General features: G+C 73.7%; 48 protein-coding genes and 1 riboswitch. Of the genes, 26 read left to right on the top strand and 22 right to left on the bottom strand.

The features are described 5' to 3' along the window. Positions 1 to 196: 196 nt before the first annotated feature. The 5 genes from ACQRUO_RS14725 (at position 197) to ACQRUO_RS14705 (ending at position 2,871) form a co-directional block, all read left to right on the top strand. A complete protein-coding gene (locus ACQRUO_RS14725) occupies positions 197 to 604 on the top strand; it encodes a roadblock/LC7 domain-containing protein (RefSeq protein ID WP_428316335.1) in 408 nt (135 codons plus the stop codon). A gap of 50 nt (positions 605 to 654) precedes the next feature. Next, a complete protein-coding gene (locus ACQRUO_RS14720; RefSeq protein ID WP_428316334.1) occupies positions 655 to 1,182 on the top strand; it encodes a DUF742 domain-containing protein in 528 nt (175 codons plus the stop codon). Continuing rightward, positions 1,163 to 1,774 carry a GTP-binding protein gene (locus tag ACQRUO_RS14715; RefSeq protein WP_428316333.1) on the top strand — a complete coding sequence of 204 codons (612 nt, stop codon included), beginning with the start codon at positions 1,163 to 1,165 and terminating at the stop codon, positions 1,772 to 1,774. Before ACQRUO_RS14720 ends, ACQRUO_RS14715 begins: the two co-directional genes overlap by 20 nt. Positions 1,775 to 1,837: 63 nt before the next feature. Beyond that, positions 1,838 to 2,020: a hypothetical protein gene (locus ACQRUO_RS14710; protein ID WP_428316337.1), complete on the top strand. Its 183-nt coding sequence runs from the start codon at positions 1,838 to 1,840 to the stop codon at positions 2,018 to 2,020. 98 nt (positions 2,021 to 2,118) lie between these two features. Beyond that, a complete protein-coding gene (locus ACQRUO_RS14705) occupies positions 2,119 to 2,871 on the top strand; it encodes a winged helix-turn-helix domain-containing protein (protein WP_428316332.1) in 753 nt (250 codons plus the stop codon). A gap of 37 nt (positions 2,872 to 2,908) precedes the next feature. On the opposite strand, the gene ACQRUO_RS14700 is transcribed toward ACQRUO_RS14705, so the two are convergent. The 4 genes from ACQRUO_RS14700 to ACQRUO_RS14685 form a co-directional block, all read right to left on the bottom strand. Next, positions 2,909 to 3,340, bottom strand: coding sequence for a hypothetical protein (locus tag ACQRUO_RS14700; RefSeq protein ID WP_428316331.1), 432 nt, complete (start codon positions 3,338 to 3,340; stop codon positions 2,909 to 2,911). A 147-nt stretch (positions 3,341 to 3,487) separates the two neighbouring features. Further along, positions 3,488 to 4,477, bottom strand: a complete 990-nt coding sequence (locus ACQRUO_RS14695) for an aldo/keto reductase (protein ID WP_428316330.1) — start codon at positions 4,475 to 4,477, stop codon at positions 3,488 to 3,490. A gap of 72 nt (positions 4,478 to 4,549) precedes the next feature. Beyond that, complete coding sequence (locus ACQRUO_RS14690) at positions 4,550 to 5,143, bottom strand: Clp protease N-terminal domain-containing protein (protein ID WP_428316329.1); 594 nt, start codon at positions 5,141 to 5,143, stop codon at positions 4,550 to 4,552. 1 nt (position 5,144) lies between these two features. Then, positions 5,145 to 5,375, bottom strand: coding sequence for a helix-turn-helix domain-containing protein (locus tag ACQRUO_RS14685; RefSeq protein WP_428316328.1), 231 nt, complete (start codon positions 5,373 to 5,375; stop codon positions 5,145 to 5,147). A 90-nt stretch (positions 5,376 to 5,465) separates the two neighbouring features. Between ACQRUO_RS14685 and ACQRUO_RS14680 the strand changes: the two genes are divergently transcribed. Then, positions 5,466 to 5,930, top strand: a complete 465-nt coding sequence (locus ACQRUO_RS14680; protein WP_428316327.1) for a group III truncated hemoglobin — start codon at positions 5,466 to 5,468, stop codon at positions 5,928 to 5,930. Positions 5,931 to 5,964: 34 nt separating this feature from the next. Here ACQRUO_RS14680 and ACQRUO_RS14675 read toward each other — a convergent pair whose 3' ends face one another. From ACQRUO_RS14675 to ACQRUO_RS14660, 4 genes are all read right to left on the bottom strand, one after another. Continuing rightward, entirely contained in the window at positions 5,965 to 9,279 is a 3,315-nt protein-coding gene (locus ACQRUO_RS14675; RefSeq protein WP_428316326.1) for an error-prone DNA polymerase, read from the bottom strand. Positions 9,280 to 9,335: 56 nt separating this feature from the next. Further along, a complete protein-coding gene (locus ACQRUO_RS14670) occupies positions 9,336 to 11,117 on the bottom strand; it encodes a DNA polymerase Y family protein (RefSeq protein WP_428316325.1) in 1,782 nt (593 codons plus the stop codon). Between the two features lies 1 nt (position 11,118). Next, complete coding sequence (locus tag ACQRUO_RS14665) at positions 11,119 to 11,868, bottom strand: hypothetical protein (protein WP_428316324.1); 750 nt, start codon at positions 11,866 to 11,868, stop codon at positions 11,119 to 11,121. Between the two features lie 415 nt (positions 11,869 to 12,283). Continuing rightward, on the bottom strand, positions 12,284 to 13,348 hold the full coding sequence (locus ACQRUO_RS14660) for an aldo/keto reductase (RefSeq protein ID WP_428316323.1): 1,065 nt from the start codon (positions 13,346 to 13,348) through the stop codon (positions 12,284 to 12,286). A gap of 117 nt (positions 13,349 to 13,465) precedes the next feature. Here ACQRUO_RS14660 and ACQRUO_RS14655 point away from each other — a divergent pair, with 117 nt between their 5' ends. The 4 genes from ACQRUO_RS14655 to ACQRUO_RS14640 all read left to right on the top strand — a co-directional run bounded on the left by ACQRUO_RS14655 (position 13,466) and on the right by ACQRUO_RS14640 (position 17,541). Continuing rightward, positions 13,466 to 14,305 carry a helix-turn-helix domain-containing protein gene (locus ACQRUO_RS14655; RefSeq protein ID WP_428316322.1) on the top strand — a complete coding sequence of 280 codons (840 nt, stop codon included), beginning with the start codon at positions 13,466 to 13,468 and terminating at the stop codon, positions 14,303 to 14,305. Positions 14,306 to 14,607: 302 nt separating this feature from the next. Then, entirely contained in the window at positions 14,608 to 15,483 is an 876-nt protein-coding gene (locus ACQRUO_RS14650; protein ID WP_428316321.1) for an MBL fold metallo-hydrolase, read from the top strand. Between the two features lie 160 nt (positions 15,484 to 15,643). Continuing rightward, positions 15,644 to 16,681 carry an ABC transporter ATP-binding protein gene (locus ACQRUO_RS14645; protein WP_428316320.1) on the top strand — a complete coding sequence of 346 codons (1,038 nt, stop codon included), beginning with the start codon at positions 15,644 to 15,646 and terminating at the stop codon, positions 16,679 to 16,681. Beyond that, entirely contained in the window at positions 16,681 to 17,541 is an 861-nt protein-coding gene (locus tag ACQRUO_RS14640) for an ABC transporter permease (protein ID WP_428316319.1), read from the top strand. Before ACQRUO_RS14645 ends, ACQRUO_RS14640 begins: the two co-directional genes overlap by 1 nt. Before the next feature lie 25 nt (positions 17,542 to 17,566). Here the strand turns inward: ACQRUO_RS14640 and ACQRUO_RS14635 are convergent, their stop codons facing one another. After that, complete coding sequence (locus ACQRUO_RS14635) at positions 17,567 to 18,418, bottom strand: NAD-dependent epimerase/dehydratase family protein (protein ID WP_428316318.1); 852 nt, start codon at positions 18,416 to 18,418, stop codon at positions 17,567 to 17,569. Between the two features lie 471 nt (positions 18,419 to 18,889). Here ACQRUO_RS14635 and ACQRUO_RS14630 point away from each other — a divergent pair, with 471 nt between their 5' ends. After that, positions 18,890 to 19,489 carry a DUF4865 family protein gene (locus tag ACQRUO_RS14630; RefSeq protein ID WP_428316317.1) on the top strand — a complete coding sequence of 200 codons (600 nt, stop codon included), beginning with the start codon at positions 18,890 to 18,892 and terminating at the stop codon, positions 19,487 to 19,489. A 140-nt stretch (positions 19,490 to 19,629) separates the two neighbouring features. Further along, positions 19,630 to 20,607, top strand: a complete 978-nt coding sequence (locus ACQRUO_RS14625; protein WP_428316316.1) for a phosphotriesterase family protein — start codon at positions 19,630 to 19,632, stop codon at positions 20,605 to 20,607. A 107-nt stretch (positions 20,608 to 20,714) separates the two neighbouring features. On the opposite strand, the gene ACQRUO_RS14620 is transcribed toward ACQRUO_RS14625, so the two are convergent. Beyond that, a complete protein-coding gene (locus ACQRUO_RS14620; RefSeq protein WP_428316315.1) occupies positions 20,715 to 21,479 on the bottom strand; it encodes an SDR family NAD(P)-dependent oxidoreductase in 765 nt (254 codons plus the stop codon). 125 nt (positions 21,480 to 21,604) lie between these two features. On the opposite strand from ACQRUO_RS14620, the gene ACQRUO_RS14615 reads away from it, so the two are divergent. Continuing rightward, the gene (locus tag ACQRUO_RS14615) at positions 21,605 to 22,291 is read left to right on the top strand and encodes a TetR family transcriptional regulator (protein WP_428316314.1); all 687 of its coding nucleotides are present in this window, start codon (positions 21,605 to 21,607) and stop codon (positions 22,289 to 22,291) included. A 123-nt stretch (positions 22,292 to 22,414) separates the two neighbouring features. Here the strand turns inward: ACQRUO_RS14615 and ACQRUO_RS14610 are convergent, their stop codons facing one another. Continuing rightward, the gene (locus ACQRUO_RS14610) at positions 22,415 to 22,750 is read right to left on the bottom strand and encodes a MoaF-related domain-containing protein (RefSeq protein WP_428316313.1); all 336 of its coding nucleotides are present in this window, start codon (positions 22,748 to 22,750) and stop codon (positions 22,415 to 22,417) included. A gap of 236 nt (positions 22,751 to 22,986) precedes the next feature. Between ACQRUO_RS14610 and ACQRUO_RS14605 the strand changes: the two genes are divergently transcribed. The 3 genes from ACQRUO_RS14605 to ACQRUO_RS14595 all read left to right on the top strand — a co-directional run bounded on the left by ACQRUO_RS14605 (position 22,987) and on the right by ACQRUO_RS14595 (position 25,322). After that, positions 22,987 to 23,181, top strand: coding sequence for a DUF1059 domain-containing protein (locus ACQRUO_RS14605; protein WP_428316312.1), 195 nt, complete (start codon positions 22,987 to 22,989; stop codon positions 23,179 to 23,181). 161 nt (positions 23,182 to 23,342) lie between these two features. Next, positions 23,343 to 24,401, top strand: coding sequence for a class I SAM-dependent methyltransferase (locus tag ACQRUO_RS14600; RefSeq protein WP_428316311.1), 1,059 nt, complete (start codon positions 23,343 to 23,345; stop codon positions 24,399 to 24,401). Between the two features lie 177 nt (positions 24,402 to 24,578). Continuing rightward, positions 24,579 to 25,322 (top strand): response regulator transcription factor, encoded by a 744-nt coding sequence (locus ACQRUO_RS14595; protein WP_428316310.1) that lies wholly within the window; start codon positions 24,579 to 24,581, stop codon positions 25,320 to 25,322. 614 nt (positions 25,323 to 25,936) lie between these two features. Here ACQRUO_RS14595 and ACQRUO_RS14590 read toward each other — a convergent pair. Further along, positions 25,937 to 26,329, bottom strand: coding sequence for a ribonuclease domain-containing protein (locus tag ACQRUO_RS14590; RefSeq protein ID WP_428316309.1), 393 nt, complete (start codon positions 26,327 to 26,329; stop codon positions 25,937 to 25,939). A 259-nt stretch (positions 26,330 to 26,588) separates the two neighbouring features. Then, a riboswitch (cyclic di-AMP (ydaO/yuaA leader) is annotated at positions 26,589 to 26,790 on the top strand. Between the two features lie 2 nt (positions 26,791 to 26,792). Between ACQRUO_RS14590 and ACQRUO_RS14585 the strand changes: the two genes are divergently transcribed. Further along, on the top strand, positions 26,793 to 28,037 hold the full coding sequence (locus tag ACQRUO_RS14585; protein WP_428316308.1) for a glycoside hydrolase family 16 protein: 1,245 nt from the start codon (positions 26,793 to 26,795) through the stop codon (positions 28,035 to 28,037). Between the two features lie 65 nt (positions 28,038 to 28,102). Here the strand turns inward: ACQRUO_RS14585 and ACQRUO_RS14580 are convergent, their stop codons facing one another. Further along, the gene (locus tag ACQRUO_RS14580) at positions 28,103 to 28,906 is read right to left on the bottom strand and encodes an IclR family transcriptional regulator (protein ID WP_428316307.1); all 804 of its coding nucleotides are present in this window, start codon (positions 28,904 to 28,906) and stop codon (positions 28,103 to 28,105) included. A gap of 186 nt (positions 28,907 to 29,092) precedes the next feature. Between ACQRUO_RS14580 and aceB the strand changes: the two genes are divergently transcribed. Continuing rightward, the gene (gene aceB, locus ACQRUO_RS14575; protein WP_428316306.1) at positions 29,093 to 30,769 is read left to right on the top strand and encodes a malate synthase A; all 1,677 of its coding nucleotides are present in this window, start codon (positions 29,093 to 29,095) and stop codon (positions 30,767 to 30,769) included. Positions 30,770 to 30,915: 146 nt separating this feature from the next. Beyond that, positions 30,916 to 31,305, top strand: a complete 390-nt coding sequence (locus tag ACQRUO_RS14570) for an allophanate hydrolase-related protein (protein ID WP_428316305.1) — start codon at positions 30,916 to 30,918, stop codon at positions 31,303 to 31,305. Here ACQRUO_RS14570 and ACQRUO_RS14565 read toward each other — a convergent pair. Next, positions 31,275 to 32,756 (bottom strand): MFS transporter, encoded by a 1,482-nt coding sequence (locus ACQRUO_RS14565; RefSeq protein WP_428316304.1) that lies wholly within the window; start codon positions 32,754 to 32,756, stop codon positions 31,275 to 31,277. The two genes, ACQRUO_RS14570 and ACQRUO_RS14565, sit on opposite strands and share 31 nt — an antisense overlap. Before the next feature lie 91 nt (positions 32,757 to 32,847). Between ACQRUO_RS14565 and ACQRUO_RS14560 the strand changes: the two genes are divergently transcribed. Then, positions 32,848 to 33,423 carry a TetR/AcrR family transcriptional regulator gene (locus ACQRUO_RS14560; protein WP_428316303.1) on the top strand — a complete coding sequence of 192 codons (576 nt, stop codon included), beginning with the start codon at positions 32,848 to 32,850 and terminating at the stop codon, positions 33,421 to 33,423. 340 nt (positions 33,424 to 33,763) lie between these two features. Further along, positions 33,764 to 35,551, top strand: coding sequence for a glyoxylate carboligase (gcl, locus tag ACQRUO_RS14555; RefSeq protein ID WP_428316302.1), 1,788 nt, complete (start codon positions 33,764 to 33,766; stop codon positions 35,549 to 35,551). Positions 35,552 to 35,674: 123 nt separating this feature from the next. On the opposite strand, the gene ACQRUO_RS14550 is transcribed toward gcl, so the two are convergent. The 8 genes from ACQRUO_RS14550 to ACQRUO_RS14515 form a co-directional block, all read right to left on the bottom strand. Next, a complete protein-coding gene (locus tag ACQRUO_RS14550; RefSeq protein WP_428316301.1) occupies positions 35,675 to 37,315 on the bottom strand; it encodes an MFS transporter in 1,641 nt (546 codons plus the stop codon). A gap of 234 nt (positions 37,316 to 37,549) precedes the next feature. Continuing rightward, a complete protein-coding gene (locus ACQRUO_RS14545) occupies positions 37,550 to 38,932 on the bottom strand; it encodes an 8-oxoguanine deaminase (protein WP_428316300.1) in 1,383 nt (460 codons plus the stop codon). Positions 38,933 to 38,940: 8 nt separating this feature from the next. After that, on the bottom strand, positions 38,941 to 40,380 hold the full coding sequence (locus ACQRUO_RS14540; protein ID WP_428316299.1) for a nucleobase:cation symporter-2 family protein: 1,440 nt from the start codon (positions 40,378 to 40,380) through the stop codon (positions 38,941 to 38,943). 247 nt (positions 40,381 to 40,627) lie between these two features. Beyond that, the gene (gene pucL / locus ACQRUO_RS14535) at positions 40,628 to 41,554 is read right to left on the bottom strand and encodes a factor-independent urate hydroxylase (protein WP_428316298.1); all 927 of its coding nucleotides are present in this window, start codon (positions 41,552 to 41,554) and stop codon (positions 40,628 to 40,630) included. A gap of 17 nt (positions 41,555 to 41,571) precedes the next feature. Next, positions 41,572 to 41,907 carry a hydroxyisourate hydrolase gene (gene uraH / locus ACQRUO_RS14530; protein WP_428316297.1) on the bottom strand — a complete coding sequence of 112 codons (336 nt, stop codon included), beginning with the start codon at positions 41,905 to 41,907 and terminating at the stop codon, positions 41,572 to 41,574. A gap of 55 nt (positions 41,908 to 41,962) precedes the next feature. Continuing rightward, positions 41,963 to 42,493, bottom strand: coding sequence for a 2-oxo-4-hydroxy-4-carboxy-5-ureidoimidazoline decarboxylase (gene uraD, locus ACQRUO_RS14525; RefSeq protein ID WP_428316296.1), 531 nt, complete (start codon positions 42,491 to 42,493; stop codon positions 41,963 to 41,965). 227 nt (positions 42,494 to 42,720) lie between these two features. Next, positions 42,721 to 43,104, bottom strand: a complete 384-nt coding sequence (locus tag ACQRUO_RS14520) for a helix-turn-helix domain-containing protein (protein WP_428316295.1) — start codon at positions 43,102 to 43,104, stop codon at positions 42,721 to 42,723. Continuing rightward, on the bottom strand, positions 43,101 to 43,397 hold the full coding sequence (locus tag ACQRUO_RS14515; protein ID WP_428316336.1) for a thiamine-binding protein: 297 nt from the start codon (positions 43,395 to 43,397) through the stop codon (positions 43,101 to 43,103). The genes ACQRUO_RS14520 and ACQRUO_RS14515 overlap by 4 nt, the downstream gene beginning before the upstream one ends. A 219-nt stretch (positions 43,398 to 43,616) precedes the next feature. Here ACQRUO_RS14515 and ACQRUO_RS14510 point away from each other — a divergent pair, with 219 nt between their 5' ends. The 5 genes from ACQRUO_RS14510 to alc all read left to right on the top strand — a co-directional run bounded on the left by ACQRUO_RS14510 (position 43,617) and on the right by alc (position 49,708). Then, positions 43,617 to 44,459, top strand: coding sequence for a hydroxypyruvate isomerase family protein (locus ACQRUO_RS14510; protein ID WP_428316294.1), 843 nt, complete (start codon positions 43,617 to 43,619; stop codon positions 44,457 to 44,459). 52 nt (positions 44,460 to 44,511) lie between these two features. Further along, a complete protein-coding gene (locus tag ACQRUO_RS14505; RefSeq protein WP_428316293.1) occupies positions 44,512 to 45,405 on the top strand; it encodes a 2-hydroxy-3-oxopropionate reductase in 894 nt (297 codons plus the stop codon). A 354-nt stretch (positions 45,406 to 45,759) separates the two neighbouring features. Continuing rightward, positions 45,760 to 46,905, top strand: coding sequence for a glycerate kinase (locus ACQRUO_RS14500; protein ID WP_428316292.1), 1,146 nt, complete (start codon positions 45,760 to 45,762; stop codon positions 46,903 to 46,905). A gap of 158 nt (positions 46,906 to 47,063) precedes the next feature. Then, complete coding sequence (gene allB, locus ACQRUO_RS14495) at positions 47,064 to 48,425, top strand: allantoinase AllB (RefSeq protein WP_428316291.1); 1,362 nt, start codon at positions 47,064 to 47,066, stop codon at positions 48,423 to 48,425. 14 nt (positions 48,426 to 48,439) lie between these two features. Then, the gene (gene alc, locus ACQRUO_RS14490; RefSeq protein WP_428316290.1) at positions 48,440 to 49,708 is read left to right on the top strand and encodes an allantoicase; all 1,269 of its coding nucleotides are present in this window, start codon (positions 48,440 to 48,442) and stop codon (positions 49,706 to 49,708) included. Positions 49,709 to 49,810 lie beyond the last annotated feature (102 nt).

The following is a 49,810-nucleotide window of genomic DNA, read 5'->3' as shown; positions in this document are numbered from 1 at the left end:
CCGGCCCGCCCGGCGCCCGGGCGGCGGAGTCCGGCTCGGCGGCCCCCGCCGGGCCCCCGGCAGCCGACCGGCCGGCGACCGAACGCCGATCGCCCCACCCCGACGCGCGCCGTGCGCTGGCCGCGTCCCCGATACCGCCGGCCCTGCCGGCTGCTCCACGCCCAGCACCACCTGCAACAGCGGAAGGACCTGATCGATGACCGCAATGAACCAGACGTCCGGCGACCTCAACTGGCTTCTGGACGACCTGGTGGGACGGGTGGCGTCGCTTCGGCACGCGGTCATCCTCTCCGGCGACGGCCTGCCCACCGCCGCCTCACAGGGTCTGCTCCGGGAGGACGCCGAGCACCTGGCCGCCGTCGCCGCCGGGCTGCACAGCCTGGCCAAGGGGGCCGGCCGGTACTTCGAGGTGGGCGGCGTGCGGCAGACCATGGTCGAGCTGGACGAGGCCTTCCTCTTCATCACCGCGGCCGGCGACGGCAGTTGCCTCGCCGTGCTGAGCGATGCGGAGTCCGACATCGGCCAGATCGCCTACGAGATGGCGCTGCTGGTCAAGCGGGTCGGGGAGCACCTGGGCGCCGAGTCGCGGCACCCGGCCGGATGACCGGGCCGACAGTGGATCGGGAGCCGGCGAGTCCGGCTCCCGATCGGGGGGTGCTCGACCTGGTGGCCGAGGAGGAGCCGGCGGAGGCCGCCGAGGCCGCCGAACCGGCGGAGCCCGCGGAGTCAGCCGCGCCGGCGGAGGTCGCGGAGGACTCCGGGGGCGCCGAGGAGGCCGGGGGCGGCGACGAACCCACCGACGAGGAGTGCTGGTTCGACGACGAGGCCGGCCCGATGGTGCGCCTCTTCTCGCTCACCCGGGGGCGCACCAGACCCGCCGGCGACGAGTTCTTCGACCTGATCTCGATGATCACGCTGGCCGACCCGGCCGAGCGCGACCCGTTCCAACCCGAGCCGGTGCTGGACCCCGAGCACCACGTCCTGCTCGAACTCTGCGCCACCGGTCCGCTGTCGGTGGCCGAGCTCGGCTCCTTCACCGACCTGCCGGTGAGCGTCGTGCGGGTGCTGCTCGGCGACCTGCACGACGCCGGGCTGATCTGCGTCACCCGGCCCGTTCCGCTCGCCGAACTGCCGGACGAGCGCCTGCTCCGAGAGGTGATCAATGGCCTCCGAGCACTCTAGGGTCTCCGACGGTCCGCCGAGGTCGGCCGGCTGGACGGTGGCCGGCGGTCCGCCGGTGTCGGCGTTGAAGATCCTGGTGGCCGGCGGCCTCGGGGTCGGCAAGACCACGCTGGTCGGCGCGGTGAGCGAGATCCGGCCGCTGCGCACCGAGGAGCGGCTGAGCGAGCTGGGCCGGCCGGTGGACGACACCAGCGCGGTCGAGGCCAAGCGGACCACCACGGTGGCGATGGACTTCGGCCGGATCGACCTGCGCCCCGGCCTCGCGCTCTACCTCTTCGGGACGCCCGGGCAGGACCGGTTCTGGTTCGTCTGGGACGAGCTGTCGCGGGGCGCGCTGGGTGCCGTGGTGCTGGCCGACACCCGCCGGCTGGCCGACTGCTTCCCCTCGGTGGACTTCTTCGAACAGCGCGGCATCCCCTTCGTGATCGCGGTGAACTGCTTCGAGGGCACCGAGGTCTTCGCCGTCGAGGACGTCCGGGCCGCGCTCGACCTCGATGCCCGGGTGCCGGTGCTGCTCTGCGACGCCCGGCGGCGCGAGGACGGCAAGGAGCTGCTGATCCGGTTGGTCCGGCACGCCGCCGAACTGCGGTGATGCCCCGACCGTCTCACGGTTGGTCCGGATATCGGACCGACGCTTGCCCCGGAGGCGGTCGGCATGGAACGCTCTGGTTCGAACCAGGGCCGCGCCGCGTTCGGGCGGGCGGCCGGATCACCGGGGGAGGGCAGCAGCATGGGCGGAGGTCGTCAGGACCTGGAGCCGTTCTGGCCGTCCCGGCAGCCGCACCACTTCGACCAGACCTGTCCGGGCTCGCCTCGCGCGTCCCGGCTCGCCCACTGACCCACGGTCATCCGACCACGGGTCGGTGGCGGACAGCAGAGTCCGGTCCGACGCGCAGACGACGTCCATCCATCGTCCTGTGCGAAAGAAGCTGCCCGATGTCCTCCTCTTCCTCCTCGGCCGTCCTGACCCCGCCCACCGCCACCCCGCACCTGCGGGCGGTCCGCTCGGTCGCCGCGCCGGCCGGCACCGCTCGGCACGCCGCCGGGGCCCCGGTCCAGTTGCCGACCGTGCTGCCGTCGACCGTCCCGGCGCCGGTCCCCGCCCAGTTCGCCGACCAGTGGCCGGTGGCGCCGGAGCTGTTCGGCACGCTGCCCGAAGGTGCCGTGGTCGCCGCCACGCTGCCGCAGTCCGCCCTGCCGGCGGGTCTGCTCGCGCAGTACCGCGCGCAGCTGGGGGCGGCCGGGGCCGCCGCCCGTCCGATGGTCGGCTACCTGGTGCTGGCGCCGGCCCCCGAGCCGGTCCCGGCCCAGTTCGTGCCGGCACCCGTCGTCCCAGCCGCTGTCCCGCCCGCCGTCCCGGCAGCCGAGCCGCAGCGCGGGCCGCGGGCCGCCGCCCAGCGCGGGATCGGCGTCGACCTCGAGCGCCGCAACGCCTTCGTGGACGGCGTCCTGCTCGACCTCACCTACCTGGAGTTCGAGTTGCTCGCCCACCTGACCCAGTACCCGCAACGGGTGCACACCCGCGACCACCTGGTCTCGGCCGTCTGGGGCTACGGCCACGTCGGCGACGGCCGGACCGTGGACGTCCACGTGGCCCGGCTGCGCCGCAAGTTGGGCCCGGGCCACCGGGACAGCATCGTCACGGTGCGCCGGGTCGGCTACAAGTACGCGCCGATCGGCCGTCCCTGACGGAGGCTCACTCCGAGAGCGCCGCCGGTCGGCCGGCTCAGCGGTGCAGGCCGGTGCTGACGGCGGCCAGCCCCCAGGCCGAGCCGCCGATCAGGACCGCGAGGCCACCGGCCGTCAGGCCCGCCCGCCACCCCCGGGAGAGCCCCGGGGTTCGGGCGGCGTGCACGGCCAGCAGCACGGCCTGCACCGGCCAGAGCGTCGCCAGCAGCACCGCCGGGCCGCCGCGGGCCAGCACCCGCACCGCGTCGCGCAGTTCCGCCAGGTCGGCCCGGCGCAGGCTGACCACGCCGGCCCCCACCGCCCAGAGCAGCGACACCAGCACGTAGCCGATCGGCCCGCCGCCGTCCAGGTGGTGGTAGGAGGTCAGCCGCCCGACCAGGTAGAAGACCACGGCGCCGACCAGCCAGAGCAGCACCTCCCCGATGACCACGGCGTACAACACCCCCAGCAGCAGCCTGCTGCGTGCCATGCGCGCTCGCCCCCTCCCCGTCCCACCTGGTCGACGCCCGGTCGGCCCCCGGCGGTTGCCGGCCTCGCACCGGCTGCCGGAGTCTAACTCCGGCTCGGGGGACGGGAATGGGCTGCGGGTCGAGCCGTGCTGGGGTGCCGGTGGGGCTCAGCGGCTCAGCCGGTCGACCTCCGCCAGCTCCTCGGGGCTCAGTGGCCCGGCCGCCAGCGCGTCCAGGTTCTGGTCGAGCTGGGCCACGCTGCTGGCGCCGATGATCACCGACACCACCCGGGGGTCCCGCAGCACCCAGGCCAGCGCCAGCTGGGCCAGGGTCTGGCCGCGCCGGTGGGCGAGCCGGTCCAGCGCCCGCAGCTGCTCCAGCTTGGCCTCGGTCAGCGCCTCCTCCTTGAGGAAGTGGCCGATCGACATCCGGGAGCCGGCCGGCACCCGGCCGCCGAGGTAACGGTCGGTCAGCAGGCCCTGGGCGAGCGGCGAGTAGGCGATCAGCCCGGTCTGGGTGTCGCCCACCGCCTCCAGTACGCCGTCCTCCACCCCGCGGTCCAGGATCGAGTAGCGGCTCTGGTTGAGCAGCACCGGCGTGCCGAGCTCGCGCAGGATCGCCACCGCCTCCCGGTGCTGCTCGGCCGGGTAGTTGGAGACCGCCGCGTAGAGCGCCTTGCCCTGCCGGACCGCGCTGGCCAGCGCGCCCATGGTCTCCTCCAGGGGCGTGTCCGGGTCGTGGCGGTGCGAGTAGAAGACGTCCACGTAGTCCAGGCCGGTGCGGGCCAGCGACTGGTCCAGGCTGGCCAGCAGGTACTTGCGGCTGCCGCCGTCGCCGTAGGGGCCGGGCCACATGTCGTAGCCCGCCTTGGTCGCGATGAACAGCTCGTCGCGGTACGGGCGGAAGTCCTGGGCGAAGAGCGTGCCGAAGTTCCGCTCCGCCGAGCCGTACGGCGGGCCGTAGTTGTTCGCCAGGTCGACGTGGGTGACGCCGCGGTCGAAGGCCCGGCGCAGGACCGCGCGCTGCACCTCCAGCGGCTGGGCGTCGCCGAAGTTGTGCCAGAGCCCCAGCGAGACGGCGGGCAACTGCACGCCGCTGCGCCCGGCGCGGCGGTAGGTCATCGAGGTGTAGCGGAGCTCGGCCGCGAGGTAGGTCATGAGCGGCATCCTGCCAGCTCGGAGCGGGTGCCGACAGGCGCGGCACGAGCACCCGCGGTCGGCCGGCCCGGCTCAGCCGTCCAGTGCGGTGAGCACCTCGGCGTAGACGGTGGCGGGCACCAGGCCGTGGTCGGTCAGCAGCCGGACGAGCAGGCTCTGGCGCTGCTCGCGGCGGGAGGGCTGCTGCGCCTCCTGGAACAGCGCGACCAGCAGGTGGCCCGACGTGATGACCTTCGACCTGCGGGCCAGGGCGGCGCGCACGCTCAGTTCCAGCGCCTTCCGCGCCCGGTCGCTGAACCGGGTGCGGCGCCCGGTGCGCAGGCCGCCGGTGCGCCGGTCGCGGGCGCCCGGCGGGCCGTCCAGCGCACCCGGGCCGAAGCCGGCCTCCACCGCCTCGCGGACCGCGGTCAGGTCGATGCCGATGTGCCCCAGCGCCTCGGCGTCCACCTCGCCGGTGCCGCCGCCGAGCAGCCGGACCACGGCGGCCCGGGCGGTCGGCAGGTCCAGGCCGTGGCGGGTCAGCACCGCCACGCACGGGTCCTCGGTGTCGTGCAGCAGGCCGAGCAGCAGGTGCTCGGTGCCGACCTCCGCGTGCTGGAGCCGGTCGCCCTCGCGGTGGGCGTCGCTCACCGCTCGCCGGGCGGCCGGGGTGAAGTGCTCGAACATGTCACTCTCCGGTGGGGAAGAGGGGGCGGCGGGCGTGCTTCTTGTGGACGGCCTGGCGGCTGACGCCGAGGCAGGCGGCGATGTCCTGCCAGGACCACCCCTGCGCGCGGGCGTTGCCGACCTGGAGGTCCTCCAGCCGGTCGGCGAGGTCGCGCAGGGCGCGGACGGCGCGCAGGCCGATCGCGGGATCGCGGCTGCTCGCCGCGGCGGCGAGCTGGTTGGTTTCGCTCATGCTGTCAATGTAGGTTGACAGTGCGGAGGTGTCAACCTTGGTTGACGGTTACCGTGGGGGAGACGGAACGGAGCACGAGGTGGGTGCGGGATGAGCGGGACGGCGGGGCCCTCGGCGCCGCGCGGCGACATCGCCGGGCGGGCCGACCTGGAGCTGGTGCTGCGCCGCTTCTACCTGGCCGCCTTCGCCGATCCGCTGATCGGGCCGTTCTTCACCGAGGTCGCCGGGACGGACCTGGAGGCCCACCTCCCGCACATCACCGACTTCTGGGAGCGCGCCCTCTTCCGCACGGCCGAGTACCGCCGCGACGCCTTCGCCCCGCACGCCGCGCTGCACCTGGCGGCGCCGCTGACCGCCGAGCACTTCGGCCGCTGGGTCCAGCTGTGGCGCGCCGCCGTGGACGGCGCCCACCGCGGGCCGGTGGCGGAGCGCGCCAAGGCGCAGGGGGAGCGGATCGCGCTGGCCCTGCTGCGCCGCATCTCCGGCGAGGACCCCGGCGTCGGCGGCGAGGGCGGCTTCGTCCCGCTCTCGGCGGTCCTGCTGCGCGGGGCGTGAGACCCAGCTGCTCGCGGCGTTCCCGCCGGTCGGCTCAGACGGCCACCCGCAGCGGGGTGATCCGGGTGGCGACCACGTTGGTGGCGCCCTGGTTGCGTTCCAGGCGGCCGTGGATGAGCAAGCCGGCCCGGTCCAGGGCGGTGCGCCGCTGGGACTCCCAGACCGGGCGGCTGCAGACCACGTTGATCAGGCCGGTCTCGTCCTCCAGGCTGAGGAAGAGCACGCCGCCCGCCGTGGGCGGTCGCTGACGGTGCGTCACCAGCCCGCCGACCAGGACCGGGCTGCCGTGGGCCAGACCGGGCAGGTCGACGGCGGGGGTGGCGCCGATGTGAGTCAGGCTCGGCCGGACGTGCTCGACCGGGTGGCTGGTGGCGGAGGAGCCGGTGGCCCACAGGTCGGCGATGGTCTCCTCGACGGGGGTCATCGCGGGCAGCTCGGGCGGGGCCGCCCCCGGGGTGGTGCCCGGCAGCAGCCCCGGGCCGCCGCCCAGCGCCAGGGCGCCGGCGGACCACAGCGCCTGACGCCGGGTCAGGCCGAAGCAGCGGAAGGCCCCCGCGGTGGCGAGCGCCTCCAGTACCGGCGCCGGCAGGCCGGTGCGGTGGGCGAAGTCCTCCAGGTCCTGGTAGGGCCGGCCGGCGGCCACCGCCGCCGCCGGCTCGTCGCCGAGCCCGCGCACGGTGGACAGGCCGAGCCGGATCGCCGGCCGGTCCCGCGGCCCCTCCAGGGTCGGCCCGGCCGCACTGAGGTTGGCGTCCACCGGGTGCACCGTGACGCCGTGCCGGCGGGCGTCGGAGATCAGGCTGAGCGGCGAGTAGAAGCCCATCGGCTGGTTGGCCAGCAGCGCGCAGGTGAAGGCCGCCGGGTAGTGGTGCTTGAGCCAGGCGCTGGCGTACACCAGGTAGGCGAAGCTGATCGAATGCGACTCCGGGAAGCCGTAGTTGGAGAAGGCCTCGATCTTGGTGAAGACGTCCTCGGCCACCTCGGGCGGGATGCCGCGGGCGGCCATCCCGTCCAGCAGCCGCTGCCGCAGCTCGGCCACCCGCTGGTGCGAGCGCTTGGCCCCCATCGCCTGGCGCAGCCGGTCGGCCTCGGCCCCGGTGAACCCCGCGCAGTCGATGGCGAGTTGCATCATCTGCTCCTGGAACAGCGGCACGCCCAGCGTCTTGTCCAGGGCCCGCCGCATCAGCGGGTGCGGGCAGTCGGCCGGCTCCAGTCCGGCCCGGCGGCGCAGGTAGGGGTGGACCGAACCGCCCTGGATCGGGCCGGGCCGGATCAGCGCCACCTCCACCACCAGGTCGTAGAACGCGCGCGGCTTCAGCCGGGGCAGGGTGGACATCTGGGCCCGCGACTCCACCTGGAACACCCCGACCGTGTCGGCCCGGCAGAGCATCTCGTAGACCGCGGCGTCCTCCTTGGGGATGCTGTCGAGGTCCAGCCGGCGCCCGTGGTGCTCGGCGACCAGGGTGCAGGTGTCATGCAGCGCGGAGAGCATGCCGAGGCCGAGCAGGTCGATCTTGACCAGGCCGGCGCCGGCCGTCGACTCCTTGTCCCACTGCAGCACCGAGCGCCCCGGCATCCGGGCCCACTCGGTCGGGCAGATCTGTCCGATCGGCTCCCCGGTCAGCACCATGCCGCCCGAGTGGATGCCCAGGTGGCGCGGCAGCCCGTGGAGCTGCCGGCCGAGGTCGAGCACGTCGGCGGGGATCACGGCATCCGCGGCGGGGGCGGAGCGGAAGTCGACCTGACGGGAGAAGGCGTTCACCTGCTCCATCGGGTAGCCGAGCACCCGGGCGGCGTCGCGCAGTGCCAGCCGGGGCCGGTAGGTGATCACGTTGGCCACCTGGGCGGCGTGCCGGCGGCCGTAGCGCCGGTAGACGTACTGGATCACCTCCTCGCGGCGGCGGTGCTCGATGTCCAGGTCGATGTCCGGCGGCCCGTCCCGCTCCATGCTGAGGAAGCGCTCGAAGAGCAGCCCGTAGCGGATCGGGTCGACGGCGGTGATGCCCAGGGCGTAGCAGACCGCCGAGTTGGCGGCCGAACCGCGCCCCTGGCACCAGATGTCCTGCTCCCGGCAGAACTCCACCAGGTCGTGGACGATCAGGAAGTACCCGGCCAGCTGCCGCTGCCCGATCACGTCCAGCTCCTTGGCCAGCTGCGCCTGCGCCGCGGCATCGTCCGGGCCGAACCGCCGCCCGGCGCCGCGCTCGGTCAGCTCGCACAGCCAGCTGAAGTCGGTGTACCCGTCCGGCACCGGGAAGAGCGGCAACTCCGGCTTCAGAGTGGTGAATTCGAAGGAGCAGGCACGGCCCAGCTCGACCGTGGCCGCCCGCACCCCGGGGAACCGGGTCAGCCGGGCGGCCATCTCCGCCCCCGAGCGCAGGTGCGCGGTGCCGGCCGCCCTGGTCCAGCCGGCCGCCTGGGCGAGGGTGGCCCGGCCGCGCAGCGCGGCCAGCCCCTGGGCCAGCCGGCCCTGCGCGGGGGCGGCGTGGTGCACGTTGTTGGAGGCGACCACCGCCACCCCGGCCCGGGCGGCCAGCTCGGCCAGCGCGTCGTTGCGCGGGTCGTCCCCGGGGAGGCGGTGGTCGATCAGCTCGACGAAGACGTTCTCCCGGCCGAACGCCTCGGTGAGCGAGGCGAGTTCGCGCTGCGCCGCGTCCGCGCCGCGCTCCGCCAGGGCCCGCGGCACCCGCCCGTTGCGGCAGCCGGTGAGCACCGCCCACTGCCCGCCGTGCGCCTCGGCGAGCTCCTCGAAGGCGTACGCCGGCCGCCCCTTGCCCGGCCCGGCCAGCTGCGCGGCGGCGATCGCCGCGGAGAGCCGCCGGTAGCCGTCGGGGGAGCGGGCCAGCACCAGCAGGTGTTCGTCGCGCAGGCCGGGCGAGCCGGCCAGGTCGAGCTCGGCCCCGAAGACGGTGCGCAGCCCGGTGCCCCGCGCGGCCAGGTGCAGCCGGACCGCGCCGTACAGGCCGTCGTGGTCGGTGATCGCCAGGGTCTCCACGCCCAGCCGCAGCGCCTCGGCGACCAGGTCCTCGGGCTCGCTGGCGCCGTCCAGGAAGCTGAACGCGGAGTGCACGTGCAGCTCGGCCCAGGCGGTGCGCCGGCGGGGCGCGGCGGGGGCGATCGGCAGCTGTCGGACCTCGGCGGTGGAGTCGGCGGTGGATTCGGGGGTGGAATCGGGGGTGGCTCGCGCACCGGGTGGTCCGCCGTGGGGTCGGTCGGGAGTCCGGCTGTGGTCGGGAGCCCGGCCGGCGTCGGGAGTCCGGCCGGGGTCGGGGGCACGGCTGTGGTCGCGGCCGTGCATGCGGTCGCGGAGCTCGTTCCAGGGGAGCTCGGACTGGCTGTCGAAACCCATGGTGGTGGGGTGTTTCCGTTCGGTGTCGTGCGCTGTTCGGTAGGTCTGACACTGCGTCAATAGGCGGCCTCCAGGGCCCAGTCGCCGTCCTCCAGGACCAGCAGCAGGGCCCGTCCGTCGGCGAGGGTGACCTGGAGCCGGGCCCGCCGCCGGCCCCGCTCCGGGTCCCACCACCACTCCACGGCCGGCCAGGGCCCGGCCCAGGCGGTGACCACCGTCACCCGTCCGGCCAGCACCAGCTGCACCGGTGCCGCCGAGAGCTCGGCCCGTCCGGTCACGGCGACCGGCAGCCCGGCCGCGTCCAGCAGCCGGACCGGCACCGGGGTCCGCGGCACCACCCCGGGGGCCGGATGGCCGAGCCGACCGGGCCAGGGCGCGTCCTGGTCGGCGGCCGGCGGTGGCCGCTCGCCCCAGGGCACCCGGACCAGCACCTCGTCCGGGCCGCGCCCGCCGACCCGTTCGACCCGGCTCAGCCCGCCGTACCCCAGCAGCGCCTGCACCCGGGCGGCCGCCCGCTCCACCCGGTCCTCCACCACGGCCTGGCCCCAGAGCGCCAGCTGCCGCCCGTGGTCGGGCGCCAGCTCGTCCGGCACCAGCCGCAGCGCGGTGAACCCGCCCGCCGTCGGGGCGAAGAACCCGGCGCCCTGCCAGGCCTGCAACTGCCAGCGCACCCGCTCGGCCAGGGCCGGCGCGGACAGCCGACCCTCGTGCTGCCAGAGCCGGGCGGCCGTGCTGCCGTCCGCACAGGTCACCTCGACGGCGACCCGGTGACAGGCCAGCCCCGCTCCGGCCAGCGCCTCGTGCAGCCGCTCGGCGAGCGCGCGGCCGACGAAGACCAGCGGCTCGACCAGCAGCTCGGGCGGGTCGAACCGCTCCTCGACCGCCAGGTCGGGCCCCGGCAGCCGGCCGGCCGCCGGTCGTGCGGCCAGCCCGCGGGCCAGTCGGTGCGCACCGCGGCCGGTGGGCCCGAACCGGTCGGCCACGGTGGCGGCCGGCAGCCGGGCGAAGGCGCCCAAGGTGGGCACGCCGAGCCGGACCAGCAGCTCGGCGAGCGGCTCGTCCTCCAGCACGGCGACCGGGTAGGGCGCCAGGAACTCGGGGGTCCGCCCGGCGGGCACCAGCACCCCGGCGCGGGCGGCGAGCACGGCGGCGAAGACGCCGTCGGCGATGCCGATCCGCGGGGCGGGGGGCTCGTGGGGGGTCGCCTCCGCGGTGGCTGCTGCCCCCGTGCCTGCTGCCCCCGTGGCTGCTGCCCCGGCGGCCGCTTCCGCCGAGGCCGCTTCCACTGGGGCCGCTCCCACCGGGGCCGCTTCCGCGACCGGTCCGCCCCAGTCCGTGCCCCGGTCGCCGGTCCCGTCCCCGACCCGCAGCCCGGCCAGCGCCCGCGCCACCGCCGCGGCCAGCGCCCGCTCCCCGCCGAAGTACCGGGCCGGACCCTTCACCGGGATCGCGCAGAGCCCGGGCCGCAGCACCTCCACCCGAGGGGTGAACGCCTCGACGGCCAGCAGCACCGGCTCGAAGCAGCGGGTCTCGGCCACCGGGTCGCGCTCGCGCAGCCGCAGCTCGGGGCAGAGCCGGTGCGCCAGCCGCAGCCGCTGCCCGCGCCGCACCCCGGCCAGCCGGGCCGCCGCCGACCCGGCCAGCACCCGGCCGCCCTCCACCACGGCCACGGCCTGCTCGGGCCCGGTCACCCCGCCGGTGGCCACGATCGGCCAGTCCGGGTACCAGACCACCAGCACCCGCAGCTCCTCGGCGGTGCCGGCGGTGCCGTCCGTGCCACCCGTACCGTTCGTGCCACCCGTGCCGCGCGCCGCGCCCGTGTCCTCGACAGCAGTCATCTCACACCGCCGCCAGCCGCCCCCGTCCCGCCGCGTCGCCCGACTCCTCGTCGAGCCCCACCCCGACCGCGGCGGGCCCGAGGGCACCGTCCCGCGCCTGCGCCACGGCCGGGACGGTGCCCTCGGCTCCGCCGACCGCCGGCTCCTCCACCGCCCGGACCACCCCGTGCTCGTCCGGCAGCCACACCTGCACGCTCCGCCCGCGGGCAGCCGCGCCCCGGCCCTCGGCCAGGACCACCGCCTGCCGCCCGGCCAGCAGCCCGTACCCGGGACCCAGGCCGACCCAGCGACTCTCCCGCACGCTCAGCCGCAGCTCCGCCCCCGGCCACTCCCCGGCCACCAGCAGCACGCAGCCGCTGCGCCGCAGCACCGCCCCGAGCCGGGCCGCCAGCTGCGGCGCCACCGGCCCGGACGGGCGCAGCAGGATCACCTCCACCGCCCCGGCCAGCGCCGCCACCACCTCGGGCCACTGCTGCCCGGGCGCGTCCACCAGCAGCAGCCGGCCGGGGTCGATCCCGTACCCGCTGGCCGCCAGCAGCCCCAGCTCGGGCAGCCCCACCACCGCGTACCACCCGTCCCGGCTGCCCGCGCCGAGCGCCAGCAGCAGCCCGGCATCGTCCTGCACCGACACGGCCGTCCCCCGCCGCAGCCCACCCCCGGGCAGCACCCCCGCCAGCGCAGCCGGTACCGGCACCGGTCCGCCGTCCGACGGCACCGGCGCCGCCTGCTGGAGGAGAACGGGTGTGGCCACAGGTCCAGGATCGAACATCCGTTCGTAAAGATTCAAGTCGAAATCGAACGAGCGAGCGAATTTTTCGATTGCGCCGAAGTGCGACAGGTGTGGAAGCCTCGTTCGGGGGTTCCGCTTCTGCGCGGCCTCCCCGGCACTGCGGGGGAGGCGCCGAAGGCGGAGTCGGCGGTCACCGGGAGCCGCCGGGCCGGGCCGGGTCGGGTCGGTGTCGGCGGGCAGCGGATGGACCGGCCGGAGGGCGACGCCCTTGTGGCGCACCCAGCCCTGCTCGCCCGGGCCGGGCTGGAGGCGGGCCGCCCAGCGCCCTTCTCCAGGCGACGCGACCCGGCCGGCGCCGTGGGCTGGTCCTGATGGCCGGTCCTGACCCCCACGGCGACCAGGTCCGGCAGCACCGGCCCGCGCCCGCCGGCTCCCGTCAGCGGCGGGTCTCGATCCGCAGGCCGCCCGTGGTCACCTGGCGGATGGGCTCGCTCGCCAGCAGGTCGTGCGGCTGGCCGAGGGCGATCGCGCCCGCCGCGTCGAGCCGGGCCAGGTGGGCATCCGTCAGCTCGACCGCCAGGGCGCCCAGGTTGTCCTCCAACTGGGCGGGGGTGCGGGCGCCGAGCAGCGTGCTCGTCACGCCCGGCTTGCGCAGCGTCCAGGCCAGCGCCACCTGGGCCGGGGTGTGCCCCAGCTCGCCGGCCAACTCCCGGACCACCCCGGCCACGCCGAGGCTTCGTTCGGTGAGGGTGCCCAGGGCGAGGTTGTGGCTGCGACGGGTACTCCCGTCGGGGCCGGCGCCCGTCGCACCCACGTCCTGCCGGCCGTACTTGCCGCTGAGCACCCCGCCGCCGAGCGGCGAGTACGGGACCACGCCCAGGCCCAGCTCCCGGGCCATCGGGATCAGGTCGCGCTCCGCGGTGCGTTCGATCAGGCTGTACTCGACCTGCAGCGCGACCAGCGGCGACCAGCCGCGCAGGTCGGCGATCGCCTGCATCCGGGACACCTGCCAGGCCGGGGTGTTGGAGATCGCCACGTACAGCACCTTGCCCTGCCGGACCAGGTCGTCCAGGCCGCGCAGCACCTCCTCCACCGGCGTCCGGAAGTCCCAGACGTGCAGGTACAGCAGGTCGAGGTAGTCGGTGCCCAACCGCCGCAGGCTGCCCTCCACCGAGCCGAACAGCGCCTTGCGGTGCCCGCCCCCGGAGTTCGGGTCGCCGGGGCGGCGCAGGGTCGAGTACTTGGTCGCCAGCACCAGGCGTTCGCGCTCCTCGTGGGCGAACTCGCCGAGCAGGCGCTCGGAGCTGCCCTCGGTGTAGGTGTCGGCGGTGTCGAGGAGGTTGCCGCCGAGTCCGACGTAGCGGTCGAACAGCTTGCGGGCCTCGGCCCGTTCGGCGCCCCACCCCCATTCGGTGCCGAAGGTCGCGGTGCCCAGGGCCAGCGGTGAAACCCGCAGTCCCGAGCGGCCCAGCAGCCGGTAGTCGTCCAAGGCCAGTGCCATCAGGTCCTCCTGTGCTCGCGTTCCGTTGCCGGGACCGAGTCTGCGGCGGCGGCCGGCCCCGGATAAGGGAGGGAACTTCCTGGGAAGGCCGGTCCCACCCTGGCGGTTGCACCGGTCATGACGACACGAACCGTGGACACCACCGAGGAACTGGCCGCCTTCCTGCGCAGCAGGCGCGAACGCCTCGACCCGGACCGGCTGGGCCTGCCCGCGCACCGGCGGGCCCGGCGCACGCCCGGACTGCGCCGCGAGGAGGTCGCCGAGCTGGCCGGGGTCAGCACCGACTACGTGGTCCGGCTGGAGCAGGGCCGGGGGCTGCGGCCCTCCGCGGAGGTGCTGGCGGCGCTGGCCCGGGCCCTGCGGCTGGCGCCCGGCGAACGCGACTACCTCTTCGACCTGGCCGGACGCCGCCGCCCCGGCAGCACCGGCGGCGGGGCAGCCGCCGGCTCGGCGCCGTCGCTGGCCCGCCTGGTCGACGACCTCTCCCCGCTACCGGCCATGCTGATGGACCACCGCTACGACCTGCTGGCCTGGAACCCCGAAATGGCCCGGCTGCTACCGGACTTCGCCGCCGTGCCGCCGGGCCGGCGCAACGCCATGTGGCTCTGCCTGCTGCACCCGCCGATGCGCGGCTTCTACGCCGACCGCGAGTCCGTGCTGCGGGACGGTGTCGCCCACCTGCGCGCGGCCTGGGCCGCCCACCCGCAGGACCGGGCACTGGCCGGCCTGATCGCCGAATTCACCGCACAGGACGAGGACTTCGCCCGGCTCTGGGCCGAGCGCGAGGTCCGCGTGAACGGCCGCGGCCGCAAACTGCTGCGGCACCCGACCGTCGGGGCGATCACCGTCGACTTCGAGATCCTGCTCCCGCTGGAGAACCCGGAGCTGCGGCTGCTGGTCTACCGCGCCGCGGACCAGGAGAGCCGCGCGCTCCTGGACCGGCTGTGCGCGCGATGACTGGGCCCCGGCTCACGGTTGGTGACAGGCAGTGACCGAACACCACGGCCGGTTCACCGGCGACTTCACCGGCGTGCCGACCCGGGCAAGACCGAGGCCGTGCGCGCCGCCGTGGGCGGCCGACCCGTCGACTGGAACAACTCACTCGCCCGGGGCGGCAGTGCGTCGGCGCAGAGCAGCACCCCTGCCGAACCACAAGATCCGGACCCCCTTCCGCTTTTCCCCCGGCCCGGGCTACTCCTTGAGGGCGGGGCCCGTCGGGCCCGCCGCCCACTCACTCACCCAGGATCCGGGGGACACCCATGCTCGACGACGACTGGTACGTGGACGACCGCTGCACCAACTGCGACTCGGCGCGGCAGCTGGCACCCGGGCTGATCGAGGAGGTCGGCGGGCGTTCCGCGGTGGTGCGCCGACCGCGCGACGCCGCCGACCTCGCCCGGCTGAACGCCGCCGCGTTCGCCTGCCCCACCCGCTCGATCCGCCGCCGCTCCGGCCCGCCGGACGGCGCGGCGGACCCGTTCCCGCTGGCGCTCGACGCGAACGTGCTGCTCTGCGGCCACAACTCCCGGCACACCGCCGCCGCCAACTCCTACCTCCTGCGGCGGCCGGCCGGCACCCTGATGATGGTCGACACCCCGCGCTGGTCCGACCGACTCGCCGACCGCTACGAGGCGTTGGGACGGGTGACCGACGTCCTGCTGACCCACCGGGACCACGCCGCGCACGGGTGCCGGTACGCGGACCGGTTCGGCGCCCGCCTCTGGATCCACCAGGGCGACCTGGCCGCCGCCCCCGACGCCGACCGCGTGCTGCGCGGCACCGGACCCACCGAGATCGCCGACGGCGTGTTCGCCCACCCCCTCCCGGGCCACACCGAGGGCAGCGTCCTCTACCTGGCCGACCGGCGCTACTGCTTCAGCGGTGACAGCATCTACTGGTCCCGCACCGAGGGTGCGCTGGCCGTCGCGGAGCACGTCACCTGGTACTCCATCGAGGAGTTGGCCGCCTCGCTGGCCCGCACCGCCCCCGCGCTGCACTTCGAGTGGGTGCTGCCGGGCCACGGCGACCGCAGGCGGCTGCCGGCCGCGGAGATGGCCGAGCAGTTGCGCACGTTGACCGCCCGGGTGGGCCGACTCCGGCCGCAGCCGGTCGACTTCACGGCGCACCGCTGGTGAGCGGTACCGGAAGGCGCCGGAGCGGACTGGACCGGACTGGAGCGGAGCGGTGCGGCCGGTGGTGGGCCGGTGCGCCCGGTGGTAGACCGGAACAGGGGCCGCAGGACGGTGGCGGCAGGGCACCGGTGGGTGCCGACGTCGCCGGAGCAGTGAGGTCCGAATGCCGGTGCCGACCGGGAACGACGGTGCACCCGTCATCGAGGTGCAGGGGCTGCGGATGGCCTACGGCCCGTTCGAGGCGGTCCGCGGCATCGACCTGTCCGTGGACCGCGGTGAGGTGTTCGCCTTCCTCGGGCCGAACGGCGCCGGCAAGACGACCACCGTGGAGATCCTGGAGGGCTACCGGCACCGCAGCGGTGGCCGGGCCACCGTGCTCGGCCGCGACCCGCAGCACGCGGGGCCGGCCTGGCGGGCCCGGATCGGGGTGGTGCTGCAGGAGTCCGAGCCGGAGCGGAACCTGACGGTGACCGAGTGCCTCGCGCTCTACGCCGGCTACTACCCGGCCCCGCGCCCGATCGGCGAGGTGCTGGAGCTGGTCGGGCTGGCCGACCGGGCGGACGCGGTGGCGACCCGGCTCTCCGGAGGGCAGCGCCGGCGGCTGGACGTCGCGCTGGCCCTGGTCGGCGACCCCGAGCTGCTCTTCCTCGACGAGCCGACCACCGGGTTCGACCCCTCGGCGCGGCGGGCGGCCTGGGACATGGTGTCGGGGCTGCGGGCGCTGGGCGTCACGGTCTTCCTGACCACCCACTACATGGACGAGGCCGAGCAGCTCGCCGACCGGGTCGCGGTGATCGCCGAGGGTCGGATCGTGGCCGAGGGCACCCCGGGCACCCTGGCGGGGCGGGAGCACGCGGCCGCCGAGATCCGGTTCAGCCTGCCGGCCGGCTGCAGCACGGCGGAGCTGCCCGCCGAGGTGCGGGCGGCCCTGCCGGCGGCGGCGTCGCCGGGACCCGCACAGTCGGCGGGACCTGCGCACCCGGCGGGACCTGCGCACCCGGCAGGACCCCCGCACCCCGCCCACGCCGGGCCGGGCGAGCGGCGGATCGAGCTCACCGCGGCGGCGCCGCTGGCCGTGCTGGGTCCGCTGATCCGCTGGGCCGAGCAGCGCGGCGTCGACCTGCCTGACCTGGAGGTGCGCCGGCCCAGCCTCGAAGACGTCTACCTGGCGCTCACCGCGCCGGATTCGGCAGGTCGCTGATGTCCCGCTCCGTTCCCGCGGACCCTGCTGCGCGGTGGCGCTCCGGCGCCCCCGCCGTCGGCGACGACCGGTACCTGCCGGGCGTCGCGGCCCGGTTGGCCGTGCACCAGTTCCGCTTCGACCTGCTGGCCTTCCTGCGCAACCGGCAGTCGCGGTTCTTCACCCTGGTGCTGCCGGTCCTGTTCCTGGTGATCTTCTCCTCGGTCTTCGGGAACGGCAACACCGTGCAGGTACAGGGTGGCCGGATCAACACCTCGGTCTACTACGTGCCCGGCATCATCACGCTGGCCATCATCGCGGCCTCCTTCGTCAACCTGGTGATCTCGGTGACCGCGCAGCGCGAGAGCGGGACGCTGAAGCGCCGCCGGGCCACCCCGGTGCCGGCCAGCGCGCTGATCGCGGGCCGGGCGCTCACCTCGGTGGTGGTGGCGCTCGGGACCACGGCGGTGCTGCTGGTGATCGGCTGGGCGGCGTACCACGCGCACGTGCCGGGGCGGACGGCACCCGCGCTGGTGGTCGCGGTGATCCTCGGGGCGCTCAGCTTCTGCTGCCTGGGCTTCGCGCTCGCCTCGCTGATCCGCAACGAGGACGCCGCCCAGCCGATCACGCAGGCGATCGTGCTGCCGCTGTACTTCATCTCCGGCGTCTTCGTGCCGGTCTCGACGCTGCCGCACTGGCTGGTGGACGTGGCGAACATCTTCCCGGTCCGGCACCTGGCGGCGGCGCTGCTGGCCGCCTACAACCCGCACACCCGCGGTGCCGGCTTCGCGGGCGGTGACCTGCTGGTGGTCGCGCTCTGGGGGATCGGCGGGCTGGCGGTCGCGCTTCGGCGGTTCCGCTGGGTCCCGCTGGGGCGCTGAGGCCCGGTCTTGCCCACCCCCCGCCTCACCCCAGTTCCGCGAACCCCGTGCGCCAGGAGGGTCGGGTCGGGCGCCAGCCGCGGGCGGTGCGCGCCAGGGTGTTGTCGGCGCCGCGCTCCCAGGCGGCCCGGCCGGTGCTCCGGGCGGGGGCCGGGGCGCCGAGGGCGGCGGCCAGGGCGGGGAGCCACTCGTGCGCCGGCGCCGGCTCGTCGTCCACCACGTTGACCGCGCCGCTGGGCCAGGCCAGCGCGGCCAGGGCGGCCCGCGCCGCGTCCTCGACGTGCAGGAACGAGGTGACCGCAGCGCCCGCGGACAGCTCGCCGCGGTGCAGCCGGTCGGCCATCAGGCCGCCCTTGGCGTACCAGGTGCCCGGGCCGTAGAGCATGCCGTAGCGCAGCAGCACGTGTTCCGGGAGCTCGGCGGCGGCCTCCTCCAGGGCGAGCAGCGCGCCGACCGTGGTGGCCCGCGGTTCCTCGGTGGTGTCGTCCAGCGGGACGGTCTCGTCCGCGGGGGCGTCGCCGCCCCGGTAGGCCCAGGCGATGGACTGGGCGACGATCCGGGGCACCCCGGCGCCGTGGGCGGCGTCCACCAGGTTGCGGGTGCCCTCGCGGCGGATCCGGGCGTTGGCCGCCAGGTCGTACTCGGCGAGCGCGGTCAGCTGGTGCACGACCGCGTCGGGCGCGGCCGCGGCGACGGCCCGCTCGACGGCCGCCCGGTCGAGGACGTCCAGTCGGACCGCCCCCGCGCCCTGGGCGCGCAGCGTGGCGGCGCCCGCGGCGGTGCGGGTGACGGCCGTGACCTGGTGGCCGGCGGCCAGCAGCAGCGGCAGCAGCTGTCGGCCGACCGCGCCGGTGGCGCCGGCAAGGAGGACGTGCATGGGGGTGCGCTCGCTTTCGTCGGATCCGTTCGCCGTCCGTCGTTCGTCGGCTCGTGCTGACGATAGGTCAGTCGCCCGCTCGGCCGACCGTCCGTTCACCGACCGGACCGACCGGACCAGCCGGACCGGCCCGGCATCGCACCGGCGCGACCGGCTCGATAACTGACTGAACGTCAATTAACTTACTGACACCGAGTGTTGGCGTTCATCGAGCAGAGCCGCCCGCCCGCGTGGGGGTGCGGGCGGGCGGCGGTCCTCAGGGGTGGGGGAAGCGGGTGGTGGCGGGGGCGTCGGCCGGCACCGCGGAGATGCGCGGGCATGGCAAACAACGCGTGAAGATTCAACTATTCAAGCACCACTATTCCGTGTCCGCATGTCCCTGTCCAGTACTTGGCAGATTAATCACTGGCGGCTGTACCTACTGGTATGTACAGTTGCTGTCGACGACATCGGAGAGCGGGGGAACAGCTGATGCAGGCGATGCAGTACGAGATCACGTTGCCGGCCGACTACGACATGGGCATCATCCGCCACCGGGTCGAGACCAGGGGTCACCTGCTCGACGACTTCCCCGCCCTGGGGTTGAAGGCCTACCTGATCCGCGAGCGCGGGGTGGCCGGCTCGCCGGTCAACCAGTATGCGCCGTTCTACCTCTGGCGGACTGCCGAAGGTGCGAACCGTTTCCTCTGGGGGCCGGGATTCCGCGGCCTCGCCGCGGACTTCGGGCGGCCCCGGGTGCGCTCCTGGCTGGGGCTCGCGGTGCAGGACGGGCCGGCCGCGGCGGTGACGGGAGGGCCGGCGCCGAGCTGGGCGACCCGGGTGCTGACCCCCGTCGGCCCCGACGGTGACACCGCCGAGGCGATCGAGCGGGCGGTGGCCGAGCTGACCGCGTCGGCCGAGGCCCGCCCTGAGCTGCACACCACCGCCCTGGCCGTCGACACGGCCCGCTGGGAGCTGGTCACCTTCACCCTCTGGACCGCCGATCCGGGGCCGGACCACGGCGACCGCTACCGGGTGCTCCACCTCAGCCGCCCCGAACTGGCCGAGCTACCGCGCGGTCGGCACTGGTGACATCCCGTCAGCAAGCCTGTCAGTAAGCCTGTCAGTAAGCCTGTCAGCAGGCCCGCCAGTAAGCCCGTCAGCAGTCTGCCGGCAAGCCCGCCGGCACGCGTCACCCGGTACCGCTCGCCACCCCTGACCACGGAGCCCCCATGCCCAGCACCCCCGTCACCCTCCCCGCCCACACCCCGGCGGTCCGCACCGTGCTCGGCGACCTCGCCCCGGCCGAGCTGGGGGTCACCGACGCGCACGACCACCTCTTCCTCCGCAGCGCCAAGCTCCCCGGCCAGGAACTGGACGACCCGGCCGCCGCCGCAGCCGAACTCGCCGCCTTCCGGGCGGCGGGCGGGCAGGCGGTGGTCCAGTGGACCCCGTACGGCATGGGCCGCCGGGCCGCCGACCTGGTCGAGCTCGCCAGGGCCGGCGGCGTGCACCTGGTGAGCGCCACCGGGCTGCACCAGGCCGGCCACTACGCCCGGCTCCCCGACCTCGACCCGGACGCGCTCGCCGCGCTCTTCATCCGCGAGCTGACCGAGGGCATCACCGCTGCGCCGGGCGGGGAGACCGCCGACGGCAGCGCCGCCGCACCCCGGGCCGGCCTGGTCAAGGTGGCCGGCGGCTACCACGGCCTGGACGAGCACGCCCGTCGCACCATGACGGCCGCCGCCGCGGCGCACCACGCCACCGGCGCGCCGATCGCCGTGCACCACGAGCACGGCACCGCGGCGCCCGAGGTGGTCGAGTTGCTCTGCGGGCGGCTGGCGGTGCCGCCGAGCAGTCTGATCCTCGGTCACCTCAACCGCTTCCCCGATCCGCTGGTGCACCGGGACCTCGCCGCCACCGGCGCCTACCTGGCCTTCGACGGGCCCTCCCGCGCCCACCACGCGACCGACTGGCGGCTGCTGGACGGCCTGGCGGACCTGGTCGAGGCCGGCGCCGGCGAACGGCTGCTGCTCGGCGGGGACACCGTGGTCAGGTCGGCCCGGGCGGCGGACGGCGAGGGGCCGGGCATGCCGTTCCTGCTCACCGGGCTGCGACCGCGGCTGCGCCGGGCGCTGGGGGAGGAGCAGACCGACCTGATCTTCCGGCAGAACCCGGCCCGCGCCTTCGCCGCCGCCTGGCGCGGCTAGCCGGGGGAGCGAGGGGAAGCGGAGGTCGGCAGGTCCGCCCGGGCAGGTTGCCTGATGCGAACTCGGCATCAGGCAACCAGATCTGACGATCTGTCATCGATGGCGCATCACATGTGCGTGCCGCCGTCGATCCGGATCTCGGTGCCGGTGATGAACGCGCCGTCCTGGCTGGCCAGCATCGCGATCACACCGGCCACCGTCTCCGGGCCGGCGAAGCCGGCGCCCAGGGCGGGGGAGAGCTTGGCCAGCAGGCTGAAGTCGGTGTCGGCCGGCAGGCCCGGGTTGTTGGTCATGCCGCTGTCGATGCTGCCCGGCGCCACGCAGACCGCGCGCAGGCCCTGCTTGCTGTACTCCTGGGCGATCGCGTGGGTGAAGGACTGGATGCCGCCCTTGGTCGCGGCGTAGGCGGCCATGTAGGGGTGGGCGAAACTCGCCGAGGTGGAGCTGAAGTTGACCACCACGCCGGAGCCTGCGGCGAGCAGCGCGGGCAGCGACTCGCGGGTCATCAGGAAGGTGCCGGTCAGGTTCACCTTCAGCAGGGTGTTCCAGAACTCCAGGCTGGTCTCGTGGGTGTGCGAGGAGCGCAGGATGCCGGCGGCGTTGACCAGCACGTCCAGCCCGCCCAGGGTCTCGACCGCGGCGGCCACCCCGGCGCGGACCGACTGCTCGTCGGAGATGTCCAGCACCGCGGTGGTCAGGCGGTCCGCGGTGCCCTCGGCGGCGGCCTGCTCGGCGGTGCCGCGCAGCCCGGCCTCGTTCACGTCCACGGCGACGACCAGCCCGCCCTCGGCGAGCAGGCGGTGCACGGTGGCGCGGCCGATGCCGGAGCCGGCGCCGGTGATCAGGACTCGACGGCCGGAAAAGCGCTGCATGGTGGTGCTCCGTTCTGAGGGTGCGGCCGCCGTTGCGGGCGCGCCATCCACCGTACGCCCAGATGGCACGTTGTGCCACTATGGCGTGATGTGCCAGATAGGCAGCAGCGGCGTAGGTTGGGGGCATGACCGATCGCGCCGCTCCGCTCGCCGACCGCTCCGCCGGGGCCGCCCGCCCGGCCGCCGCCCGGGCCGCCCGCCCCTCGCTCACCGACCGGCGGCGGGCCGAGACCCAGCTGGAGATCGCCATCACGGCCGCCGCCCTCTTCGCCGAGCGCGGCGCGGAGGCGACCAGCGCGGACGAGATCGCCCGCGCCGCCGGCGTCGCGCTGCGCACCTTCTACCGCTACTTCCGCACCAAGGAGGAGGCGGTCACCCCGTTGCTGGCGGCCGGTGGCCGGCGCTGGCTGGAGCTGATCGCCGCGGGCCCGGCCGGGCTGCCGGTGCCCGAGGTGCTGGAGCGGGCGGCGCTGGAGGCGCTCACGCCCGTGGACGAGCGGGGGGCGGCGGCGCTGGGCTGGACCCGGGCGCTGCTCACCGACCCGGGGCTGCGCCGGGTCTGGCAGGGGGTGCACCAGGACTCGGAGGAGGCGCTGGTGCCGATCCTGGCCGAGCGCTGCGGGGCCGGGGCCGACCCGCTGGAGGTGCGGCTCGCGGCGGCGGCCGCCACGGCGGCGATCCGGGTCGCCCTGGAGCGCTGGGCGGCGGCCGAGCCGGCGCCGACCTCGGGTCCGGACGCCCCGGGGCCGCTGGCCGCCCGCTGCCTGCGCGAACTCACCGCGGGGCTCCGCCTGTGGCCCGAGCAGGAGTGAACTGCCAGGCGGCAGAGACGAACTGACGGTCCGTCGGAGGAGTCTCCGACGGGCCGTCCAGGGGTTTCGGCTCAGCTCACCGGCTCAGCTCACCAGCGCAGACCAGCGACTCGGACCAGCGACTCAGACCACCGGCTCCAGCGTCCCGGTGTGCAGCTCGCCGACCCGGCCGCCCTCGCCCTCGTAGGTCCAGAAGACCCGCACGGTCAGCGTGCCCAGGTCCATCACGTGACTGACCGTGAGCCCGCTGCGCTCGGTCCAGCTGACGAAGTACACCTGCGGAGCGACCTCGACGACGTGCAGCGCCACGTCGTCCCACTGGCCCGCCGACTCGCCGAGGCCCTCCCAGCGCAGCCGCTTGCCGTCGGCCGAGTAGGCGTTGCGGAAGGCGGCGCCGTTGTCGACCTGGAAGAGGTACGTCCGGCCGGCGAAGCCGGGCAGGGCTGCGGTCTCGGTCATGCTGGCGGACGTCCTCGTCTCTCGGGGTCACTCGGTGGGTGGTGCCGCGGCTCCGGCAGGTGCGGCGCCGGAGGTGGTGCGCCCCCAAAACTATCGGACCGGTCCCTGGTTATCGGAACGGCGGGGCGGAGGGAGAATGGTTCCGCGACACGCTCCTGCCGCCACCCGCCGGTCCTCCGGGTCGGTCGGCGGCCCCGCCGACGGGCGCGGCAGCGCGGCGGGTCGGGAGGTCGACCATGCGCAAGGTCATCGACTGCCGGGACTTCCCGAGCGAGACCGACTGCACGCTGGCCATCACCGGCCAGGAGGACGAGGTCGTCAAGGCCGCCGCCGAACACGCGGTGTCGGTCCACGGGCACACCGACTCCAAGGAACTGCGCGACCAGATCCGGGCCTCGCTCAAGGACGAGCTGGTGCTCCAGCACACCTGAACACCCGGTTCGCCCGCCCGCACCGCGGGCCGCCGCCCCGGACCGTACGGAGAATCCCGTATGGCCCGGGGCGGCGCGGGTCTGCTGGAGTGGTGCTGCCGAGTGGTGGTGGGGGCGCCGGGCGGCGCCACGCACCACGGGCACCCGAGGAGGTGGACCCGATGGCCGTCGACGAGGACCGGATGATGGAGTTCCTGGGCCGGGTGGTGACCGACGCCGGAGCCGCCATGGCCGGGCTGAGCACCTCGCTCGGCGACCGCCTGGGCCTGTACACCGCGATGGCGGGCGCCGGCCCGCTGACCAGCACCCAGCTCGCCGAGCGCACCGGCCTGCACGAGCGCTACCTGCGCGAGTGGCTGGCCGCCCAGGTCGCCGGCGAGTACGTGCAGTACGACGCGGACACCGAGACCTACCTGCTGCCCGACGAGCACGCCGCGGTGCTGGCCGACCCGACCGCGCCCACCTACCTGGCCGGCTTCTTCACCCTGATGCAGGCCGCCTACGGCACCGAGGACCTGCTGATGGAGGCGTTCCGCACCGGCCGGGGGGTCGGCTGGGAGGAGCACAGCGACGCGTTGTTCGCCGGCACCGCCAAGTTCTTCCGGCCCGGCTACGCGGGCGCCCTGGTCCCGCAGTGGATCCCGGCGATGAACGGCACCGAGCGCAAGCTGCAGAGCGGCGCCGAGGTCGCCGACGTGGGCTGCGGCTACGGCTGGTCGACCATGCTGATGGCCAAGGCCTACCCGAACTCCCGGTTCCACGGCTTCGACTTCCACCGGCCCTCGATCGAGCGGGCCCGGGAGCTGGCCGCCGAGCAGGGCCTGGCCGACCGGGTCGACTTCGACGTCGCCACCGCCCAGGACTTCCCGGGCGGCGGCTACGACCTGATCACCTTCTTCGACTGCCTGCACGACATGGGCGACCCCGGCACCGCGCTGCACCACGCGGAGGAGGCGCTGGCCCAGGACGGCACCTGCATGATCGTCGAGCCGAACGCCTCCGGCGAGCTGCTGGAGAACGTCAACCCGATCGGTCGGGCGTTGGTGTCCACCTCCGTCGCGGTCTGCCTGCCCTCCGCGCTGGCCCAGCACGGACCGGAGGCGCTGGGCAACCACGCGGGTGAGGCGGCCATGCGCTCGCTGGCCGACAAGGCCGGGCTGCACCACTGGAAGCTGGCGGCCGAGAGTCCGATCAACCGGGTCTACGCCGCCTCCCGCTGAGACCCCGGCTCCCGCTGAGACCCCGGCTCCCGCTGAGACCGCTGCCGCCCCGCGGCCTCCCCTCCCACCTCCTGCTACCTCCCTCCTCGACCGCCTCTGGGCCCGGCGGTCGCCGCCCGGCCGGGTTTGTCGGGGCCCGGCTTGACCCGGCCTCCCCGACGGGAGCACGCTCGTTGCGTGACTCCGTCCGGGGAGGCCGGGCTGCGGCGGATCTGCGCCGTGATCGACCTGCTGCTCGACGCCGTCGACGAGGAGACCCTCCTGCCGGCGCTCTTCCCGTTGCTGCTCCGCGCGGTGCCCGGCGACAGCCTCACCTGGTCCATCCGCACCCCCGGCGGCCGCCACCCGCTGACCCTGCCCGCCGCTCTCTTCACCCCCGGGGCGCTGGCCGACTTCTTCCGCGAGGCCCCGGCCGACCCGCTCTTCGCGCACACCAACGGCGGCAGCGGCGTCCCGGTGCGCCGCAGCGACCTGCAGTCCCGCACCGAGTACCACCGGCTGGGCACCTATGGTGAGGTGCTCGGCCCGACCGGCATCGAGTACCAGCTGGCGATGGCCTTCCCGGCCGGCTGGACCACGGGCGGGCGGCGCACCGTGGCGATGATCGTCAACCGGACCGGCAGCGACTTCCCCGACCGGGACCTGGACTCCGCCACCCTGCTGCGCACCCGGCTGGGCCACGCCTTCGGCCGGCTCGCCCCACCGCTGCCACCGCCCGCCACCGACCTCGCCCCGCTCACCGCGCGCGAGTCCGCCGTGCTCGACCTGCTCGCCCGCGGCCTGACGGACCGGCAGATCGGCCACCGCCTCGCGGTCTCCGCCCGGACCGTGGACAAGCACCTGGAACACGCCTACGCCAAGCTCCGGGTCCACAGCCGGGTCGCCGCCGCCGCTGCCTGGCGCGACGCGGGCGGCCGGTGACCGGCACCGCCCGACCGGTGGCGCCTTGACCTCGGTGAGACGATGGAGGTGAGGGAGGGGGAGCTGGAGGAGACGAACCCCAGCGACGGCGGCCGCTCGACCCACCCGGAGGAGACGAACCCCGGGGCCCGCAGGCGGTCCGCGTCAGATCCGGCAGCCGGGCACCGGCGCCGCGGAGCCCAGGGGGTACCGGCGATCAGGCGGCTCCACGGTGAACCAGGGATCGCGTCCACCGGTTTTGCACACCGTGGACGGCACGCCCCCCGGGGCGGGACGTGTCCAACCGACAGCGGGCACCGCCCGGCACAGCGGACCCCGCGCGGCCGCCCCGCGAACGGCGCCGATCAGCTGCCGACCGTGCCACCCGACGTTCCGGCCCACTGATCCCCGACCTCGCGGAGGACGGCCCACCAACCCCGAATCTGCCCTAGGCACCCACTGGCCCACGGTTCCGGAACCGCGGGCCAGTGCGCTGCCCGAAACAGTCCCGAAACAGCTGTCCCCGACAGCTGCCCGGAGGGCTGCCCCGGCGGCCGGCCGGTACCCAGGGCCCGGACGCGGCACTGCCCGGCAGCCGTCTTCGCGGGCGCCGGGCAGCGGTGTGGGGGCCGGACTCAGCAGGTGGTGTCGATCAGGTAGAACGACGCGTAGTGGTCCGAGGTGTAGTAGTCCGAGCCGTCCTGGCCGGTGATGATCCGGCGGGTGCCGCGGGTCGGGGCGCCCGGGGTGACGACCGTGTACTCCTGGTAGTAGCCGTACGGCTCGCTGGGGAGCACGCCCTCGCGGTTCTGGAAGGTCTCGCCGTCCTCGGAGTACGGGAACGGGCCGCCCTGGGCGATCAGGTTGAGGGTGTCGTCCGCCTGGCTGGGGAGGGCGGACTGGCAGATGTTGCCGCTGACGTCCGCGTGGGCGGAGCCGGCGAATACGGCGGTGGGGGCCAGGGTGAGCAGGCCGACGGTGACAACGGAGGCGGTACGCGACTTCAACGCGCGTAGAAACGTCTGCATGAGCAGCAGTGTGGGGGACCTGACAGATGGCTGGGAAGGCGCTGGGAGCAGGTCAGGGAGAGTCTTCATGTCCACGTAACTGGGGCGGGGTTCAGGAGATGGACGTGCGTTGCTTCCCTTCCGTTTCGGGGCGGATGTGAAGAGATGTGACTGGAGCGACATTGATGATGATCACACCATCTGCCTAACCTTCAGGCTGCTCGCCTCCCCAGCGGCGGGCCCAGCCGTCGGGGCGCCGAGTCCTGCCTGCCCGGGGGCCGGACACAGAGCACCGCACCAGGCAGGAGCGGGGGACCCAGGCAGTACTGCCGAGCTCCCGCTCGCCCGTGCCCGTTGACGGTCACGGTGGGTGGGGGTGCGGCTCGGGGTGAAGTCGGGAACGCGCCGTCGGCGCCGTCCGACCGGGCCACCTTGCGGTCCGAACCCGACAGCTCACCTCGCAGGCGTCGCAAGAGGAACCTCCGTGATCCCTTCCGCCACCCCTGCCCGCCTCGGCGTCCTCGCCGGCGCCCTCGGCCTGCTCGCCGTTCCGATGGTCGGCCAGGCCCAGGCCTGGAGCTGGCCCTTCGGCACGCCCACCGTGACCCAGGACCGGCTCACCCCGACCACCGCCACCGCCGGTGCCTCCACCACCGCCTCGCTGGCGCTGCACGCCAGTTCCTGCTTCACCGTGAAGACGGTGGGCGTGGGCGTGCGCGACGCCGCCGGGAACAACCTGGACTTCCCCGGCAACCTCAGCAACCCCCAGCTCTGCCCGGGCGGCGTGACCCTGAACACCGGGGCGCGCAGCTTCGCGAGCGGCACGTACACCGTGTTCGGCTTCTACCAGGACCAGGCGGGCGCCTGGCACGACCTGCCGAGCCAGACCCTCACCGTCGGCAACGCCCCGGCGCCCGCTCCCGCCCCCGCGCCGACCCCTGCCCCCGCACCGGCGCCCACCCCCACCCCCACTCCGGCGCCGACCCCCACCCCCACGCCGGCCCCCGCCCCGGCCCCCGCGGGCTCCCCCGTCCCCGGCCAGTCGCTCATCTGGTCCGACGAGTTCAACGGCCCGCTGGACAGCGGCAAGTGGAACGACACCTCCAGCAGCTCGTACCAGTACGGCACCCACAACCCGAACGACAACAAGCTCGACTGGATCGACCCCGCCGACGTCTCGGTGGCGAACGGCGTGGCCACCTTCACCGCCCAGCCGTCCTCGAACACCCTGGAGAACGGCAAGCAGGCCTGGACCACCGGGCTGCTCACCACCGAGGGCAGCGGCCAGGGCTTCCAGGTGAAGACCGGCGACTACGCCGAGGCCCGGGTGCAGCTGCCGTCCGCGCCCGGCGCCTGGCCGGCGCTGTGGACCTGGCAGAGCAACGGTTCGCCGGCCGGCAACAACGAGATCGACTCCTTCGAGTACCACCCGGACAACCCGAACCTGCTGGAGCTGACCAACCACGTCAACTTCGCGCAGAAGTACTGGACCGACGCGGGCAACGTCCAGGCGGGCCAGTGGGTGACCATCGGCACCTACTACGGCGCCAACTCCGTCGACTACTACGTCAACGGCGTGAAGGTGTTCTCCGACAACACCGGCGTGGGCGCGAACTTCTCCGCCTACCTGATCCTCAACCTGTCGATCAGCGCCGGCCAGTACCACCCGGCGCCGAGCGGCTCGGCCCCGATCAGCTTCGCCGCGGACTACGTGCGCGTCTACCACTGACGCCGCGGAAGCACAGTGGCCCGGATCCACCAGGATCCGGGCCACTGCCGTCTTCTGACGGCTGCTCAGGGAGCCAGAACCGCACCCAGCCGCTCCGCGATCTGGCGCATCACCAGCACCAGGCCCGAGGCGCCGCTGCGCTCCTCCAGGGCCCGGATCCGCGCCTCGGGGCCGGAGACCGAGAGCGCGGTGGGCGTCGGTGCGCCCGGCACCGCGACCGCGATGCAGCGCACCCCGATCTCCTGCTCCTGGTCGTCCACCACGTACCCGTTCTCCCGGGCCACGGCCAGCTGGGCGAACAGCTCGTCGACGTCGGTGACGGTGAACTCGGTGTGCGCGGGCAGCGGTTGGGTGCCCAGCACGGCGCGGGCCTCGTCGCTCGGCAGCTGGGCGAGCAGCGCCTTGCCGACCCCGGTGCAGTGCGGCTGGACCCGGCGGCCGACCTCGGTGAACATCCGCATCGAGCGGCGCGACTGCACCTGGCCGACGTAGACCACCTCGCCGCCCTCCAGCACCGCGAGGTTGGCGGTCTCGCCGGTGGCCTCCATCAGCTCCGCCAGGTAGGGCCGGGCCCAGCTGCCCAGCAGGCGCCCGGCGGTCTCACCGAGCCGGATCAGCCGCGGGCCCAGGGTGTAGCGGCGCGCGGTGTCCTGGCGGACATACCCCTGCTGTGCGAGGGTACGAACCAGTCGGTGGATGGTCGGCATCGGCAGGCCGGAGGTGGTGGACAGCTCACTGAGGGTGGCCACGCCGCCCGCGTCGGCGAGTGCTTCGAGGAGTTGGAAGGCGCGCTCGACCGACTGCACGCTGCCTGCGGAGGCTCGCTCGGTTCCGGTCGAAGCTGCGGCGGGGGTGCTGGCCACCGGCATTCCCTTTGCTGTCGGGGGAGGAGTAGAGTCCCAGCGATCTACCTCAACAAACCGTTGAAATTCTGTATCGCGGAAACTAGGGTCCACCTTACAGAATCGAACTCGCCAGTAGGTGGGTCAGATCAACCGAGGGAAGCCTCCACCGGGGCTCCCTACACCAGCGCTACGCCAAGGAGTGTCCTGCCCATGGCTACCGACCAGGGACCGTCCGCCAGCCTTCCGTCGGGGGATGCCCCGGCCACCGCTCCCGCTCCGGTCGTCACTGTCGCCGGCCCGCGTGTCCCCCGGGCGGAGGAGGTGCTCACGCCCGAGGCGGTCGCCTTCGTGGTCGGCCTCCACCGGGCCTTCGAAGGCCGGCGCCAGGAACTCCTCGCCCGCCGTCACAGCCGCCGGACCGAGATCGCCCAGGCCGGCACCCTCGACTTCCTCCCCGAGACCGCCGCCATCCGGGCCGGCGACTGGACGGTGGCCCCGGCGCCGCGGGCCCTGCAGGACCGCCGCGTCGAGATCACCGGGCCGACCGACCGCAAGATGGTGATCAACGCCCTCAACTCCGGTGCCAAGATCTGGCTGGCCGACTTCGAGGACGCCACCTCGCCGACCTGGCACGCGGTGGTCTCCGGCCAGGTCAACCTGATCGACGCCTACGAGGGCCGGATCGACTTCACCACCCCCGAGGGCAAGGAGTACAAGCTCAAGCCCGCCGCGGAGCTCGCCACCGTGGTGGTGCGCCCGCGTGGCTGGCACCTGGACGAGAACCACCTGATGGTGGACGGCGTACCGGTGGCCGGCGCATTCTTCGACTTCGGCCTGTACTTCTTCCACAACGCCGCGCGGCTGCTGGCCAAGGGCGAGGCGGACCCGAACTCCGGACCCTACTTCTACCTGCCGAAGACCGAGAGCCACCTGGAGGCGCGGCTCTGGAACGACGTCTTCACGCACGCCCAGCGCACGCTCGGCATCGAGCACGGCACCATCCGGGCCACCGTGCTGATCGAGACCGTCATGGCCGCCTTCGAGATGGACGAGATCCTCTACGAGCTGCGCGACCACGCGGCCGGCCTGAACGCGGGGCGATGGGACTACCTGTTCTCGATCGTCAAGAACTTCCGTGACGCCGGCGAGAAGTACATCCTGCCGGACCGCAACAGCGTGGGCATGACCTCGCCGTTCATGGCCGCGTACGCCCGCCTGCTGGTGCAGACCTGCCACAAGCGCGGCGCCCACGCGATCGGCGGCATGGCCGCCTTCATCCCCAGCCGCAAGGACGCCGAGGTCAACGCCGCCGCGCTGGCCAAGGTCAAGGCGGACAAGGAGCGCGAGGCCGGCCTGGGCTTCGACGGCTCCTGGGTCGCCCACCCCGACCTGGTCCCGGTCGCCCGCGCCTGCTTCGACGCGGTGCTCGGCGAGGCGCCCAACCAGAAGGACAACCCGGGCCCGGCCGAGCCGGTCGCCGCCGCCGAGCTGCTGGACATCGCCGGGGCCGGCGGTTCCTGCACCGAGGCGGGCCTGCAGAACGCGGTCGCCGTCGGCCTGCGCTACTGCGAGGCCTGGCTGCGCGGGCTGGGCGCGGTCGGCATCTTCAACATGATGGAGGACGCCGCCACCGCCGAGATCTCCCGCTCGCAGATCTGGCAGTGGATCCACAACGGCGTGGTGCTCGCCGACACCGGTGAGAAGGCCACCGCCGAGCTGACCCGCAAGCTGATCGCCGAGGAGATGGTGGCGATCGAGGCCGAGGTCGGTGACGCGGCGTTCGCGGCCGGCCGGTGGGCCGAGGCACGCGACCTCTTCGAGCAGGTCGCGCTCGCCGAGGACTTCGTCGACTTCCTGACGCTGCCAGGCTACGCGCGGCTCGGCTGAGCGCTTACTGCCGTTTCGTACGGTCCGCCGGGACGAACACTCCCTGGTGGACCGTGCGCTGTCCGCCCGGGCGGCCCCATGCTGCCCGGGCGTTCCTCCGCCCGGGCCGCTCCCGGCTGCCCGGGCCGCTCTGAAAGGTGCCACCCATGGTCCGGATGTTCCTCAACGGTCAGGCGATGCGGGGCGGCGAGTTCCACCCGCTGCTCGGTGACTCGCCCTTCCTCGGTGAGGTGTCCACCGCACCCGGCCACCGCTTCTTCTCGATCCGCGACGTCTGCCCCGGCCTGCTGCCCGACCCGTCGGTCGACACCGCGATAGCCGGCGAACTCTACGAGGTGAGCCTGGAGCTGCTGCGCGACGTGGTGCTGCCGGGCGAGCCGCCGGAGCTGGAGTTCGGCGTGATCAAGCTGGCCGACGGCAGCCCGGCGTTCTCGATGGTGCTGCGCCAGGGCGAGTTGGCGCGCGACGTGCACAAGGAGATCACCGAGCTCGGCGGTTGGCGCGCCTACCTGGCCACGCTGGGCCGCACCTTCTGATCGGCCGGGCGCGCCGCCGCCTGGTCGGTGGGTGCGGCCGCGCCCCGCTCCCGGATCAGCAGCACCGCGACCAGCAGCCCGAGCCCGGTGATCGCCGCGCCGCCGCTGAAGGCCAGGTCCAGCCCGTGCACCTGACGGTGGGTCGGGCTGCCGCCGCCGTGCCGCAGCCCGGAGCCGTAGAGCGCGACCAGGACCGCGTTGCCCACCGTGCCGCCGGTCCACTGCAGGGTCTGCAGCAGCCCGGCCGCCGCACCCGAGCGGGCCGGGCTGACCCCGCTGAGCACCTGCACGCTCAGCGGCAGGAAGGAGAGCCCGGCGCCGAACCCGAGCAGCAGCAGCGGTCCGAGCAGCGTGCCGAGGTAGCCGCCGTGCTCCGGCAGCACGCCCAGCCACACCCCGCCGAGCAGCAGGAGCAGGGCGCCGGCGATCAGCGGCGGCCGGGTCCCGGTGCGGCCCAGCCGGCCGGGCAGCAGCCGGACGGTGGCGAACATCGCCAGCGTCATCGGCAGGAAGGCCACCCCGGTGCGCAGCGCGCTGTAGTGCAGCACCTGCTGGAAGACCAGGGTGAGGAAGAAGAAGGCCGGGAACATGCCGGCCGGCATGAGCAGCAGGTTGAGGTAGGCGCCGACCCGGCCGCGGTCGCGCAGCAGCTCGATCGGCAGCAGCGGGTCGGCGGCCCGCAGTTCGACCAGGACGAAGGCGGCCAGCAGCGCCGCCGCGGCCGCGAAGGCGGCCAGCGCCCAGCGGTCGCCGAAGCCCTGCTGGGCGGCCTGCACGAAGCCGTAGACCAGCGCGGTGCTGCCCAGCGTCCCGGTGACCGCGCCCGGGACGTCGAACGAGCCCTGGTGGCGCGGCGGTTCGGTGAGCAGCCGGGGTGCGGCGGCGGCCACCGCGAAGCCGATCGGCACGTTGATCAGCAGGGACCAGCGCCAGGAGAGCCAGCTGGTCAGCAGCCCGCCGAGAACCAGCCCGATCGAGGCGCCGGCGCTGGCGGCGGCGGAGTAGAGGCCGATCGCCCGGTTGCGGGCCCGGCCTTCGGGGAAGTTGGTGGCGATCAGCGCCAGCACGTTCGGGGTGCTCAGGGCGGCGCCCACGCCCTGCAGGGCCCGGGCGGCCAGCAGGCAGCCGCTGGTCGGGGCCAGGCCGCCGAGCAGCGAGGCCAGGGTGAAGAGCAGCACGCCGGTGCCGAAGGTGCGCCGGCGCCCGAGCCGGTCGCCGATCCGGCTGCCGAGCAGGAGTAAGCCGCCGAACGCCAGTGAGTAGGCGTTCGGGACCCAGGAGAGCCCGGTGGGCGAGAGGTGCAACCGGCGTTGCAGGCTGGGCAGCGCGACGTTCACCACGGTGGCGTCCACGGCCACCATCAGGTAGGCGCCGACCAGGACGGCCAGCAGCGGCCCTGAGCCGCGCTCGGTGCCGGGTGGGGTGTTGGATGCCGTTGACAGGACTGTCATCTGGGGCTCCCTGGCGAGATAATCGGAGAGTTCCTCCGCCTGACTGTCCATAAGATACGGAGAGCCTCTCCGCTTTACAAGAGGAGTTCCCATGCCCGCAGGTCGTCCGATGCGCGCCGACGCCCGCCGGAACTACGAGCGGCTGCTGGAGGCGGCCGCGGCGGCCTTCGCCGAGCGCGGCGCCAGCGCCTCGATGGACGAGATCGCCAAGCGGGCCGGGGTCGGCGCGGGCACCCTCTACCGGCACTTCCCGGTCCGCGAGGAGCTGGTGGCCGCGGTCTACCGGGCCGGGCTGGAGGAGGCCTGCGCGCAGGCGGAGCAGCTGCTCGCGGAGCGCGCCCCCGGCACGGCGCTCTACGCCTGGCTGCCGCTGCTGGCCGAGCACTGGGGGGCCTGCACCGAGCTCAAGACGCTGCTCTCGGCCGCCTACGCGCGCGACGGGGAGCTGATGTCGGAGCTGCGCGAGCGGATCGTCGGCACGGCCGGCGCGGTGCTGGCTGACGCCAAGGCGGCCGGCACCGCGCGGGCCGACCTGGAGACCATCGAGGTGCTCCGGCTGGTGCACGCGGCGGTGCTGGCCTCGGGGGACTGGGGTGGCGAGAGCGTCCTGGTGCCGCTGGCCCGGATGGTCGAGCTGGTCGCCGACGGGCTGCGCCCGCGGGGCTGAGCCGGCGGGGCTGAGCCGGCGGGGTTGACGCAGACCCCCGGGGGTGCGGCCGGCGGCCGGCTCGCGGCCTCGGGCAGCGGTGGAGGCGCCGGGTGGGCAGGTCCCGCCCGGCGCCCTTTCGCACCTATGGGTGCGTATACGAATGGTGGGTTCGCTCCGAAGAGTCGGCAGGTCGCGGGCCCACTCCTGGTGGGATCGCCAATGGCCGGACCTTCAACGAGTTGTTGAAGATGGGCGGGCGAAACCCTTGACGCTCTGTCGGGCTGCGCCCTACCTTTATTTCGCATCCTAAAAGCAATATTCCGTATCGTGGAATACGAGCCGACGCAGGAGTAACCCGATGCCTCGAATGACAGCCGCCCACGCGGCAGTTGAGATCCTCAAGCGCGAAGGCGTCGAGGTCGCGTTCGGCGTGCCGGGCGCCGCGATCAACCCCTTCTACAAGGCGCTCAAGGAGGGCGGCGGCATCCGGCACACGCTGGCCCGCCACGTCGAGGGCGCCTCGCACATGGCCGAGGGCTACACCCGCACCAAGGCCGGCAACATCGGTGTCTGCATCGGCACCTCGGGTCCGGCCGGCACCGACATGATCACCGGCCTCTACTCGGCGATCGCCGACTCGATCCCGATCCTGTGCATCACCGGCCAGGCCCCGGTCGCCAAGCTGCACACCGAGGACTTCCAGGCCGTCGACATCGCCTCGATCGCCAAGCCCGTCACCAAGGCCGCCACCACCGTGCTGGAGGCCGCCCAGGTCCCCGGCGTCTTCCAGCAGGCCTTCCACCTGATGCGCTCCGGCCGTCCCGGCCCGGTCCTGATCGACCTGCCGATCGACGTCCAGCTGACCGAGATCGAGTTCGACCCGGAGACCTACGAGCCGCTGCCGGTCTACAAGCCGGCCGCCACCCGGGCCCAGGCCGAGAAGGCGATCAACTTCCTGCTGGAGGCGGAGCGCCCGCTGATCGTCGCCGGTGGCGGCATCATCAACGCCGACGCCGCCGAGCTGCTGGTCGAGTTCGCCGAGCTGACCGGCACCCCGGTCATCCCGACCCTGATGGGCTGGGGCGTGCTGCCGGACGACCACGAGCTGAACGCCGGCATGGTCGGCGTCCAGACCTCGCACCGCTACGGCAACGAGAACCTCCTGGCCTCGGACACCGTCATCGGGATCGGCAACCGCTGGGCCAACCGCCACACCGGCTACAAGCTGGACGTCTACCGCGGCGACCGCAAGTTCGTCCACGTGGACATCGAGCCCACCCAGATCGGCAAGATCTTCGCCCCGGACTACGGCATCGCCTCGGACGCCAAGGCCGCGCTGCAGCTCTTCGTCGAGATCGCCAAGGAGCTCAAGGCCGCCGGCAAGCTGCCCGACCGCAGCGCCTGGATCGCCGAGACCCAGGAGCGCAAGGCCACCCTGCAGCGCCGCACCCACTTCGACAACATCCCGATGAAGCCGCAGCGGGTCTACGAGGAGATGAACAAGGCGTTCGGGCCGGAGACCCGCTACGTCACCACCATCGGCCTCTCGCAGATCGCCGGCGCGCAGATGCTGCACGTCTACAAGCCGCGGCACTGGATCAACTGCGGCCAGGCCGGCCCGCTGGGCTGGACCATCCCGGCCGCCATCGGCGTCGCGACCGCCGACCGCGAGACCCCGGTCGTCGCGCTCTCCGGCGACTACGACTTCCAGTTCATGCTGGAGGAGCTGGCCGTCGGCGCCCAGCACAAGGTGCCCTACGTCCACGTCCTGGTGAACAACGCCTACCTGGGCCTGATCCGCCAGGCGCAGGTCGGCCTGGACATCAACTTCCAGGTCAACCTGGAGTTCGAGAACATCAACTCCCCGGAGCTGGGCGTCTACGGCGTGGACCACGTCAAGGTCGTCGAGGGCCTGGGTTGCAAGGCGATCCGGGTCACCGACCCGAACGAGCTGGGCGCCGCCTTCGAGCAGGCCAAGAAGCTCGCCGCCGAGTTCCAGGTGCCGGTCGTGGTCGAGGCGATCCTGGAGCGGGTCACCAACATCTCGATGAGCCCGACCCAGGACATCAGCGCGGTCAAGGAGTGGGAGGAGCTGGCCACCGAGCCCGGCCACGCCCCGACCGCCATCAAGACCCTCAAGGTCTGACGGTTCGCGGAGTCACTCCGCTGACGGCGAAGGGCCCGTCGACTCCGCGCGGAGTCGACGGGCCCTTCCGTTCGCCCGGCCGGGCCGCTCCGCCCGCCGGGCCCCAGCACTTCCCCGGGCCCGTCACTTCCCCTTGGCGATCCCGGCCTTGCAGGGCGCGCCGCGGGACAGCGAGTAGGTGCCGGTGATCCGGTAGGTGCCCGGCTCGGCGGCGTACAGCGTGGTCCAGTCGCCGGCCTGGGCCAGGCAGCCGTCGTCGCCGTCGTGGTCGCCGGCGATGCCCAGCCAGGGCGACCACGGCAGCAGCAGGTGCACCGGCCCGGCGGCGGGCACCTGCACGGTCAGCGCGGCCGGACCGGCCTGCTGCACCACGGCCGGCGGCGCGGCCAGCGGGGTGGCGTCGGCGACCCTGAACAACTGCCAGCTGCCGTGCTGCCAGACCGGCTGCAGCCAGGGCTGTCCGGCCGAGACCAGCGCCGCCTCCTCCACCGCCGCGTCGTCCGGCCGGTCGCTGGAGAGCGCCACGAAGCCCACCCCCCAGCGCTGCAGCCAGGCGTGGTAGTCGGCCGGCGCCAGCTTGGCGGTGTAGAAGAGCGGGTTGCGGGTGACGTCGGCCTGCCGGTTCCAGCCGCGGGCCAGGTCCACGTACGGCGCCACCCCGCTGGCCTCCCAGTGCGAGGCGAGCGGGACCACCTCGACCCGGGTGCGGTCGGCCCCGACCGCGTGCAGCTCGCTGATCAGCGCCTTGCCGTCGGCCGCCGCCTTGGCCACCGGGACGGTCACCAGCAGGTCGCCCAGGGTGCGGCCGGCCAGCCAGCAGGCCACCGAGACGAACCCGACCGCCACCAGCAGCGCCCGCCGCCGCGGCAGCCGGACCTCGCACAGCACCGCGAGCAGCGCGGTGCCGGAGAAGAGCAGGCTGAGCCGCTCCACGTTGCTGCCCACCGGCGAGGGGATCAGCCAGACCAGCACCACCCCGAGCGAGTAGACCAGCGCGCCCCGGCGCACCGCCGCCCAGCCGTCCGGCACCAGCCAGGCCACCGCGAGCGCGGCCGCCACCACCGGCGCGGCCGCCCACCAGTCGAAGGGCTGCACGCCGTAGAACGGGAAGAGCAGCGAGGTACCGGCCACCACCACGACCGGGGCGGCGGCCAGCGGGTAGCAGTCCCGGCGGCGCCCGGTGAACAGCAGCGCGGCGGCGGCCACCTCCAGGAAGAGCCCGACCACCGGGCTGCCCATGGTGGCGAGCGCGGACAGCGCGAACAGGGCGGTGCCGCGCAGCCGCGGGCCGCTGCGGGTGAACGCGACCACCGCGGTCGCCAGGCCGAAGGCCACCCCGATGGCGAAGGTCACCCGACCGGAGGCGACGTCGCACCAGAGGGCGAAGGCGGTCCAGAGCGCGGGGGCCAGCGGGCGGCGCAGACCGGCCCGGGTGAGCAGGGTGGCGGCCAGCGCCGCGGAGGCGGTGCCGGCCAGCACCCCCGTGGTCCGCACCCCGAGCAGGCCCATCAGGTAGGGCGACAGCACGCTGTACGAGGCGGTGTGGATGCCGCCGTACCAGGACAGGTTGTAGGCCGCGTCCGGGTGTTGACGGGTGAACTCGGTCCAGGCGTACTGGGCCGCCAGGTCGCCGGAGTCGTTGGCCAGGGCCACGGCCCAGATCACGTGCAGCACGGCGGCCAGCAGGGTGGCGGCGACCACCGGGTGGCGCAGTGCGGCGACGGGCAGACGGGCAGCGGGAATCGCCGGGCCCACGGTGGTCATAGGGTCTCTTTCGGCCGGTCGAGGAGCGGTGTCCGGTCAGTGGAACTGAACAGCAGTAACCTACGGTGCCTCGCCGCCCGTCGTGTCACAGCCCCGGCACCGGTGTGACGGCACGCCACAGCCCCGGACCCTCGCCGTGGGTCCGGGGCTGCGGTCCACCCGGCCGGGAACGGCCGGGTGGAGTCCGGGTCACGCACCGTCCCTGGGCGGCCCGGAGATCATTGGGGGAACCGGTCAGCCGCGCGCGGCGAGTTCCTTGGCGGCGCGGGCGCAGGCCAGCGCGATCTGGTCCTCGTTGACGGTGGTCAGCTGGCCCTTCTCGACCACGGCGTTGCCGTTGACGAAGAGCGCGGCCAGCGGCGGCAGCGCACCGAGGGTCAGCGCCGCCACCGGGTCGGCGATCGAGGAGTGCATGATGCCGTCGATCTTCCACAGCGCCAGGTCGGCGAGCTTGCCCACCTCGATCGAGCCGATCTCGTGCTGCCGGCCGAGCACCCGGGCGCCGCCCATGGTGCCCAGGCGCAGCGCGCTGCGCGCGGTCAGCGCGTCCGGGCGGCCGTGCAGACGGTTGATCAGCAGCGCGTTGCGCAGCTCGGTGCCCAGCTCGCCGGACTCGTTGGAGGCGGTGCCGTCCACGCCCAGGCCGACCGGGACGCCGGCCTTCAGCATGTCCGGGACCCGGGCGATGCCGGCCGCCAGGCGGGCGTTGGAGGAGGGGCAGTGCGCCACGCCGGTGCCGGTCTCGGCGAACTTGGCGATGTCGGAGTCGTTCATGTGGACGCAGTGCGCCATCCAGACGTCCTCGCCCAGCCAGCCGGTGGACTCGAAGTAGTCGGTCGGGCCCATGCCGAACAGCTCCTTGCAGAACTGCTCCTCCTCGGCCGTCTCCGAGCCGTGGGTGTGCAGCCGCACGCCCTTGCGGCGGGCCAGCAGCGCGGCCTCGCGCATCAGCTCGGTGGAGACCGAGAACGGCGAGCAGGGGGCGATGGCGACGTGCAGCATGGAGCCGAAGGAGGAGTCGTGCCACTTGTCCACGGCCGCCTCGGAGGCGATCAGGATGTCCTCGGTGGTCTCCACCGCGTGGTCCGGCGGCAGGCCGCCGTCCTTCTTGCTGCGGTCCATCGAGCCGCGCAGCGCGGTGAAGCGCAGGCCGAGCGACTGGACGGCCTCGATCGAGGCGCCCAGGATGTCGCCGCCGTCCTTGGGGAAGACGTAGTGGTGGTCGCTCGCGGTGGTGCAGCCGGACTTCAGCAGCGCGGCGGCCGAGCCGAGGCTGGCGGCGTGCACCAGCTGGTCGTCGATCCGGGCCCAGGTCGGGTAGAGCGCGACCAGCCAGTCGAAGAGGATGTTGTCCTGGGCCAGCCCCCGGGTGATCCACTGGTAGAAGTGGTGGTGGGTGTTGACCAGGCCCGGGGTGACCAGGTGGCCTTCGCCGTTGATCCGGCGCACCACGTTGTCCAGCCAGGCCGGCGCCGGGCCGTTGCCGACCGACTCGATCAGGTTGCCCTTGATCACGACGTGGCCGCGGGCGTACTCGGTGTCGTTGGCGTCGACGGTGGCGACCGCGACGTTCTCGATCACGATCCGCTGGTCGGCGGGCGGGGGCTGGACTGCCATGGTGACTCCTAGGGAGTGGGGGAGGGCTGAGTTGCTCTGGAGCGGGCGCCCAGGTGGTGGAAGAGCAGGTTGAGCAGGACGGCCGAGACGCAGCCGGCCGAGATGCCCGACTGCAGCAGCGTCCGGACGGCCTCCGGGAAGGCGTCGTAGAAGGTCGGCGCGGCGATCGGGACGATGCCGACGCCGAGCGAGACCGCGACCAGGATGGCGTTGGGGCCGGACTCCAGGCCGGCCTCGCCGAGGGTCCGGATGCCGCTGGCGGCGACCGTGCCGAAGAGCACGATCCCGGCGCCGCCGAGCACCGGCTGGGGCACCAGCGAGACCACCGAGCCGAGGACCGGGAAGAGGCCCAGCAGGATCAGGATCCCACCGGCGGCCGCCACCACGAATCGGCTGCGGATCCTGGTCAGCGCCACCAGCCCGATGTTCTGGGCGAAAGCGCTGCAGGCGAAACCGTTGAAGACCGGACTGAGCGCGGTGGCCAGGCCGTCGGCGCGCAGGCCGGCCGCCAGGGTCGGCTCGTCGGCCGGGCGGTCGACGATCTGCCCGAGCGCCAGCATGTCGGCGGTGGACTCCGTCATCGAGACCACCATCACGATGCACATCGAGACGATCGCCGCGGCGTCGAAGACCGGGTGGCCGAAGTGGAACGGGTCGGGCAGTGCGAACAGCTTCGCGTCCTGCACCGCGCCGAAGTCGGCCAGGTGCAGCGGGAAGGCCAGCGCGGTGCCGATCGCGAGGCCGAACAGCAGCGAGAGCTGCTGCCAGAAGCCGCGCAGCACCCGGTTGAGGAGCACCACGACGGCCAGGGTGAGGGCGGCCAGACCGATCGCGTGCATCGAGCCGTAGCCCGGTGCGCCCGGGGTCTCGCCGCCGCGGGACCAGTTCACCGCCACCGGCAGCAGCGACACCCCGATCAGGGTGATCACCGTGCCCTGCACGACGGGCGGGAAGAACCGGACCAGCCGGCTGAAGTACGGCGCCGCCAGGAAGCACAGGGCTCCCGCGACGATCACCGCGCCGAAGACCACCGGGAGGGCGTCCTTGGGCGCGTGCTCCTTGGCGATGGCGAGCATGGGGGCCACACCCGCGAAGGAGACGCCGTTGACGAAGGGCAGTCTGGCGCCGATCCGCCAGACGCCCAGGGTCTGCAACAGGGTGGCCAGGCCCGCGGTGAACAGGCTGGCCGAGATCAGCAGGGCGAGCTCGGCGGGCCGGAGCCCGACGCCGGCGCCGACGATGAGCGGGGGCGCGACCACGCCCGCGTACATCGCGGCGACGTGCTGCAGTCCGGTCCCGACTAGCTCGACCGGCCTCAGCAGCTCGTCCACGGGGTGGACCGCACGGTCTGACGACGTGTCGGGGAGGCTTGCTGACCGATCGTCAGACCGTGCCGGTCCTGCTTGGGTGGAACCGCCGTCGGTACTGCTGGTGGAGCGGAGTGCCATGTCGAGCTCCTCTGGTGCTCGTGGCTCTCGGCGCGCCCGTGGTGCCGGAGCTGTCCCGAGGGCGGGACGGCGGTGCAAGAATCCCTCGGGCTGGATCTCCAGCTCCCCGGGCCGGCCGCCGTGAGGCGAGCGCGATCTCCGGTGGGTGGGGGTGGAGAAGCAGGTGAAGCGGGTGCTGCCGGGCGCTCCGCACCGGCCGGCCGCCTTGGGCCGGGGGAGGTCGCGGTACGGAGCGGCGGTCATCGGATCAGGCGACCGGGATGACCGGGGTGACGCCCTCGCGGTGCACGGTGCCCTCGATCAGGCCGTACATCCGGTCCGCGGCGTAGTACACCTCGTTGTCGTTCTTGAGGCCGAACGGCTCCAGGTCGACCAGGAAGTGGTGCTTGTTCGGCAGCTCCAGGCGGACCTCGTCCACCTCGGCGCGGTTGTTCAGCACCCGGGTGCCCATCGCGTGCAGCGTCTGCTGCAGCGAGTAGGAGTAGGTCTCCGCGAAGGCCTCCAGCATGTGGCGGCGCACGTGCTGGTAGGAGCGGTTCCAGTTGGGCTGGGCCTGGCCGTCGCGGCCGTCGAAGGAGTACTTCCAGCGGGCCGTCACCTGGGTGGCCAGGATCCGGTCGTAGGCCTCCTGCAGGGTGGTGTACTTGTCCTTGATGTAGCCCCAGAACTCGGAGTTGGTCGTGTTCATCACGATCAGGTCCTTGAGGCCGGAGATCACCTGGACGGTGTCGGTGTCGCCGTTGTAGACCACCTCGCAGGTGCGCACCTCGCCGCCGTCACGGACGAAGGAGTGGCCGACCTCCTCCGAGCCGATGAACCGCGAGGTGTTGTCCGGCGTCTTGATCCGGCTCCAGGAGTACTCCTCCAGCCGGATCCGGGCGCTGTGCACCACGCCACGCTCGGTGTCCTTCACGAAGTGGCGGGCGAGCGTGATGCCGAACGCCTCCGCCGACTCGATGCCGTACTCCTTGGCGAAGGCGTAGACGGTGTTCTTGGTGGTGTCGGTGGGCAGGCAGTTGGCGTTCGAACCGGTGAGGTGAACGTCCTCGAACTCGCCCTGGAGGGAGACCGAGACGTTCAGGTCCTTGATCTCGTGACGGGTGCTGTCACGGTAGACCCGGACGATGCGGTTCTCCGCCTTGCCGTACTGGTTCTGACCGAGCACGTGGGCCATCGTCGGCTCCTTGCTGTCTAGCTTCCGCGGTAGACGGAATATCCGAAGGGGTTCAGCAGCAGCGGCACGTGGTAGTGGTGCTGCGCGGGCGCGACCGTGAAGACGATCGAGACCTCGGGGAAGAACGGCGTCTCGCTCGACTTCTGCGCGTAGTAGGCAGCGGTGTCGAAGCGGAGCCGGACGACCGAGCCCGCCTCCACGGCCGGCAGGTCCTTGGCCCGGCCGTCGGAGTCCGTGGCGGAGGTGCCGAGCACCGTCCAGCCACCCTCGGTGGTGAGTGCGAGCTCGACCGGGACGCCCTCGGCAGGGCGGCCCAGACTGGTGTCGAGCACGTGGGTGGAGATGCCAGTCATGGCGGAAGTGACCTTACTGGTGGCAGGAGTGACGGATCGTCGGGCGGACGCGCCGTCAGGATGCCGGCTCGTCCAGGAGGCGGTTGAGCCGGATGTCGTTGATCTTGCGCAGCTCGCCCCGGACGATCTCGGCCTCGGTGGCCGCGTCGTTCGGGAAGCGCTCGCGCAGCGCGGCGAGCATGGTGGCCGCGGTGCGCCCGGTGGCGCAGATCAGGAACACGTGGCCGAACTTCGCCTCGTAGGCGGCATTGGCCTCGTGCAGCTCGTCGAGGAGTGTCTGGTCCACTCCCTGGATGCCGGCCTGCTCGCGCTCGGAGGTGGCGTCGCCCGACTTGGGCTTGCCGATCCGGGCGTGGCCGGCCATCGCGTCCTGCAGGTCGGCGACCGTGAGATCGGCCATCGCGGCCGCGTTGGCGGCCAGCAGGGCCTCTCGGTCGGACCAGGGCCGGCTGCCGGCGACGGCGGCGGCCCAGGTGGGGCTGGAGCAGACCTCCAACAGGGTCGGTTCCAGCTCGGCGGCCGGGGCCGCCGCCAGCGCCGTCAGGGCGCCGGCTGCGTCAACTGACGCGTGGGGGTGGTTGGTCACGGGTGGACCTCCTGAAGAGTGGTGCCACCCGCACAAGCTAGATCCACCACCCCCGGCCGTCAACAGTTTGTTGAACCCTTGGTGGTTACGTTTCGAACCGTCGGCGGTCTTCGCCCGCATTCGTGTGTGATCCGCCAAGTGTGCCCGGCTCGGCGCTCGGCGAGACTTGCCTGGTCAGCCGGTCTGCCGGGGTCTTTCCCCGGCGGTATCGGGGGCGGTTGCCGGGGTCAGTTCGACTTGGTTCCGTCGACCTGCCGGTTCAGGTAGTTGTACACCGTGAAGCGGCTGACGCCCAGCGCGGACGCGACCGTCTCCACACCGTGCCGCACGGTGAAGGCGCCGCGTTCCTCCAACAGGGCGACCACCCGCTGCTTCTCCAGCCGGTCCAGCTCGGTGAGCGGGCGGCCGTCGAACTGGCGGGTCATCTCGGCCAGCAGTCGGTCGAGGGCACTGCTCAGGTGGGGCAGGCGGACGGCCACGGCCGGCTCGCCCTCCCAGTCCAGCACCACGTCGTCGGGCTTGGCCTCGTCGAGCTGCAGGGCGGTGGCGCCGACGGCGTCCAGCAGGGGCTTTATCGCTCGGGTGAGCGGGTGTTCCAGGGCGTCGGTCACTGCGTACCCACTCCTTCGGGGGACTCGGGGCCGGCTTCGGCGTCAGGGTCGGCTTCGGGGTCGGCTTCGGGGACGACGCTCACCTGGAAGGAGATCCGGTTGGCACCGGCGTCCAGGGAGTCGTGCAGCAGTCGGGAGACCGCGGCGAGCACCTGCTCGGCCTCGCCCTCGGCACTGGTGCCGAACGGGCCGACCGAGACGGCCAGGCCCGCCTCGTCCACCACCCGCCGGGCGGCGGCCGCGTGGTCCGGGAAGTTGACCAGTTCGAACGGTTCTGTCGTGAACTCCACCATCAATCGCACCAGCTCACTCTAGCGAGCGAAGCTCCAGGTGGGAGGGGGCGGAACGGAAGCCGTCCAGGTGGTTTCAACAAACTGTTGCAGGGGCCTTGACACTGCCTGAGGGGCACGTGGCAAGCTTCCATCAAGCAAAATCCCTCTTCCGCATCATGGAAAAAGGGGTTCGGTCGGACCGGGTCCTCCGGGGCGGCCGAACAGACGGAGAAGTGAAAGGTGAGGGACGTGACAGCCGCTTCCGAGCACAGCTACGTGATCAACCTGTCGATCCTGTTCAGCGAACTGCCGCTCCTGGAGCGCCCCGCCGCCGCGGCCGCCGCCGGCTTCAGCAAGGCCGAGCTGTGGTGGCCCTTCGGCACCGAGACCACTCCGTCCGAGACCGAGCTGGACGCGCTGCGCAAGGCCTTCACCGACGCGGGCGTGCAGCTCGTCGGCCTGAACTTCCTCGACGACCTGTCGGTGGGCGCCAAGGGCACCGCCTCGGTCCCGGCCGAGAGCGAGCGGTTCCGCGAGAACATCCCCGCCGCCGTGGCCCTCGCCGAGTCGCTCGGCACCGGCGCGCTCAACGCCATCTACGGCAACCGGGTGGACGGCGTGTCCGCCGAGGAGCAGGACGCCCTCGCGCTGGAGAACCTGTCCCGGGCCGCCCAGGCCGCCCACTCGATCGGCGCGATCCTGCTGATCGAGGCGCTGAACAAGGTGGACGCCCCGGACTACCCGCTGCACACCGCGAAGGCCGCCGTCGAGGTGGTCGACCGGATCAACGCGGCCACCGGCCTCGGCAACGCCAAGTTCCTCTGCGACTTCTACCACCTGGCCGTCAACGGCGAGGACCTGGTCGCGGTCATCGACGACTACGCCGACCGGATCGGCCACGTGCAGATCGCCGACAACCCGGGCCGCAACGAGCCCGGCACCGGCACGCTCGACTTCGAGGACCTGCTGGCCCGCCTGACGGCCGCCGGCTACCAGGGCCGGATCGGCCTGGAGTACCGCCCCTCGACCGGCGTCAGCGCCGAGAGCTTCGAGTGGCTGCCGCGCGAGCTGCGCGCCAACTGAGCCCGGCTCCGCAACCTCCCCAACCTCCCCTCGTACCAAAGGAATCGACGCGATGAGCGCCTCCCGTAAGATCGCCTTCATCGGCCTCGGCATCATGGGCAAGCCCATGGCCATCAACCTGGTGAAGGCCGGCCACGACGTCACCGGCTTCAACCTGGAGCAGGCCGCCATCGACGCCCTGGTGGCCGCCGGCGGCCACGGCGCCGGCAGCATCGCGGACGCGGTGAAGGACGCCGAGGTCGTCATCACCATGGTCCCGGCCGACCCGCACGTCGAGCAGGTCATCCTCGGCGAGGGCGGCGTGCTGGAGAACGTGGCCGCCGGCACCCTGGTGATCGACATGTCCTCGATCACCCCGCAGACCTCGATCAAGGTCGAGGCCGCGGCCAAGGCGAAGGGTGTCCGCACCCTGGACGCCCCGGTCTCCGGTGGCGAGGCCGGCGCGATCGAGGCCGTGCTCTCGATCATGGTCGGCGGTGCGGCCGAGGACTTCGCCGAGGCCAAGCCGCTCTTCGACGCGCTCGGCACCACGGTGATCCACGTCGGCCCGGCCGGCGCCGGCCAGACCGTCAAGGCTGCCAACCAGCTGATCGTCGCGATCAACATCGAGGCCGTGGCCGAGGCCGTGGTCTTCCTGGAGAACGCCGGCGTGAACCTGGAGGCCGCGCTCGACGTCCTCGCGGGCGGCCTGGCCGGCTCCACGGTGCTGAACCGCAAGAAGGGCAACATGCTCAACCGCGAGTTCGCCCCGGGCTTCCGGATCGACCTGCACCACAAGGACATGGGCATCGTCACCGCCGCCGCCCGCGCGGTGGACGCCCCGCTGCCGCTGGGTGCCACCGTGGCCCAGCTGGTCGCCTCGGCCCGGGCCAACGGCGACGGCTCGCTCGACCACTCGGCGCTGCTGCGCGGCGTGGAGCGGCTCGCGGGCCGCGAGGTCAAGTAAGGCCTCGCCCCGCCCTGAAGACTCCTCCTGGTGGCGTGTACCTGTCCGGTCGTGCCCGCGCCACCAGGAGGGCACTTTCGATCAGCGGGTGGGCGTGGGGCTCATCCACCCCGGCTCCCGGCCGGGGCAAATCCCCACCCGCTGATCGTGCCAACCGGCGGTGCCGCGTACTTCGGTCGTACGTTGCACCGCCCGGCCCCCTCCCTCGCCGAGGGGAGCCTCCCGTACGTCGGAAGCGGGACGGGAGGAACGGCGGGGAGGGGGCCGTCCCCCGGCTACCGGTCGCGAACGTTCGCACGGTCCGGGCGCGCAGAATCGAAAGACCACCAGCTCTTCGGAAGTGAGGCCCGCACCATGCCCGCCACCCCCACTCAGGGCCATGTGGTCGTAGCTCCCGACAAGTTCAAGGGCACCCTGGAGGGTGCCGAGGTCGCCGCGCGGCTGGCCGCGGGCATCCGCCGGGTGGTCCCCGGCGTCGAGGTCCGCGAGCTGCCGGTCGCCGACGGCGGCGAGGGCACCCTGGCTGCCGCACTGGCCGCCGGGTTCACCCGGATCCCGGCCAAGGTGGCCGGTCCCACCGGGCTGCCGGTGGACGCCGCGATCGCCGTCAAGGGCGAGGTCGCCGTGGTCGAGCTCGCCCAGGCCTCCGGCCTGGCCCGGCTCCCCGGCGGCCGCACCGCTCCGCTCGCGGCCGGCTCCTACGGGGTCGGCCAGCTGATCGGCCGGGCGGTGGCGCTCGGCGCCAAGCGGATCGTGCTGGGCCTGGGCGGCAGTGCCTGCACCGACGGCGGTGCGGGCATGGTGCAGGCGCTCGGCGTGGGCCTCTACGACGCCCAGGGCGGCGAACTGCCGCCCGGCGGTGCGGCCCTGCGCCGGCTGCACCGCCTCGACCCGGGCTCGCTGGCCGACACGCTGAGCGGGGTGGAGGTCGTGGTCGCCTGCGACGTCGACAATCCGCTGCTCGGCGCTCGCGGTGCCACCGCCGTCTACGGCCCGCAGAAGGGGGCCGAGGGCGAGGACCTGGTCGTCCTGGAGGAGGGCCTGACCCGCTGGGCCGACTTGGTGCGCACGAGCACCGGAGAAGACTTCCGTGACGCCCCCGGCGCCGGGGCTGCAGGCGGGGTCGGCTTCGCCGCCCTGGCCCTGCTCGGCGCCACCATGCGGCCCGGCATCGAGCTGCTGCTCGAGCTGCTGGGCTTCGACGAGGCCGTGCGTGGGGCACGCCTGGTCGTGACCGGTGAGGGATGCCTGGACGCGCAGACACTGCACGGCAAGGCCCCCGCCGGTGTCGCCGCGGCGGCCACCGGGGCGGGGGTTCCGGTGGCCGCTGTGGCGGGTCGTCTCGAACTGGCCGAGGACGAGTGGCGCGGGGCCGGCTTCGCGGCCGCCTACGCGCTGGTGGACCTGGCCGAGCAGCCCGGCGACAGCATCACCAAGGCGGCCGAGCTGGCCGAGCTGGCCGGCGAGACGCTGGCCCGGGAGCTGCTCGCGGGGCGCTGAGCACCTGCTCGACGGGCGCTGGGCCGGACCGCTCGGGGGGCCGTCCGCCCTCTTCCGCTCCCGAAGAGTTCATCGTATTTTCCTACATTGACGTTTTGTTGAAGGCGGGCCTAGGCTCCGAGCCATCCCCACCGCAGCAGTTGAGTCCGGAGGTCTTGATGCAGCAGTCGACCGCGGTGATCCGCTCCCGTCGTGTGGTCCTCCCCGACGGCGAACGCCCGGCCGACGTGCTGATCCGGGACGGCCGGATCGAGCAGATCGCCGCCCACGGCTCGCTGCTCGCCGGTGACGCCCAGCTCGCCGAGCTCATCGACCTCGGCAACACCGCCCTGCTGCCCGGCCTGGTCGACACCCACGTGCACGTCAACGAGCCCGGCCGGACCGAATGGGAGGGCTTCGCCACCGCCACCCGGGCGGCCGCGGCCGGCGGCGTCACCACGATCATCGACATGCCGCTCAACTCCATCCCGCCCACCACCACGGTGGCCGGCCTGGAGATCAAGCGGAAGATCGCCGAGGGCCAGGCCTGGGTCGACCTCGGCTTCTGGGGCGGCGCCGTCCCCGGCAACACCGGCGACCTCGAAGGCCTGCACCGGGCCGGCGTGTTCGGCTTCAAGAGCTTCCTCGCCCCGTCCGGCGTCGACGAGTTCCCGCACGTCGAGCAGGCCGACCTGGAGGCCGCGCTCACCGAGCAGGCCCGGATCGGCGCGCTCGCCATCATCCACGCCGAGGACCCGGCGGTGCTGGACGCCGCCCCGCACACCCCCGGCGTGCACTACCGCGACTTCCTGGCCTCCCGGCCCGACGACGCCGAGGCCGCCGCGGTGGCCCGGCTGCTCGACACCGCGCGCCGCACCGGCGCCCGGGTGCACATCCTGCACGTCTCCTCCGCCGCGGTGCTGCCGCTGCTCGCCCAGGCCCGCGCCGACGGCGTCCAGGTGACCGCGGAGACCTGCCCGCACTACCTCACGCTGGCCGCGGAGGAGGTGCCGGACGGCGACACCGCCTTCAAGTGCTGCCCGCCGATCCGCGACGAGTCCAACCGCGACCTGCTCTGGGCCGCGCTGGCCGCCGGCGAGTTCATCGGGATCGTCTCCGACCACTCGCCCTCCACCCCCGACGTCAAGCTGCTCAAGGAGTACGGCGGCAACGGCGACTTCCTCGCGGCGTGGGGCGGCATCGCCTCGCTCCAGCTGGGCCTGCCGGCGATCTGGACCGAGGCCCGCCGGCGCGGCCACGCGCTCTCGGACGTGGTCCGCTGGATGTCCGAGGGCCCGGCCTCGCTGGTCGGCCTGACCGGCACCAAGGGCGCGATCGCGGTCGGCTGCGACGCCGACCTGGTCGCCTTCGACCCCGACGCCGAGTTCGCCGTCGACCCGCACGGGCTGCACCACCGCAACCCGGTCACCCCGTACGCCGGCAAGACGCTGACCGGCTCCGTCACCACCACCTGGCTGCGCGGGCGCGTGGTCGACGTGCACGCCGCGCCCTTCGGCCGGCAGATCCTTTCCAACCGCTGAGGAGCGACCCCGACATGAGTGACAGTCAGAGCAAGGTTGCCGCTCCCTTCACCGAGCTGGTCAACCTGGCCTCCCGGCTGCTCGGCGCCGGCGTGGTGGCGACCAACGAGGACACCTTCGCCGACGCGGAGAACCTGCTGGTCGCCAAGCCCGCCGAGTTCCGCCCGCACACCTTCGGCCACAAGGGCCAGATCATGGACGGCTGGGAGAGCAAGCGCCGGCGCGGCATCAGCGCCCAGCAGCCGCACCCGACCGACGAGGACCACGACTGGGCCGTGGTCCGGCTCGGGGTGGCCGGCCGGATCCACGGCGTGATCGTGGACACCGCGCACTTCACCGGCAACTACCCGGAGAGCGGCTCGGTGCAGGCCGCCTCGATACCCGGCATCCCCTCGGTCGAGGAGCTGGCCGCGGCCGAGTGGGTCGACGTGGTGCCGCGCACCGCGCTGCGCGGCGACACCGCGCACCAGTTCGAGGTCGACGACCCGACCCGCTACACCCACGTGCGGCTGAACATCTGGCCGGACGGCGGCGTGGCCCGGCTGCGGGTGCACGGCGAGGTGCTGCCGGACCCGCGCGACCTGGACGGGCTCACCTTCGACCTGGCCGCCCAGGAGTTCGGCGGCGTCGCCGAGGCGGCCTCCGACCGCTACTTCTCCTCCCCGCACAACCTGAACGCTCCCGGTCGCGCCTCCGTCATGGGCGAGGGCTGGGAGACCCGGCGTCGGCGCGACAAGGCCAACGACTGGGTACAGATCGCCCTGGCCGGGGGCGGCGAGGTCCTGGCCGTCGAGGTGGACACCACCCACTTCGTCGCCAACGCCCCCGGCTGGGCCGACCTGGTGGGGTACGACGCCTCGGCCGGCGGTGACCCGGCTACCGACGCCGACGGGTGGTTCGAGATCCTGCCGCGCACCCGGCTGCAGCCGGACACCCGGCACCGGCTGCGGCTGACCGCCGGCCGGACCGCCACCCACGTGCGGATCAACGTCTACCCGGACGGCGGCCTGGCCCGCCTGCGGCTGACCGGCAAGCTCACCGAGGCCGGCCGCGCCGCCCTCGCGCTGCGCTGGTTCGACGCGCTGCCCGCCGCCGAGGCCGCCGCGGCGCTGACCGAGGCCGGCCTGCTGCCCGCCGAGGCCGAGGCGCTGACCGCGGCCCGCCCGCTGGCCGGCCCCGCCGAGGTGACCGCCGCGGTGGCCGCGCTCCAGCCCACCGACGGGCCGGACGGCACCGAGACCTCGCGGCGGGCCGCCGCGATCTGGCGCCTGCTGGGCGTCTGACCTTCCCTTTCTGCCGTCGCGGGGCGGACGGTTTACAACCTTCCCTTCCCTTCTCTCTTCCCCCCCACCCCCCCCCCCCCCCCCCCCCCCCCCCCCCCCCCC

The organism is Kitasatospora sp. LaBMicrA B282, from assembly GCF_050325825.1.
Classification (GTDB): Bacteria; Actinomycetota; Actinomycetes; order Streptomycetales; family Streptomycetaceae; genus Kitasatospora.
The sequence above is the reverse complement of the archived record's forward strand: the minus strand, read 5'-3'. Positions and strand labels throughout refer to the sequence as shown.

What these genes read in the sequence shown, in the direction of transcription:
- uraH (WP_428316297.1), bottom strand. Translation starts at nt 41,907, where the DNA reads ATGACTGGCATCTCCACCCACGTGCTCGACACCAGTCTGGGCCGCCCT.
- ACQRUO_RS14660 (WP_428316323.1), bottom strand. Translation starts at nt 13,348, where the DNA reads ATGGCACTGGCCTTGGACGACTACCGGCTGCTGGGCCGCTCGGGACTG.
- alc (WP_428316290.1), top strand. Translation starts at nt 48,440, where the DNA reads ATGAGTGACAGTCAGAGCAAGGTTGCCGCTCCCTTCACCGAGCTGGTC.
- pucL (WP_428316298.1), bottom strand. Translation starts at nt 41,554, where the DNA reads ATGGCCCACGTGCTCGGTCAGAACCAGTACGGCAAGGCGGAGAACCGC.
- gcl (WP_428316302.1), top strand. Translation starts at nt 33,764, where the DNA reads ATGCCTCGAATGACAGCCGCCCACGCGGCAGTTGAGATCCTCAAGCGC.
- ACQRUO_RS14715 (WP_428316333.1), top strand. Translation starts at nt 1,163, where the DNA reads ATGGCCTCCGAGCACTCTAGGGTCTCCGACGGTCCGCCGAGGTCGGCC.
- ACQRUO_RS14655 (WP_428316322.1), top strand. Translation starts at nt 13,466, where the DNA reads ATGACGACACGAACCGTGGACACCACCGAGGAACTGGCCGCCTTCCTG.
- ACQRUO_RS14590 (WP_428316309.1), bottom strand. Translation starts at nt 26,329, where the DNA reads ATGCAGACGTTTCTACGCGCGTTGAAGTCGCGTACCGCCTCCGTTGTC.
- ACQRUO_RS14675 (WP_428316326.1), bottom strand. Translation starts at nt 9,279, where the DNA reads ATGGGTTTCGACAGCCAGTCCGAGCTCCCCTGGAACGAGCTCCGCGAC.
- ACQRUO_RS14615 (WP_428316314.1), top strand. Translation starts at nt 21,605, where the DNA reads ATGACCGATCGCGCCGCTCCGCTCGCCGACCGCTCCGCCGGGGCCGCC.
- ACQRUO_RS14500 (WP_428316292.1), top strand. Translation starts at nt 45,760, where the DNA reads ATGCCCGCCACCCCCACTCAGGGCCATGTGGTCGTAGCTCCCGACAAG.
- ACQRUO_RS14710 (WP_428316337.1), top strand. Translation starts at nt 1,838, where the DNA reads ATGGAACGCTCTGGTTCGAACCAGGGCCGCGCCGCGTTCGGGCGGGCG.
- ACQRUO_RS14550 (WP_428316301.1), bottom strand. Translation starts at nt 37,315, where the DNA reads ATGACCACCGTGGGCCCGGCGATTCCCGCTGCCCGTCTGCCCGTCGCC.
- allB (WP_428316291.1), top strand. Translation starts at nt 47,064, where the DNA reads ATGCAGCAGTCGACCGCGGTGATCCGCTCCCGTCGTGTGGTCCTCCCC.
- ACQRUO_RS14545 (WP_428316300.1), bottom strand. Translation starts at nt 38,932, where the DNA reads ATGGCAGTCCAGCCCCCGCCCGCCGACCAGCGGATCGTGATCGAGAAC.
- ACQRUO_RS14580 (WP_428316307.1), bottom strand. Translation starts at nt 28,906, where the DNA reads ATGCCGGTGGCCAGCACCCCCGCCGCAGCTTCGACCGGAACCGAGCGA.
- ACQRUO_RS14515 (WP_428316336.1), bottom strand. Translation starts at nt 43,397, where the DNA reads ATGGTGGAGTTCACGACAGAACCGTTCGAACTGGTCAACTTCCCGGAC.
- ACQRUO_RS14640 (WP_428316319.1), top strand. Translation starts at nt 16,681, where the DNA reads ATGTCCCGCTCCGTTCCCGCGGACCCTGCTGCGCGGTGGCGCTCCGGC.
- ACQRUO_RS14505 (WP_428316293.1), top strand. Translation starts at nt 44,512, where the DNA reads ATGAGCGCCTCCCGTAAGATCGCCTTCATCGGCCTCGGCATCATGGGC.
- ACQRUO_RS14700 (WP_428316331.1), bottom strand. Translation starts at nt 3,340, where the DNA reads ATGGCACGCAGCAGGCTGCTGCTGGGGGTGTTGTACGCCGTGGTCATC.
- ACQRUO_RS14610 (WP_428316313.1), bottom strand. Translation starts at nt 22,750, where the DNA reads ATGACCGAGACCGCAGCCCTGCCCGGCTTCGCCGGCCGGACGTACCTC.
- ACQRUO_RS14645 (WP_428316320.1), top strand. Translation starts at nt 15,644, where the DNA reads ATGCCGGTGCCGACCGGGAACGACGGTGCACCCGTCATCGAGGTGCAG.
- ACQRUO_RS14650 (WP_428316321.1), top strand. Translation starts at nt 14,608, where the DNA reads ATGCTCGACGACGACTGGTACGTGGACGACCGCTGCACCAACTGCGAC.
- ACQRUO_RS14705 (WP_428316332.1), top strand. Translation starts at nt 2,119, where the DNA reads ATGTCCTCCTCTTCCTCCTCGGCCGTCCTGACCCCGCCCACCGCCACC.
- ACQRUO_RS14540 (WP_428316299.1), bottom strand. Translation starts at nt 40,380, where the DNA reads ATGGCACTCCGCTCCACCAGCAGTACCGACGGCGGTTCCACCCAAGCA.
- ACQRUO_RS14560 (WP_428316303.1), top strand. Translation starts at nt 32,848, where the DNA reads ATGCCCGCAGGTCGTCCGATGCGCGCCGACGCCCGCCGGAACTACGAG.
- ACQRUO_RS14620 (WP_428316315.1), bottom strand. Translation starts at nt 21,479, where the DNA reads ATGCAGCGCTTTTCCGGCCGTCGAGTCCTGATCACCGGCGCCGGCTCC.
- ACQRUO_RS14690 (WP_428316329.1), bottom strand. Translation starts at nt 5,143, where the DNA reads ATGTTCGAGCACTTCACCCCGGCCGCCCGGCGAGCGGTGAGCGACGCC.
- ACQRUO_RS14625 (WP_428316316.1), top strand. Translation starts at nt 19,630, where the DNA reads ATGCCCAGCACCCCCGTCACCCTCCCCGCCCACACCCCGGCGGTCCGC.
- ACQRUO_RS14630 (WP_428316317.1), top strand. Translation starts at nt 18,890, where the DNA reads ATGCAGGCGATGCAGTACGAGATCACGTTGCCGGCCGACTACGACATG.
- ACQRUO_RS14600 (WP_428316311.1), top strand. Translation starts at nt 23,343, where the DNA reads ATGGCCGTCGACGAGGACCGGATGATGGAGTTCCTGGGCCGGGTGGTG.
- ACQRUO_RS14570 (WP_428316305.1), top strand. Translation starts at nt 30,916, where the DNA reads ATGGTCCGGATGTTCCTCAACGGTCAGGCGATGCGGGGCGGCGAGTTC.
- aceB (WP_428316306.1), top strand. Translation starts at nt 29,093, where the DNA reads ATGGCTACCGACCAGGGACCGTCCGCCAGCCTTCCGTCGGGGGATGCC.
- ACQRUO_RS14565 (WP_428316304.1), bottom strand. Translation starts at nt 32,756, where the DNA reads ATGACAGTCCTGTCAACGGCATCCAACACCCCACCCGGCACCGAGCGC.
- ACQRUO_RS14680 (WP_428316327.1), top strand. Translation starts at nt 5,466, where the DNA reads ATGAGCGGGACGGCGGGGCCCTCGGCGCCGCGCGGCGACATCGCCGGG.
- ACQRUO_RS14635 (WP_428316318.1), bottom strand. Translation starts at nt 18,418, where the DNA reads ATGCACGTCCTCCTTGCCGGCGCCACCGGCGCGGTCGGCCGACAGCTG.
- ACQRUO_RS14695 (WP_428316330.1), bottom strand. Translation starts at nt 4,477, where the DNA reads ATGACCTACCTCGCGGCCGAGCTCCGCTACACCTCGATGACCTACCGC.
- ACQRUO_RS14725 (WP_428316335.1), top strand. Translation starts at nt 197, where the DNA reads ATGACCGCAATGAACCAGACGTCCGGCGACCTCAACTGGCTTCTGGAC.
- ACQRUO_RS14605 (WP_428316312.1), top strand. Translation starts at nt 22,987, where the DNA reads ATGCGCAAGGTCATCGACTGCCGGGACTTCCCGAGCGAGACCGACTGC.
- ACQRUO_RS14670 (WP_428316325.1), bottom strand. Translation starts at nt 11,117, where the DNA reads ATGACTGCTGTCGAGGACACGGGCGCGGCGCGCGGCACGGGTGGCACG.
- ACQRUO_RS14685 (WP_428316328.1), bottom strand. Translation starts at nt 5,375, where the DNA reads ATGAGCGAAACCAACCAGCTCGCCGCCGCGGCGAGCAGCCGCGATCCC.